We start from the raw sequence: 55,847 nt of genomic DNA, 5'->3' as shown, positions 1-55,847 counted from the left end.
CATTCGCCGATCTCGTGGATCAAGCCGGTTTCCTCGGCGATCGGTATGAATTCGCTCGGCGGCACCAGTCCGCGCTGGGGATGCTGCCAACGCAGCAGCGCCTCGAAGCCGGTGATGCGGTTGCCGCCGAGGTCGAGAAAGGGCTGAAAGACCAGGAACAGCTCGTCCCTGGCGATGGCGCCTTCCAGATCCGATTGCAGCGCCTTGCGGTCGCGTGACGAGCGGTCGTCGGCTTCCTCGAAGAAACACACCGTGCCGGGTCCGGCCTTCTTGGCGCGGTAGAGCGCGGTGTCGGCGTTCTTCATGATGTCGAGTTGCGTGCTGCCGTCACGCGGCGCCAGCACGATGCCGACGCTGGTCGCGCCGACGATCTGGCGGCCCTCGATCTGGAACGGTTCGTCGAAGGCCGCGACGAAGCGCTCGGCGATCTCGAGCGCATCCTCCGGCCGCGCCAGATTGGCCATCACCAGCGCGAACTCGTCGCCGCCGATGCGTGCGACATGCTCGGCCGCGCGGGTGCAGCGTTGCAGGCGGCTTGCGATCTGGACCAGAAATTCGTCGCCGGCGGGATGGCCAAATTTGTCGTTGACCTCCTTGAAGCGATCGAGATCGAGCAGGAGCACCGCGAATTCCTCGCCGGACAGAGCGAGCCGCTTCAAGGCAGCATCGAGCGTTTCGTTGAAGGCGACGCGATTGGGCAGATGGGTCAGAGGGTCCTGCCGCACCGTGCGCTCGGCCTCGATCTGCCGCATCACGCGCCGTGCGAACGCGAATGAATTGACGAATACGCCGCGCAACAACACGCTTCCGTAGACCACGACGAGAAAGGCGATCAGCAGGAAGGCGAGGTCGCCGCTCCTGCCGAGGCAAATGGCGATCCCGACGAAGATGGGCGCCGTGAAAGCGATGGCCGCGATCGGGATCGTGCCGAAGGCAAGCGCGCCGCCGGCCAGCATTCCCGAGCAAAGGCAGGTGATGACGAGCTGCCCGCCGGTCGAAGCGCCTGGGAAGAACGCGACCGGGACGATGCCCCAGGCGGCGCCGAGCAGAAAGGCATTGCGCACCAGCCGATGCATGGCGCGGCGCGAGACGAATTGCGGCTTGGTGATGCGGCGCGCGGCGTGGGATTGCAGACCGAACGCGATCGCAGCGCCGGCCACGGCGACCGCCCAGATCAGCGCGAACATCCGGTCGGGCGATTGCCACAGCGCGATCGCGAGTACGGCAGCATTGCAGGCGTTCGCCAGCATGATGCCGACCGAATAGCCGAGCACCAGCGACATCTGTTCGGCGCGGATATGGCCGGTGACGGCTTCGTCGGTTGCAGGACCGCCAAAGGCCGACAGATCGCCCGCGAACAGCCGCGCGAAATAGCTGGTCGTTTGAGTCTGCATTCCAGAGCCCAGCAGCATGGGCCGTTTGTCCGGCCCGATCCGGAGAATTCGCTGCAAACCTTTGACGAACTATGAATTATCCCCGCTTGCGACGATAGCCGCGACCACTTCTGCGTGTTCGTCACGTCGTATCGATAACAAATCGATACAAATGCGCGCCGGCGAGGTTACGGTCACGGAGCTTGGGGCGCTGAAGCTACTATGGCGCCATGGCCGGGCTAATCCGTTCGAAGGACAGCGTCGCGTCCGCTCGCCTATGTCCCGGCCATCGACGCCTTTGAGGCCACGAGGGAACGTGCGTCCAAACAGCTTCGAGCCGGCGGTCGGCTCGGTGCCGAGACTTCCGATCACGCGATGCGGTTAGGGCGGGAGCGCCTGGACTTGGCACGGCACCCGCCTGCAAATAATCCTCGGCGCCATCTCACAGCTTGTTTCGGTTCTTGCTCGCTCCCTTCAATTTTGGAGCGTCCGAAGTCGATTTTGCCCAATCCGCCATTTGCATGCAGGTCAGCAGGTCGACATAGCTGTCACTGCCGCCAGCCGTCGCTTCGCCTTCGCATCGGGTTCGAAGGCTGTCGGAATTCGTGAGCCAAACGGAATGAAGTTGTTGCAGCGCGGAATTTTCGTCGCGCATGCAATCGTCGTAGGACTGCGCCAGATCCAGGCCCATCGCCTTGTCAGTGGCTACGGTGGCCTTGCAGGTCGCCTCGACATTGAGTTGAGGGACGCGTTCGCTGACTGGAATTGTTGTTTGGCCGCCTATCATCGCCAAGGTCAGCAATACAATCTTCATGCAGGACTCCCCGTTTGAGATTTCACTGAAGCAATTTCATCAGGCGACCGAGCGGGCATCGTATTGATCTGAATCAAGGGGAACGAAGGAGATTGTCTCTCAATATTGTGCGAGTAAACACACCGACCAGCACCGAGACAGTTTCGGGCAACCAGCCCGATCGCGCGAGCAAGAACACGAGGCAGATTGTGATAGTAGTGGGGTATTGAAGACGCAGACGATCCCTGCTGGCCCAAACGTTCAGGTTGTGCTAAAGTAATTCTAGAGGGCCCGTATTGCGCAAGCGACCGAAGATGCCCCTCAAGCGACGCTAGTTCGACCAGGCTTTATATCTCTGTTTCTAGCAATTTGTTTCGAGTTCTGCAGACGCCGTGCGGCGTTTGATGCGGTCGGTGACGCACGTTATCTTGCAAGCAATAAGCGCCCCTCGCGCTGGATCGAAAATACTTCAATTCATACCGCCGCGAGCGGTGTGAACGCATCTGACATCGGCTTTGCTGCCATTCTTCTCTTCGTGCTGAATTCCGGTGGCGCCACGCTGCAAGGCAATACGCTGAGACCTTCAATGCTCAGACCCTCGAACGCGGTCATTCCGACGGTACAAAGTGAATTGAACGAAGTCGCAAATCAGAGGTCACCAAATCAGAAGAGGAGGATTCGACATGTTTCGAGGAATTCTGACGCTGACAATTTCTCTTTGCCTTGGTGCGGCGGCCGTGCCTGTCGCGCAGGCGCAGGGCACTGCACCGGCCATCACCGAACAAGAGGCGCATGCCATCGCAGTGGATGCCTATGTCTACTTCTACTCGCTCATGTCGATGGACATCTCGAGAAAGCAATTCACCAACGGCACGACCGATTTCAGAGGTCCGATGAATACCTTTGTCAACGTGCCGGAATACCCCCCGGCCAATTTCAAGGGCGTGGTGCGGTCGAACTTCGACACGCTGTATTCCGTCTCCTGGCTGAACATGACCAAGGAGCCTGTCGTCATCTCCGCACCAGATACAAGTGAGCGCTACTATCTGCTGCCAATGCTCGACATGTGGACCGATGTCTTCGCGTCGCCAGGCTGGCGAACGACGGGCACCAAGGCCGGCACGTTCCTGATCACGCCCCCGGGCTGGCGGCCCGATCTGCGCGAAAGATTCGCGGAAGAATTCAAGCTTCCGAGCGACACCCAGCGCATCGAGGCGCCGACGCCCCATGTCTGGGTGATCGGCCGCACCAAGACGGATGGCCCGCCCGATTACGATGCCGTCCATAAGATCCAGGCCGGTTACAAGGTCACGCTGCTTTCCGAGTACGGCAAGACACCCAAGCCGGTCGAGTTCAAGCCGGACCCAAGCGTCGACATGAAGACGCCGCCGAAGGTCCAGGTCGATACCATGTCGGCCGGCGTGTACTTCGCCAGCGCCGCAGAACTGCTCAAGCTTCACCCGCCGCATGCTACCGATGAGCCGATCATTGCGCAGATGAAGAAAATCGGCATCGAGCCCGGCAAGAGCTTTGACATCGGCAAGCTCGATCCGGTGTTGCAACGGGCGCTGGAGACCGCTCCGCACGACGGCCAGAAGCTGATGGCCTGGAAAGTGCCGACACTTGCGCGGGTCGCAAATGGCTGGTCGATGAACACCGATACGATGGGTGTCTACGGCAACTACTATTTGAAGCGGGCCATCGTCGCCCAACTTGGGCTGGGCGCGAACCTGCCTGAGGATGCCATCTATCCGCTCAATCTCGGCGACGCGACCGGCAAGCCGCTGGATGGAGCCAACAAGTACACAATTACGTTCGAGAAGGGCGCCGCCCCGCCGGTCAACGCCTTCTGGTCGATCACGCTATACGACCCGGAAGGTTTTCAGGTCGGCAATGCGCTCAACCGTTTTGCCGTGAGCAGTTGGATGCCGTTCAAGTACAACGCAGACGGGTCGCTCGATATATTCTTCCAGAATGATAGCCCGGGCAAGGACAAGGATGCGAACTGGCTTCCGGCGCCGAAGGGAGCCTTTAATCTGACCATGCGCCTTTATAGCCCGAAGTCCGATGCGCTGACCGGAAAGTGGAATCCGCCGCCGGTCGTGAGGACGGAGGCCGGAACAGTGGGCTTGGCCCAATAAACTTGATTTGAGCGCCGGCGCTTTGGCGCCGGCGTTCGACCGCATGAGCACAATGGCGATGCGGCTCAACTGGCCCAGGACCGAAGCACCGTCGATCCTGCGTTCGGGCGAAGGGGATGGTAGCCGCCGGGTGTGAAGCCGGTCTCGTAGAGACAGTCAGCGGCTCAGCGTCCCAATTGTTTGGGGTCGTAATAAAACCGTTCTTCGATCAACTGATCGCCCCGCCACCTCTGCCACGCGATCTCATCCAACGTTCGGATGATGCCCTCGGCGTTGGTGAAGCTGAAGGTCCAGCGCGTGGCGACATGATCGCCTTCGATCAGGCTCGGCCCGATGCGCACTGCCTTGACCTCCTTGAAGGCTGCCAGCACGCCGCGCTCCTTGGCCGCGAGCTTGTCGCGTCCGACGAGGGGTTCGGCCTGGTTTTCACAGGTGGCAGCGTCCGGCGTGTAGTAGTCGAGGATCGCCCCGACGAAATCCCCGTCCTCCAATCGTTTGGCAAAAGCTTCGACGACATCACGGCTCGGCATGGCGCACCTCACAAATAAAACCGACTGGTAGTCGGTAAATACCGACCGGCGGTCGAAAAGTCAACTGGCTGTCCTCGTCCGTTTCGACTACAGCAGAGCCATGGCGAAACAGGCGGAGCGGCGGGCTGCGACATCGGAAGCGATCCTGACGGCGGCGCGCCGCCTGTTCGGGTCGCAAGGCTTTGCCGCGACGACGATGGACGAGATCGCCGAAGCCGCCCGCGTCGCCAAGGGCGCGGTCTATCATCACTTCAAGACCAAGGAGGCGGTGTTCGAAGCGGTGTTCGACCAGGTCTCGCGCGACCTCGTCGCGGAGATCGACAGCACGGCCCGTGCCGAGAAGGATGTGCTTGCCGCGATGGTCGCTGGCACCCAGCATTATTTCGCCGCAACCGCGAAGGGGCCGACCGGCCAGATCATCCTGCGCGACGGCCCGGCGGTGCTCGGCTGGGAGCGCTGGCGCGAGATCGACGCCAAACATTTCGGCGGCAAGCTGCCGCGTGCGATTGCGGCGGCGATGGAGGCTGGCCTGATCGCGCGGCAGCCGGTCGAGCCGCTGGCCCGGCTGCTGCTCGGCGCGGTCACGGAAGCGGCGGTCGCCTGCGCCGGCCGCGCCGATATCGCAAGGGCGGGTGCGGAATATGCCCGTGCGTTCAGGTCGCTGGTCGAGGCGCTGCGCGTCGCTGCATGATCGTGCTAAGTGATGATTGGAAACGCTCCCCAACAAAAAGAACAGTAGCGCATGAACGCAACTTCCTCCCTCTCGCCCTCCGACCCTGAGTTCGACTACGTCATCGTCGGCGCCGGCTCTGCAGGCTGCGTGCTCGCCAACCGGCTCTCGGCGAACGGCAAGCACAGCGTACTGTTGCTCGAAGCAGGCCCGAAGGATTCCAACATCTGGATCCACGTGCCGCTCGGCTACGGCAAGCTGTTCAAGGAAAAGACCGTCAACTGGATGTACCAGACCGAGCCGGAGCCCGAGCTGAAGGGCCGTCAGGTGTTCCAGCCGCGCGGCAAGACGCTGGGCGGGTCGAGCTCGATCAACGGCCTGCTCTATGTTCGCGGCCAGCACGAGGATTACGACAGATGGCGTCAGCGCGGCAACGCCGGCTGGGGCTATGACGACGTGCTGCCCTATTTCAAGAAGGCCGAGAACCAGTCGCGCGGCGCCGATCAATATCACGGCAGCGGCGGCCCGCTGCCGGTGTCCAACATGGTGGTGACCGATCCGTTGTCGAAGGCGTTCATTGACGCCGCGGTCGAGAGCGGTCTGCCCTACAATCCTGATTTCAACGGCGCCACCCAGGAAGGCGTCGGCCTGTTCCAGACCACGACGCGCAATGGCCGCCGCGCCTCGACGGCGGTGGCCTATCTCGGCCCCGCCAAGGCCCGCGGCAATCTCAAGATCGAAACTGGCGCGCTCGGCCAGCGCGTGTTGTTCGAGGGCCGCCGCGCCGTCGGCGTTGAATACCGTCAAGGCGCCAATTTGCGCCGCGCCCGCGCGCGCAAGGAGGTCGTGCTGTCGAGCGGCGCCTACAACTCGCCGCAGCTGCTTCAACTCTCCGGTGTCGGACCCGGCGACCTCCTGCGCAAGCACGGCATCGACGTCGTGCTGGACGCGCCGGGCGTCGGTCACGACCTCCAGGACCACATGCAGGTCCGCATTGTGATGCGCTGCTCGCAGAAGATTACGCTCAACGACACCGTCAATCATCCGCTCCGCCGCACCATGGCCGGCGCACGCTATGCGCTGTTCCGCAAAGGCTGGCTGACGATCGCGGCGGGCACCGCGGGCGCGTTCTTCAAGACCAGCCCGCGGCTGGCCTCGCCGGACATCCAGGTCCACTTCCTGCCGTTCTCGACCGACAAGATGGGCGAGAAGCTTCATGGTTTCTCCGGCTTCACCGCGTCGGTATGCCAGCTCCGTCCCGAAAGCCGCGGGTCCTTGCGCATCAAAAGCGCCGACCCGACGGTGCCGCCGGAGATCCGCATCAACTACATGTCGACCGAGACCGACCGCACCACCAACGTGGAAGGCCTGAAGATCCTGCGCAAGATATTGCATGCACCGGCGCTGAAGCCGTTCGTGGTCGACGAGTACGATCCCGGAGCGAAGGTAGCCACGGATGCCGAGCTGCTGGATTATTGCCGTGAGCGGGGCAGCACCATCTACCATCCGACCTCGACCTGTCGTATGGGCAATGATGCGCTCGCGGTGGTCGATCAGCGGCTGAAGGTGAGGGGCCTCGAAGGCCTCCGCATCGTCGACGGCTCGATCATGCCCGATCTCGTATCGGGGAACACCAACGCGCCGATCATCATGATCGCCGAAAAGGCCTCCGACATGATATTGGAGGATGCGCGGTAAACTCGCGTCTTGAGAGGATTTGGACTTGGCTACGCGATTCAAGATCGGCACACGCAAGAGCGCGATGGCGCTGGCACAGACGGAAGAGATCGCGCGCCGCTTGACCGCTGCCTTGCCCGATCTCGACGTCGAGATCGTCAAGTTCGACACCACGGGCGATCTCGACCAGACCAGCAAGCTGTTGCCTCATGGCGGCAAGGGTGGTGCCTTCGTGGCCCAGATCCGCGCCGCCGTACTGTCGGGCGAACTCCAGGCGGCGATGCATTCGCTAAAGGACATGCCCGGCAACGAAGACACGCCCGGTCTCGTGATCGGCGCCACGCTCTCGCGCGATCCTCCCAACGACGCGCTGGTGCTGCGTGATGGCGTGACGCTGGAGGCGCTGCGCCAGTCGCGTGGCAAGGATTTCAAGATCGGCACCAACGCCGTCCGCCGCGCCGCCTATGCGCGGCGATTGTTTCCCGACGTCGAGATCATCCATTTCCGTGGCGCCGCCGACACGCGCGTGCGAAAACTCGACAATGGCGAGAAGCAGCGCCTGCCGGATGGCGGCGCGGTGGGGCCTGCCGATGCGCTGATCATGGCGCGGTCCGGCCTCGACCGCGTCGGCCTTTCCCATCGCATCGGCTACGAATTCTCCGCGGCGGAAATGCTGCCGGCAGCGGGGCAGGGCATCGTCGCGGTCGAATGCGCGGCACAGGACTGGCAGACGCGTCGCATTCTCGCATCGATCGACGATCCCGCTGCTCACGCCTGCGCCGATGCCGAGCGCGAGGTGCTGTGGGTGCTGAACGGCCATTGCAATTCGCCGGTGGCGGGCTTTTCGACCATTGCGGGCGATCAGATGTCGCTCACCGCGTCCGTGCTCGATCTCTCCGGCAACACCATCATCGAAGCCTTGCGTTCGGGTCCCGCCAATCGTCCCCGCGAACTCGGCCGTGCGGTGGGACTGGATCTGCTGGCCAAGGGCGCCGCCGAGATTATCGAGCGCAGCCGGCCGCGCTAAGTCGGCCGCGAGGCGGGCATCGGTGTGATGATGGCATCATGCGCCTGTTTTGCCCGACGGGTCAAATGTTGGTGCGATCCGATGCGATGACGGCGCACCTGATTTCCGTCCGCCCTAAGTCATTGATCGGGCGTGGCCTCTCTACTGTGCATGGGGTTGTTTTCGTGCTTTTTTGTTTTCCCACTCCCCAGGCGCAAAATAAATCAGCCCCGCACACGCTTCAGCATCTGCTCAACATGGGCGATCGGCGTCTCCGGCTGGATGCCGTGGCCGAGATTGAAGATGAACCGCCCCTGCGCAAAATTCGCCAGCGTGTCGTCGACCGCGCGGTCGAGCGCGGCGCCGCCTGTGATCAGCACCAGCGGATCGAGATTGCCCTGAACCGCAACCTTGCTCTGCACGCGCTCGCGGATGAAGGCCGGCTCCGCGGTCCAGTCGATGCTGACAGCGTTGACGCCGGTCGCCTCGACGAACCCGGGCAGTTGCGCACCGGCACCGCGCGGAAAGCCGATGATCTTCGCATCCGGCACCTTGGCGCGCACGCCTTCGACGATGCGCCGGGTCGGTTCGATCGACCAGCGCGCGAACTCGGCGGGTGGCAGCACGCCGGCCCAGGTGTCGAAGATCTGCAAGGCGTTGGCGCCTGCCGCAAGCTGCGCCAGCAGATATTCGATCGAGTTCTCGACCAGCACGTCGATGATCTCAGCGAACGCCTCCGGATGCCGGTAGGCCATCATCCGCGCCGGCGCCTGGTCAGGCGTGCCCTGGCCGGCGACCATGTAGGTCGCCACCGTCCAAGGGGCGCCGCAGAAGCCGATCAACGCGATCTTGGGATCGACCGCGCCGCGCACGATTTTGAGCGCCTCGAACACCGGCGCGAGCTTGCCGAAATTGGCGTGCTTGGCCAGTGTCGCGACCTTGGCGGGATCATCCAGCGGCTCGAGCCGCGGACCCTCGCCGACCTCGAAGCGCACGGAGCGTCCGAGCGCATAGGGGATCACCAGGATGTCGGAGAAGATGATCGCCGCATCGAAGCCGAACCTCCGGATGGGCTGCAGCGTCACCTCGGCGGCAAGCTCCGGGTTGAAGCAGAGGTCGAGGAAGCCGCCGGCCCTGGCGCGCACCTCGCGATATTCCGGCAAGTAACGGCCGGCCTGCCGCATCATCCAGATCGGCGGAATGACCTGCCGCTGGCCGGAGAGGACGTCGATGAAAGGCTTTGTCGCAGACTGGGGCACGAACGGTCCTGAGGATGGTTAGGGCTCCTGATACACCGCCGCGGCCCGAAGCGGAACAGGGGAACCAAGCGCAATTCGACCGCGTTGACCAGCCAACGGAGGACGAGACCATGGCTGAGACATTCAACCCCGCGCCGCATGACAAGCACGCCGACGATCTGCACGAAGCGCTCGCCGCCGATCGCCACGCCAAGCTCGACGCCGGGCTGAAAGATACCTTCCCGGCGTCCGATCCCGTGAGCGCCGCCCAGCCAACGCCCTCGAAGGCCGATGCGGAGGCCGACAATCCCTCGCTCTGGGACAAGGTTAAGGCCATCTTCAGCTAGCCGCGGGAGCGCCGGATTCCGATAGGTCTGCTAATGCCCTGTTAGCGATGCGCTGATTCCGGTGTCCGTACGACTACGGGAACCGCCGACATCGCCGCATATTTCTGCGGGCGTTTCAGAGTTCAATAACAGAAGCAGCAGAGTTTCCGATCTTCGGAGAATTCTGCCGCATGAGTGCTGTGACCCAAAGAGCCGGATTGAGCCGCCTGCCGCTGCGGGCAGCTGCGTTCGTCGCGCTGACCTGCGTGGCCATCCTCGGCGTCAGCGGCTGGCGGGAATGGGCGGCCCGCGACGCGGTGCTCAAGGGCGCCGAGACCGAGATGGCCAACGTTGCGCGATCGCTGACGCAGCATGCCGATGACAGCCTCGATCTGCTGGATTCTGGCGTCGTCGGCGTCGTCAGCCGGCTGGAGATGGACGGCACCGAGCCGGCCACGATCGCCAAGCTCAGAACCCTGCTGGAGGTGCGCAAGAAGGCGGTAGAGCGCATCCACAGCCTCGCCATCATTGACGACCGCGGCAACTGGTTGACCTCGCCCGGCACGATCGGCTCGACTCTGAACGACGACGCGTTCTTCCGTTATCACCAGCTCTCGCCGAAACGGGAGCCCCATGTCGGCCGGCCCGTGAAGAGCCTGCTCGACGGCGAGTGGGTCGTCACCCTGTCGCGCCGTTTCAACAAGCTGGATGGCAGCTTCGGTGGCGTGGTGCTCGCGACCATCAGCTCGGGATATCTCTCGCATTTCTACGAACAGTTCGAGATCGGCCGCAACAGCTCGGTGGCGTTGACACACGGCGACGGCCTGATCATCGCGCGCTACCCGAGTAACGAGAAATACATCGGCCGCAGCGTTGCCAATACGCCGCTGTTCCGCGACGCTGCTCTGCAGCGGCCGGGCGGCGTCTATCATTTCAAGTCGCCGCTCGATGGCGCCGAACGCGTCAGCTTCTTCAAGCGCTCTGGCCGTTATCCGCTGGTCCTGCTCGCCACCGTCGACAAGGACGAGCTGCTCGCACCCTGGCGCGCTGCGGTGATCTCCCGCATGCTCTACGTGCTCGCGTTGGTCATGCTGATCGCAATCATTGGTGCGGTGCTGGTGCGGCAGTTGCAGCGGGGCCAGAGCATGGCGGCCGCGCTGGTCGAGAAGGAAGCGAATTTCCGACTGCTTGCCGAAAGCTCCAGCGACATGGTGACGCGTATGGGGCTCGACGAGCGGCTGCGCTATGTCTCGCCATCGTCGATTGGCGTCGTCGGCTGGCGCGCCAATCAGCTGATCGGAACCCTCGCGCTCGCCGGCATTCACGCGGACGACCGGCCGCAGGTCCAGGCTCTCGTCGACGCCATGAAACGCGGCGAGAAGGAGGAGGTGCGCGTTACCTATCGCAACGCGCACCGGCAGAACGCCGAAGTCTGGCTCGAATCGACCATGCGGGTGACCCGCAAGGAGAGTGGCAGCGTCGACGGCGTGGTCGCGATCTCGCGCGACATCACCGAGCAGAAGAAGCTCGAGACCCGGCTCGAAACGCTCGCGATCGAGGACAGCCTCACCGGGCTTGCTAATCGCCGCCGCTTCGATGAACGACTGAAGGAGGAGTGGGCGCGTGCCTATCGCGAGCGCTCCAGCCTTTCCCTGCTGATGATCGACGTCGACCACTTCAAGTCTTACAACGACGAATACGGCCATCCCGCGGGCGATGCCTGCCTCCGGCAGGTGGCGCAGATCATCGCCGCCGAGATGCATCGTTCCGGCGATCTGGCGGCGCGTTACGGCGGCGAGGAGTTCGCCATGCTGCTGCCGAACACCGACGCTGCCGGCTGCGCCCTGATCGGCGACCGGATCCGACGGGCGATCCGCGATGCGGGCCTCGTCCACGCCAGCAACCATGCGGCTGGCTGCGTCACCGCTTCGCTCGGCGGTGCTGCCTGCCGGCCGGCGCTGGAGCGCACGGCCGGCGTCACCTCGCTGATCGAGGCCGCCGACCAGGCGCTCTATGCCGCCAAGGAAGCCGGGCGCAACCGGCTGATGATGTCGGGCGAGGTGAGCAACCTTCTTCTCAAGGCGTCCGGTCAGTAACCCCGCTCAATAATGCGGGGGGCGCTCATTGGCGGCTCCCGGCGCATTCGCCTCGGCCTCCTGCAGCCGCTCGCCGAGCTCTGCGATCCTTCGCGTCAGCGCGTCGATCTGCTTCCACTGCGCGGTGATGGTCTGGTTCAGCGTCTCGATCGCGTCGTCCTGATAGGCGAGGCGCGTCTCAAGCGTGTCGACGCGCTCGCCGAGCGTCTGGATCTCATTCGTCACGTGCCGCGTCCTTATTTCGTTCGGGCGAGCCAAGTTCTTGCAAGCCGAGTTGTTGCGCGCCAAGTTGCTGCAAACCATGACCGAGCGCGACCCGTTCGTCGAACACGAAGCATTCGCCGCGCCAGCGACTCTGAGCCTCCGGCACCTCTTCCAGATATTTGAGAATGCCGCCCTTGAGGTGATAGACCTCGGCAAAGCCGCGCGCGAGCAGATGCGCGCTCGCTTTCTCGCAGCGGATGCCGCCGGTGCAGAACATCGCGATTCTGCGGTGTTTGACAGGATCGAGCCGTTCGGCCGCAAATTCCTTGAACTTGCCAAAGCTCTCGATGCGTGGGTCGAGCGCGCCGTCGAACGTCCCCATCGCCACCTCGAAGGCGTTCCTGGTGTCGAGCACCAGCGTGTCGGGCGCCGCGATCAGCGCGTTCCATTCGCTCGCATCGACATAGGTGCCGACCTGCCGGGTCGGATCGGCGGCTTCGTCGCCGAGCGTGACGATCTCCTTCTTCAGCCGGACCTTGAGCCGGCCGAATGGCATCGCCTCGGCGGTCGAGAACTTCAATTCGAGATTGTTCAACCTGCCGCTGAAGATGTCGCCGTGCGCGAGCTCATGGACGAGAGCGTCGATCGCCGCGCCCGCACCCGCGACCGTGCCGTTGATGCCCTCCTGCGCGAGCAGCACGCTGCCCTTCACCGCCAGGCCGGCGCAGAACGCGCGCAGCGGCTCGCGCAACTCCCGGTAATCGGGCAGGGCGGCGAATTGGTAGAAGGCGGCGACCTTGCAAATCATGGCGCCCGTTTAGCAGGCGGGGCGCGCCCGGAAAACCCGCAAGAAGCAGCTCTATTCCCAGCGGATGGCAACCATTTCCCTGGTATGCCAGCATTGCCCCGGCGGGCCGGAATGTGTCATGTAGGCGCGGCTTTTTCCGAAACGACACGCCATCCGCGCCAGACGCCCAACGAGAGCAAGAATTCGATGAGAAACTTCCATTTCCCCGGCAGGTCCACGGTCCACGCCACCAACGCGATGGTGGCAACCTCGCATCCGCAGGCGTCACTCGCCGCGATCGAGGTGCTGCGCGAGGGCGGCACGGCGGTGGACGCGGCCGTTGCGGGCTCGGCCATTCTCGGCGTGATCGAGCCGCAATCGACCGGCATCGGCGGCGACTGCTTTGCGCTGATCCAGCCGCGCGGCGAGGGCAAGATCATCGCCTATAACGGCTCCGGCCGCGCCCCGAAGGCGGCGAACGCCGACTGGTATCTCGAGCGCAAGATCAACTCCGTGCCGCTGACCTCGGCGCATGCGGTCTCGATCCCCGGCGTGATCGACGCCTTTGCGACCGTTTTGCGCGATCACGGCAAGTTCGGCTTCGACCGCCTGCTCCAGCCCGCGATCAAGGCCGCCGAGGAAGGCTACGTCGTCGCCCCTCGCATCGCCTTCGACTGGAAGAACCAGTTCGAGAAGCTGAAGGGTGGCACCAACACGGAGCGGTATCTGTTGCCGCACGGCAAGCCGCCGGTGGCCGGCGACGTCATCCGCCAGGCCGAGCTCGGCAAGACGCTGCGGGCGATCGCCAAGGACGGCCGCGACGCCTTCTACAAGGGCCCGATCGCCGAGGACATGGTGGAGACCCTGCGCGGAATCGGCGGCCTCCACACGCTCGACGATTTCGCCGCGCACACCACCGAGACGACGACGCCGATCGGCACCATGTACAAGGGCTACGACGTCTGGCAGTGCCCGCCGAACGGACCCGGCCTCACCATGCTGCTGATGTTGAACATCCTGTCGCGGTTCGACCTGACGAAATACGCGCCGCTCAGCGTCGAGCGCTTCCACCTCGAAGCCGAGGCCGCGCGCATCGCCTACATGCATCGCGAGCTGCATGTCGCCGATCCCGAGCATATGCAGATCGAGGTCGCCAGGATCCTCGCCAAGGAATACTGCAACGAGCACATCGACAAGATCCGCATGGACGGCATGCTCGACCTGCCGAACGTCGCGCCGCCGATGAATCCCTCGACCATCTACATCACCGTCGTGGACAAGGACCGCAACGTCTGCTCGTTCATCAACTCGGTCGCGCATTCCTTCGGCTCCGCCATCGTCTCGAACAAGACCGGCATCCTGCTCCAGAATCGCGCCGGCGGCTTCCGCATCCAGCCCGGCCACCCGAATTGCATCGCCGGCGGCAAGCGCCCGCTGCACACGATCATGCCGAGCCTGCTCACCAAGGGCGGCCGTTCGGTGATGCCGTTCGCGGTGATGGGCGGACAATATCAGCCGGTTGGCCAAGCCCATGTGGTGACCAACATTCTCGATTATGGCTGCGACGTGCAGGAGGCGATCGATATGCCGCGCGGCCTGCATTACGAAGGACAGTACCAGCTCGAGGACAGCGTGCCGGCCAATATCGTCGAAGGCCTGAAGAAACTCGGCCACAAGACCACCAGCGTCGTCGGTCCGCTCGGCGGCGCGCAGGCGATCTGGATCGACTGGGACAAGGGCACGCTCACCGGCGGTTCCGATCCGCGCAAAGACGGTTGCGCGCTCGGATACTGACCGCCGCGCACGGGGTTCCCCGCGCAACATCAGCAAAATTTGACGAAGGGCGACGCGGCATTTGCTGCGTCGCCCTTTCTCGTTCGGAACGGAGTTCACTGCTTCAGGTTAAGGGCCGATGAGCGGTGCAGGCGTGCGCTGCTCTTGCTCGAAGCGGCGGAGGCCCTCCATGTCCGAAAAATCAGGTTCCGGACCGACCGGATTCGATCGGCGCGCCTTCATGGCTGGCGCTGCCGGCAGTGCGCTGGTCCCCATGACAGCGCGTGCGGCCGCCCAGGATGCGAGCGTGTCGGCCGCGCAGGATCCGGCGCTCCCCGTCGATGTCACGCTGCGGGTCAACGGCACGGACAAGCGCCTGCACATCGACGCGCGCACAACGGTGCTCGACGCGCTGCGGGAGCATCTCAAGCTCACCGGCAGCAAAAAGGGCTGCGACCACGGCCAATGTGGTGCCTGCACGGTACTGATCGACGATCGACGCGTGGTGTCGTGCCTGACGCTCGCGCTCGCGGCCGAGGGGCAGGAGATCACCACGATCGAGGGCCTTGCCACCGACGATCATTTGCATCCGATGCAACAGGCCTTCGTCGACAACGACGCGTTTCAATGCGGCTATTGTACGCCGGGCCAGATCATGTCCGCCGTGGCCTGCGTCAAGGAGGGGCATGCGGGCAGCGAGGCCGACATCCGCGAATACATGAGCGGCAACATCTGCCGCTGCGCCGCCTATCCCAACATCGTCGCTGCCGTGAAGCAGGCCGCGCCCGAGATCATGAAAGGCTAGGCCCATGCGATCGTTTTCCTACCAAAGGGCAACAGATCCCGACATGGCCGTGCAGGCGCTCAGCGCTGCCGCAACTGCGAACAATCCGCTGACCAAGGCTACAGCACAGCCGCTCGCCGGCGGCACCACGCTGATCGACCTGATGAAGCTGGACGTGATGCGGCCCGCGGCAATCGTCGATATCAATCCGCTGGCGCGCAGCTGGTCGGCGATCGAGCCCGGCAGTGACGGCTTGCGGCTCGGCGCGCTCGCCAAGATGTCCGACGTGGCCGCGCATGCCGAGATCCAGCGCAACTATCCGGTGATCGCGAATTCCCTGAAGCTCGCCGCCAGCGCCCAGCTGCGCAACATGGCGACGCTCGGCGGCAACGTGATGCAGCGAACGCGTTGCAGCTATTTCCGCGATGTCTCCTATGAGAATTGCAACAAGCGCAATCCCGGTTCGGGCTGTGCCGCCATGGACGGCGTCAATCGCATGCATGCGGTGCTCGGTACTTCCGATCAGTGCATCGCAACCTATCCCGGCGATTTTGCCCAGGCGCTGATCGCGCTGGATGCGGTGGTCGAAATCACCGGCAGGTCCGGCACGCGCAGCCTGCCGTTCGCAGATTTGCACAAGGCGCCCGGCACGACGCCCGAGATCGAGACCACGCTTCGGCCCGGTGAGCTGATCTCTGCGTTCTCCATTCCCGGCCGCTGGCCGCGCTCGGTGTATCTCAAGGCGCGCGACCGTCGGTCCTACGAGTTCGCGCTGTCGTCGGCTGCGGTCGCGCTCGATGTGCAGGATGGCACGATCAGGGACGCGCGTGTCGCGCTCGGCGGCGTCGCCACCGTGCCGTGGCGGGCGCGCGAGGCTGAGGCGCTGCTGAAGGGACAGAAATTCGACGACGGTCTGGCGCAGCGTGTGGCCGATGCCGCGTTTGCCGACGCCAAGGGCCGCCGGCACAACAGCTTCAAGATCGCGCTCGGCAAGCGCGTGGTGGCGCGCGCGCTCCAGCAGGCCGTAACCATGGAGATCTGATCATGACCGCTGCAGCTCCCGAGCCGAAAGCAAACATGGGCCATCCCGTGCCGCGCTATGACGCGGCCGCAAAGGTCACGGGCCGGGCGACATATGCGTCCGACATGCCGCTCGACAATCCAGCCTACGCATTCCTGGTCACCAGCGCCATCGCCAAGGGCCGCATCGACGGTTTCGATCTCGACGATGCCAGGCAGGTCCGCGGCGTGATCGACATCGTCACGCACGAGAACGCTCCGAAGCTGAAGGAATCGAAACTGTTCAGCAATGGCGGCTATGCCGGGACCACGATCCAGCCGCTGAAATCAGCCGACGTCGCCCATGATGGCCAGATCATCGCCGTCGTCATCGCCGAAAGTTACGAGGCGGCGCGCGAGGCCGCCAATCGCGTCAAGGTCAGCTACACGGCCGTGGCGCCGAGTGCGAGCTTTGAGTCGCCGGGGACCACCACGGCGGCGGCAAAGGGACAGAACGCACAGTTCAAGGAAGACCCGGAGGTCGGCGATTTCGCCAAGGCGTTCGACGCAGCCGAGGTCAAACTCACCGCCTCCTATGACACGCCGACCCAGCACCACAATCCAATGGAGCTGTTTACGACGAGCTGCGCCTGGATGGGCGACAACCTCGTCATCTACGAGGGCAGCCAGTATGTCTACGGCCTGAAGAACGGCGTCGCCGAGCAGCTCGGCATCGACGCCGACAAGGTCCGTGTCGTCAATCCCTATGTCGGCGGGGGCTTTGGTTCGCGCGGCTCGATGACGCCCCGCACCGCCATCATCGCCGGCATTGCCAAACGCCTGAACCGGCCGATCAAGCTGGTGCCGACCCGCGACCAGGGTTTCACCATCGCCACCTACCGGGCCGAGACGCGCCACGAGATCAGGCTTGGTGCGGGCCGGGACGGCAAGCTGGTGGCTTTGAGGCACGACGGCGCGGAGGTTTCGTCGCGTCCGGATGCCTATTGCGTCGGCGGCACGAAGACGACGACGCGGCTCTATGCCTGCCCGAACGTCGCAAGTCTGGTGTCGATCGTGCGCGCTGACCGCAATACGCCCGGCTTCATGCGCTCTCCGCCGGAGGTGCCGTATCTCTTCGCGCTTGAGAGCGCGATGGACGAGCTTGCGGTGAAACTGAACATGGACCCTGTCGAGCTCCGCCGCATCAACGACACCACCGTGGAGCCGATCGGCGGCAAGCCTTATACGTCGCGGTCCTTGATGGCGTGCTTCGACGAGGCCGCCAGGGCGTTCGGCTGGTCGCAGCGTTCGCCGCAGCCGAAATCGATGTCGGACGGCGACTGGCTGATAGGCTATGGCTGTGCCGCCACCTGCTATCCGACGCAGATGGCGCCCTCTGCCGCGCGCGTCCGCCTCCAGCGCGACGGCCGTACCCGGGTCGAGATCGCCGGTCACGAGATCGGCACCGGCGCGTATACCGTCATCGCCCAGACCGCGGCCGAGCGGCTCGGCGTGCCGCTGGAGAAGGTCGCGGTGTTCCTGGGCGACAGCGATCTGCCGCCGGCGCCTGTTGCCGGCGGTTCGAACTCGACTGCCAGCACCTGCTCGGCGGTGATGATGGTGTGCGACCGAATTCGTCAAAGGCTGTTCAAGGCCGTGATGCCGAGCGACAGCCTAGCCGACAAGGCCAAAGAGACCGTCGGCATCAGCCAGGCGCCGAGCACGCAGGCGGCGCAGAGCGATCGTCCACTCGATATCGAAAAGGCCTTCGACGCACTCGGTGTCGGTATCGTCGAGGAATACGGCGAGTGGAAGCCCGAAGGCGCGCCGCTGGATTCATTCACGGCGATGCACAGCGGGCACGCGCGGCTCGTCGGTGGCCATCAGATGAAGGACAAGATCGCGTACGCCTTCGGTGCCGAGTTCGTCGAGATCCGCGTCAACCGCTTTACCCATGAAATCCGCTGCCCCCGGCTGGTCGGAGCGTTCGCGGCGGGCCGCATCATGAATCCGCGCACGGCGCGCAGCCAGCTCATGGGCGGCCTGATCTGGGGCATGTCCTCGGCACTGCTGGAGGCCACCGAGATCGACGAGCGCAATGCGCGTTACGTCAACGACAATCTAGCCGACTATCTCGTGCCAGTGAATGCCGACGTCCCCGGTGTCGAGGTGATCCTGCTTTCCGAGCAGGACGATCACATCAACCCGGCCGGCGTGAAGGGCCTCGGCGAGCTCGCCAATGTCGGCACCAATGCGGCGATCTGCAATGCGATCTATCACGCCACAGGCCAGCGCATCCGCAAGCTGCCCGTGCGGCTGGAAAATATCGAGGCCTGAGGGGGTGGCAACGGCGTCGGCGTTGCGCTAGACCCCTTCCGCCTCAAACGTAAGGTGTCTTATGCAGCGTTTACAGCGCGTGCTCCTCGCCATCATGTCGGCACTCGCGATCACCGTGATCGCCGGCGTGTCCGATTTCGTCTCCACCACGGCCTCGGCCCAGACCGCAGGGAAGACCATGACCACAGCTTCAGGTTTGCAGATTACCGACAGCGTCGTCGGCACCGGCGCTTCGCCGAAGCCCGGCCAGATCTGCGTAATGCACTACACCGGCTGGCTCTACGAGAACGGCCAGAAGGGCAAGAAATTCGACTCGTCGGTCGACCGCAACGAGCCGTTCGAATTCCCGATCGGCAAGGGCCGGGTCATCGCCGGCTGGGACGAGGGTGTTGCCTCCATGAAGGTCGGCGGCAAGCGCACGCTGATCATTCCGCCGCAGCTCGGCTATGGTGCCCGTGGCGCAGGCGGCGTGATCCCGCCGAACGCAACGCTGATGTTCGACGTGGAATTGCTCGGGGTGAAGTAAGCCCGCAAACAAAAAGACCGGCCTCTCGGCCGGTCTTTCACTTTGAGTGCGATGCTCGTTATTCCGTCGCGCGCTTGGCCGAAGCCGCAGCGCGATCGACCGCGTCTTTCGCGGCATCCTTGGCATCGCCCATGGCCTGCTGGCCCTTGCCCTTCACTTCCTGGACCGCACCTTCGCCCTTCATGCGCTCGGAACCGGTGGCTTCACCGATGCCCTGTTTGGCCTTTCCCATTGCCTCGTTTGCGGTGCCCTTGATCTTGTCGGTCGTGCTACCCATGAAATCCTCCTTGCGGTTTGCTCGTCAGGACAACGTTCGACGGTTATGAGGGTTCCGATTTTGGTATGGCTCGATGTCGCGGCTTTGGGTTAGTTTGCCGCGCACGGAACCAACAGAAAGCAAGTCTCATGACCGGTCATGACCATTCGCATTCCCACCATGACCACGATCACGACGATCGCTGGAAACATGACGGCGTGCGCGTCATTCCCGGCAACCAGCTCGATACCAACGTGCCGTCGACGGCGGGCATGGACCGCGCGGCCGCGATCAATTTCGCGCGCGTCGGTGCGCAGAAATTGTGGGCGGGCACGGTCAGCATCAAGCCCGACGCCAAGACCGGCGCGCATCACCATGGCCATCTCGAAAGCGTCATCTACGTCGTGAAAGGCAAGGCGCGGATGCGCTGGGGCGAGAGCCTCCAATTCACCGCAGAGGCCGGCCCCGGCGACTTCATTTTCGTCCCGCCCTACGTGCCCCATCAGGAGATCAACGCCAGCCGGGACGAGGTGCTGGAATGTGTGCTGGTGCGCAGCGACGGCGAGGCGGTGGCGATCAACCTCGACATCGAGCCGGTCGAGAAGCCCGAGACCGTGCTGTGGGTCGATCCCATTCACCGCGATCCGAACGAGAAGAAGTGAGGAACACCTGAAAGCCAGCGGGTTCTGTGCGACAGAACCTCGCAGGCAGGGGTCCAAAAAAGGTCCGGAAGCCGTGTCGGATCGCCGCTTGGCCATCCGTCCTTGGGCAGAACCCCGCCCAAGGAGCTCCGATGCCCAGGATGATTTTCCTCAATCTGCCCGTGACCGACCTCAAGCGCGCCACTGCCTTTTACGAGGCGGTCGGTGCGACCAGGAACCCGCAATTCAGCGACGAAACAGCGAGCTGCATGGTCTTTTCCGAGACTATCTATGCGATGCTGACGACCCACGAGAAATTCCGGCAGTTCACGCCGAAGCCGATCTCGGATGCAAAGACCTCAAACCAGGCGCTGTTCTGCCTGTCCGCCGATAGCCGGACCGAGGTCGACGATATCGTCAGCAGGGCCGCGGCTGCAGGCGGGGTGGCCGATCCCAGCCCGAAGGACGAATACAGCTTCATGTACGGCCGCAGCTTCGAGGATCCGGACGGCCACATGTGGGGCGTGAACTGGATGGACATGGCAGCCTTCCCGGCGCAGTCCGACATGGCGAACGTCTGATCTAGCGCGCGAACATCACAACTGAAGAGGAGCATTCACGATGTCGAAGGTCGTTCCCTGCATGTGGTTCAATGGCGATGCCGAGGAAGCCGCGAAGTTCTACGTCTCGCTCGTGCCGAATTCGGCGATCACGCATGTTCAGCGCAACGTTTCAGATGGCCCGTCCGGCAAGGAAGGCTCCGTGCTCGTCGTCGAATTCTCGGTGGCGGGACAGCCTTTGGTCGCGCTCAACGGCGGCATGAAAATGGAATACACCCATGCGATCTCGCTGATGATCCATTGCGACGATCAGGCCCAGGTCGACAGCGTCTGGAATGCGTTCCTGGCCCATGGCGGCAAGGAAGAGCAGTGCGGCTGGCTCAGGGATCGCTGGGGCGTGGCCTGGCAGGTCGTGCCGAAGGTGATATTCGAACTCCTCTCGAGCCCCGACAAGGCGGCTGCCGCACGCGCGATGCAGGCCATGATGAAGATGGTGAAGCTGGACGTGGAGACCTTGCGCCGCGCGTTCGAGGGCAAGTCGGCAGCGTGATGTGGAAGCCACAGTATCGTAGGGTGGGCAAAGGCGCGGTTGCGCCGTGCCCACCATTTTTTCTCGGCGAGAGAAAGTGGTGGGCACGCTCCGCTTTGCCCACCCTACGAGATTGAGCCCGCCGCTAATAATTGATCCGCAGCCCCACGCCGCCATGGATGGTGTTACCCACTGGCTGCGGGCCGAGCGTGCCGTTGGCGAACAGGTCCACGATCCAGCCCTTCTGCATGCGGAAGCCGAGCCGGCCGCCATATTCGAACCAGCCCTGGTTGCCCATGGTCGGCACCACCACGCCGTCGCCGGTCACGGTGGCGACGATGCCGCTATGGCCAGCGAACGACTGCACCCAGCCGCCATTGATGTTGGCCTCGATATTGCTGCCGTAGAGATGCGTCCACTGGCCGCCGATCTGGACCAGGCTGGTGCGGTCGGTGCCGGTCGCGATGCTGGCATCGAACGGATTGAACGCCACTGCGCTGTCGGTGTAGCCCGAGACGCGCTGCCAGAGCTGCCAGACCTCGATCGAGGCGGCGACCTCGTCGCGGGGCGACACGCGGCTCATCCAGCCGGCGCGGCCGTAGACGGCGTAGTTCGCGGCGTTGGTCGAACTCGTGACGCTCACCGGGCCGAGGCTGGTGTTGTAGCTGCGGGTGTAGCGCGCCTTCTCCCACGGCGTCAGGATCGTGCCGACGTCGAAGAACGGACGCGACGAGCCCCAGTCGGTGAAGTCATAGCGTAGCGCGAATGCGCCGATCGGCGCGCTGGTGATGTTGTAGCCGCCTTCGCTGTATTGCGTGTAGGCGATGCCGGCGAGCAGCGACAGATTGTTGGTCAGCTCCTTGCGGCCGTGGATGCCGGCCGAGAACGAGCCGGCGGAGCCGAACGCGCTGACGCAGTTGCTGCAATTGACCTGCTCGTTGACGCCGAGCAGCACCGTGCCGAGCACTCGGTTGGTGATCATCTGGTTGAAGCGCTGGTTGGCGAGGTCGCCGATCGAGCCGCCGCTGGAATCCGCGCCGGTCGGCGTCGGTGTCGGCGTCGGGCTCGGCGAAGAGGACGGATAAGGGCTCGGCGACGATGACGGGTAGGGGCTGGGCGCGGGCGAGGGGCTGTAGGTTGTCGTTGGAGAGGGTGAATATGTCGGCGAAGGGGAGGGCGTCGGCTCTCCGCACCCGGATTCGCACGTCGCCCCCTGGGCTGCCGCCGGACGGGCATCCAACGCGACAAACGCAAACACGGCGGTCAGCACGCTCGCGACGATGAAGCGCCTGACGTTGAATACCGCCATCTTCAGCGTCCGCACAGCATGCCGTCGTCGTGGACGGCAGGCGTGATGGTCGGCGAGGCGTCCGCATATTGGTTGACCGCGCACAGTCCCGCGCTCGCGGCGCAGGTCGCGGCAAAGGTCCAGGGCGGCGTATTGGTCTTACTGATGGAGACCTTGCCGCCGGTCGAGCTGATGATTGCGGTGTCGCCGGGCTGGGTGAGCTGCACGCACTGTTGGCTCGTCGTGCAGACACTGGCGGCGCCGTCCTGCAGCACGACGACCGAGCGGCCGCGCTGGGACAGGATATCGAGTGTAGTACCGCGCACGCCGATCGTCGCAAGCGGGGTCGTGATCTTGTAGGCGGTCTTCTCGGAATGTCCGGTGACGAAACGGAATGCGCCGGTCGTCATGCGGATCGCAACGTCACGATAGCTGTGCTCGTCGTTGAAGACGGTGCGGTCGAGCTTGAGCGTGGCGCTCGGACCGAGCGACAGATTGGTGCTGTCGGCCATCACGAAGCGCGCTGCGCTGCCGGCGCCGGTACGCACGGTCTCGTCCCGCAGCATGCTGTCGCCAATGCTGATCGGTGTCGTGGTCGCGGCCACGCGAACGACCTCATTCTGGATCACGACGGCTTCCCCGACGCGCGTCTGCGCCTGCGCGCAAGGGGCCACGCACAAGGCGATCGACAACAGCGTGGAGAAAAGCCAGAAACGCAAATTCATTTCGCAACCGATCGATGTGTCCCTGATCGTACCGGATCGCGCGCGCTTGCGATGTGGCGGAATTATCACAAGCAGCGCGAGACCTGCGCTATGCTTAGTGACAGTCGCGGCAGAATGCGTTCAATGAAAACTGCGATGTCTATTATTCTCGGCGGTGACGCAAATTTGCCACGCAAAACATCCCCACAAATGCCGCTCGACTTGCCCGCGGTTCCGAAGGTGTCGCGGAGCGCAGTGATTGCTGTCGCGATTTTCCTGGCCGCGCATCTCGCCCTGCTGATCGGCTTGACGACGCCGGAGAAGTTCGTCTTCGACGAAGTGCACTACGTGCCGGCGGCGCGGCAGATGCTGGCACCGACGATGTCGCAACCGATGCTCAACCCGATGCATCCGCCTTTGGCGAAAGAGCTGATCGCGCTATCGATAGCGACCTTCGGCGACACCGCGCTGGGCTGGCGCTATCCCGCGACATTGTTCGGCGCGCTCGCGATCGTCGCGATCTATCTGTGCGGCCTCGCACTATTCGCCGCGCAAGGGCCTGCGATCGCCGCTGCGCTGATCGCCGGCTGCAATCAGATGCTGTACGTGCAGGCGCGCGTCGCGATGCTCGACATTTTTGCGCTCGGCTTCGGCCTGCTCGCAATTGCCGCCTTCATGCACGGTTTTCGAAAGGATCGTCCTCATGCGTTGTTCGCGGCTGCCGGCAGCCTGTTCGGCTGTGCTGCCGCCTGCAAATGGAGCGGCCTATTTCCACTCGGAATCTGCATCGTCATCGTCGCGGTGATTCGCCTGATGCAGGGCTGGCACACCCTGTTTGCCGACGCGAAGCGGGGGGATTGGTACCGGCCCGACCTCTGGCCCGACTTCAGATTACATCACGTCGTGCTCTGCTTCACCGTCCTGCCCGCGATGACATATCTTGCGGCCTTCGTCCCGCTGTACGGCGTGTCGCTGCCGGATCTGGTCGAGGCGCAACGCCGGATCTTCGCCGACAACACCACCACTGCCATCGCCGGCCACACTTATATGAGCGCGTGGCCGTCATGGCCGCTGCTCGCGCGCCCGGTATGGTTCCTGTTCGACAAGACCGCGGACGGCAATGTCTCCGCGATCGCCTTCCTCGGTAATCCCCTGGTGCTGTGGCCGGCGCTGCTCGCGCTCGCCGTCGTGCTGCGCGACTTCGTCGTTGCGCGCCGCCGGGATGCGTTCCTGATCGCGGTCTTCTATTTCGGGTGCTGGCTCGCCTGGGCGTTGCTGCCGCGCACGCTCGCCTTCATCTATTACTATCTGCCGGCTGCGACCCTGGCGTCGCTCGCGCTGGTCTATGTGCTGCGCCGGGACGGACTGCCACGCTGGCTGCTGTGGGCCTATGTCGGGGTCGCCGCGATCGGCTTTGCCGCCATGCTGCCGATCTCGGCGGCCTTCATCGGCACGTCGATGCAGACTTTCAACCGGCTGATGCTCTTCCAGAGCTGGATATGATATCGCCGCCTGCCGGGGAACGACAGGCGGCGCCTTTATGGGCGATGACCTGGGAATTACTTTGACGCGGTCTGGGTGTCCATGTTCACGACCTGGACGCGGCGGTTGATCGGGTCGGCGCCGTTGGCGGCATCCTTCAGCTTGGTCTTGCCGTAGCCGACGGTGACGAGATCGGTGCCGGTGAGTCCGTAGTTCTGCACCAAATACTTCTTGATGGTGTCAGCCCGCCGCTCGGAGAGCCCCTGATTGTACCCCTCGGTGCCGACCGCATCGGTGTGGCCGGCGACCACGAAAGTCGAGCCCTTCAGCGAGGGATCGGACAGCGCCTTGCCGAGCGCCTGCACCGACGGCACCGACGTCTTGGCAATGTCGGCCGAGTTGTAGTCGAACTGGATCTCCAGATCGATCTTCGGCTTGGTCGCGGCGAGCTCGGCAATCTGCTCGCGCTCGCCCGTCGACAGCGACCGCGTCGAGCGGTTGCGCACCGTGTTCAGAAACGTCGATTCCTTGGCCTGCGCCGCCGGATCGACCTGCGGACCTGCGGACAGCCCGCGGGTCGCCGCCTTCGGCTTCAATGCATCCAGGATCTGGTTGGTCGAGACATTGCCGTCGCCGGCCATAGCCAAGCCGGCCGTCATCGAGAGAAGTGCCGAGAGGGTCATCGCCTTCAGTGCAAAAGACTTATTGAAACTAGTCATTGTCGTATCCTCGTTGTGACGCCTGATGGCTATTTGATGCTGCAAGCATAGGGCAGGTTCAAAACCCCTGGTGTGATCTTGGTCACGGTGGAAACGGGGCCCTCCAGGGCCATGGCAGCGAATTTCAAGCGGTTTCGGGTTCATGGAGGGCCGACCCGCGGTCCACTCCGAGGACCGACGCTGACGCGTGAAGAGAGTGGTCGCACGCTGCCCCGCGAGCGTTCGAGCCGTCGCAGTCCTGTCGTGATCCGCATCACTGAGGACCGCCGCGCCCAAGTGCCACTCGGGGCCCCGGTTCACTCAGGGAAACCTCTGCTGACCGATTGTCGCAAAGCCGTCGCGTGATGGCCTGTCTGCGGACAATTTTTCGGCCAGATGGACGCCTAGGGCGGAGCCTCCGACAAGCGCAACGAAGGGAGCCGAGTTCCAGCCAGTGCCGAGGCCAAGTGATTATCAGTTCTATCGCAGTGGCCCGCCAGATCGGACCGTGTCCCTGAATTCCATGCCCATTTACATCGGGGCCGCGATGATCGCGGTGGCGATCCTGCTGTCGACGCTGATCACGGGGCTGACCTCCCGCTATGTCGGGCTTCAAGCGCCGACCGACGAGAACATGTGGCTGGTCGATCGCCTCACCGGCAACGTCTATCGCTGCCAGGCGGAGGAGCGCGGCAAGGCCTCGTGCGAACCCGATGTCGCCACAGGCAGCGTTGGCGACCGGTCCAAAGCCCCGAAAGCCGGGCGCTGAGCGCTCCGCCTTCGCACCGCAGCAAGAAGATTTTCTTCTCCCCGAAACGTCTTCGCCGGAGAATACGTAATGGGAAGGCCGGTATGACGCCGGTTTCGTTTTACGGAGGAGACCTTTCGATGAAAATATTGCTCACAGCCGCAGCTTTGGTCGCGTTCGCCGTTTCCCCTGCATCCGCCGCGATGATGGCGTGCACCAGCGATAATATGATGAAGTCCGCCGCCATGATGGGCGGCACGGCGGATACGCCAGCCAAGACGGCCATGAACAAGGAAATGGCCATGGCCAACACCGACATGAGCAACGGCAAGATGAAAAGCGCCTGCATGCATTACATGAAGGCGCAGAAGGCCATGTCGATGAAGTAGGCGCGGGTAGCGCACCTTCCGACCGCGCTGTCAGCAGATGGCAGGGCGGTTTTTCCTTGTCCGCTCCTTGATCGGCTTCTTGCCTGGATGCGAATCCCGCTACACTGCATTCCGCAATGTCCCGCGCGCCCAAACCGATTCCACTCACCACGACACAGGCCCGGCAAATCTGGCTTCATGCCCAGCGGCTGGACGAGCGCGCGCCGTTCGGTGACGGCGCGCAAGCCGTCTCCGACGCGGTCGCCCATCTCGGCTATGTGCAGATCGATACCATCAACGTGATCGAGCGCTGCCATCATCACATCCTGTTCAGCCGCATCCCGTCCTACCGCCGCGCCGATCTGCGCCACGCCCAGAGCGTCGACAAGAGCGTGTTTGAATATTGGACGCATGCGCTCTCTTACGTGCCGGCCGGCGACTTCCGCTTCTTCCTGCCGGCGATGCGCGAGCACCGCCGTGAGGGGCACAAATGGTTCGCCTCGGTGAAGCCTGCCGACATGCGCAAGGTGATGCGGCTGGTGCGCGCCGGCCCGCTGACGATCCGCGACATCGAGGACGACGTGCTCACCGAGAAGGAGCATCTGTGGCAAAGCCGAAAACCCTCGAAGCGGGCGTTGCAACTCGCCTTCTATACGGGCGCCGTGACCGTCAGCGAGCGCCAGGGCATGCTCAAGACCTATGAGCTGATGACGCGCCATTTCGGCTGGGACAAGCTGCCGAAGCCGGCGTCGGCAAAGGACATTACGGCCTATCTGCTCGATCGCGCGCTGCGATCGCAAGGTGTCGTGAGCCTCGATTCGGTCTGCCATCTCGACGCGCCGCGCAAGACGGCGGTGGCTGCCCTGATCGCCTCGCGCGTCCGCCGTGGCGAGCTCGTGCCTGTCGCCATCGACGATGCCGGCAAGCAGCAGCACTGGGCACTGCCGGCTGCGCTCGAGCCGGGCGAGCGCGCGCCACCTGATCTCGTTCACATCCTATCGCCGTTCGATCCGCTGATCATCCAGCGCAAGCGCACCAATCTCATCTTCGGCTACAACCATTTGTTCGAGGCCTATGTGCCGAAGGCCAAACGCAAGCTCGGCTATTTCGCGCTGCCCGTGCTGGTCGGCGACGAGATCGTCGCCGCGCTCGATCTGAAGACCGACCGGCAGGCAAAGAAGCTTCTGATGCAGAAATGGACCTGGGTCGGCAAGGGAAAGAAGACCGCGGGGCGCAAGGAGCTCAAGCAAAAGATCGAGGAGGAGCTCGATCGGTTTGAGAAGTTTCAATTGGCGGAGTGAAATGCGCCCTCGTCGGTCTGTAGGGTGGATTAGCGAAGCGTAATCCACCTCTTTCACTTCCGCGGAGACAAACAGTGGTGGGTTACGCTGCGCTAACCCACCGTCCGCACCCTGGCGAGCCGATCAATCCAAACGCCGAACGCAATCCCAACCGCATACGCCAGCAAATTCCATGGCGAGAAGATGCGCCCGAGCAGCAGCGCCCCGGCCGTGGTCAGCCGGAACGCGTCGAGCCAGGGCATGTGCACCAGCCGGGAGAATTCGACCACGACCGCTATCGCGATTGCGATGGCTGCGATCTGCGCCCGTGGCAGCCGCGGCAGCAAAACGCCGACCAGCAGAAACACCATCGTTGCCCATAGCAGCGAGCCGCCGTACTTCACCACGAAGGCCGGCAGGCCGATCGGAAAGCCGTACCAGCGCAGCGAGAGTCCGCAGGCAATAACCGCCAGCGCCAGACCGGCGCGGATCAGCGATGTCCGAAGCGGTGCAATGGGTTTGACCGGTTGTGCCTCGTGCATTGCTTGCTCCATTGACTCTTTCGCGGCGATGCTCAAAACCCCGGATCAGCCCATAAAAGCAACAACCCGGGGGAAGCCATGAGCCAGACCACGACCTATGCCGGTTCGACCGGCGCAGCCAAGTCGGAAATCGAGACCTCGACGATCCGCGCCATTTCCTGGCGACTGATCCCGTTCCTGGTGCTGGCCTACTTCTTCTCCTATCTCGATCGCGTCAATCTCGGTTTCGCCGCGCTGACCATGAATGCCGAGCTGAAATTCACGCCGCTGATCTTCTCCTGGGGCGCAGGCATCTTCTTCATCGGCTATTTCATCTTCGAGGTGCCGAGCAATCTGGCGCTGGAGAAGTTCGGCGCCAGCCGCTGGATCGCCCGCATCATGGTGACCTGGGGCATCATCTCGGCGCTGATGGCGCTCACGAGCGGCGTCACGAGCTTCTACGTGCTGCGCTTCCTGCTCGGCGTCGCCGAGGCCGGCTTCTTCCCCGGCATCATCCTCTATCTCACCTATTGGTATCCGGCCGAATATCGCGCCCGCTTCCTTGCGGCCTTCGCCATCGCCGTGCCGGTCTCTACCTTGATCGGCGCGCCGGTCTCCGGCCTGCTGCTCGGGCTCGACGGCGCGATGGGCCTGAAGGGCTGGCAGTGGCTGTTCATCATCGAGGGCATTCCCTCGGTGGTGCTCGGCATCGTCACCTGGTTCTATCTCACCGACAGGCCGGAGAAGGCGGACTGGCTCTCGGCCGAGCAGAAGGCCTGGCTCAAGACCAAGCTGGATTCCGAGATCGCGGCCAAGCAGGCGGTGAAGCATTTGTCGCTCAGTGAGGCGCTGACCTCACCGAAGGTGATCATGCTCGCCCTGGTCTATTTCGGCTTCGTTGGCGCGCTGTATGGCATGCAGTTCTGGTTGCCGCAGATCGTCAAGGCGTTCGGCCTCACCAACGCCCAGACCGGCTTCGTCACCGCCATCCCGTATCTGTTCGGCACCATCGCGATGATCCTGTGGGCACGGCATTCCGATGCCACGCGCGAGCGCGTGATGCATGTCGGCGCGCCGTTGCTGCTCACCGCCGTCGCTCTCGGCGTCTCCTCCTATCTCACCGACCCCACCCTGACGATGATGGTGCTGACGGTGGCCGCGATCGGCGTGTTCTGCTGCTTCGGGGTGTTCTGGACCTTGCCCACCGCCTGGCTCTCCGGCACGGCGGCGGCCGGTGCCATCGCCTTGATCAACTCGATCGGGAATCTCGCCGGCTTCGGTGGGCCCTATCTGATCGGCTGGGTCAAGGAAGCCACCGGCCAGACCTCGACCGGACTGCTCGTGCTCGCGGTGCTGCCGCTGATCGCCGGCATCCTGGTCTTCATCGGCGGTCACGAAAGCAAGCACGAGTTCGCGGAGCAGGGGCGGCGATAGCCTCGAAATGTCGCCTCCGCGAAAGCCAGGGCCTATTTCCACGCGGCCCTCTGGGGGACCTGCGGCGCGACGCTTTCTTCGAACAGTCCAGGCTTCCGCCAGGGGCAGCCCGCGGAGGTTACCACCTCTTAACGATCACAGATTCCTGATGACTGACGATTATTGACTTTTATCAGTGATTAGTCGACATTCCTCTCATTGCAGCCGAGGGAGTGTCCTCCGATGTTCGTCCGATCCGTTTTGTCCAGCTATTCGAGGCTCTTGGCCGGTGTTTCGCTGGCGCTGATGGCTGCCGCCCTCGCTGGGTGCAATGACACCGTCGCTGAAAAGGCCGAGCCGCCGCGGCCGGTTCTTGTCGCCACCGCCCATTATGATGCCGAAAAGCCCGAGCGCAGCTTCGTTGGCACCATTAGGCCGCGGATCGAGAGCGATCTGGGCTTTCGGGTCGCCGGCAAGGTCGCCAAGCGTCTGGTCGAAGTCGGCCAGACCGTCGAAATCGGCCAGCCGCTCGCGGTCCTCGATGAGGTCGATCTGAAGCTCCAGGCCGAGCAAGCCGTCGCCGAGCAGACCGCTGCGACCGGCGTGCTGGCCCAGGCCGCCGCCGCCGAGCAGCGCGCCAAGGATTTGAAGGCCAAGGGCTGGACCACCGACGCGCAGCTGGATTCGAGCCGCGCCGCCGCCGACGAGGCGCGTGCCCGCCTGAACCGGGCCGAGCGCTCGGTCGAACTGACCAACAATTCCCTTTCCTACGCGACGCTCAACGCCGACGCCCGCGGCGTCGTCACCGCAACGCTGATCGAGCCCGGCCAGGTGGTCGCCGCGGGCCAGGCTTCGATCCGTGTCGCCCGCTTTGCCGAGAAGGAAGCGGTCGTCGCGATCCCTGAGACGCTGGTCGGACGTGCCAAATCGGGCGCCGCCAGCGTCACTCTTTGGTCGGAGCCGGGCAAGAAATATACGGCCAAGCTGCGCGAGATCGCGCCCACCGCGGATCCTGCGACGCGCACCTATCTGGCAAAGTTCTCGCTGCCCGAGGCCGACGACAAGGTCTCGCTCGGCATGACTGCGACGCTGACGCTGTCGGACGCTGCGACCGAGCGCGTTGCGCGGCTGCCGCTGTCGGCACTGTTCAACGAAGGCGGCAAACCGTCCTTCTACGTCGTCGACGACAACGGCGGGGTCACGCTGAAGCCGGTGACGGTGAAGTCCTACGAGAGCAACGACGTCGTCATCACCGGCGGTGTCGACGAGGGCGCCAAGATCGTTGCTCTGGGTGTGCAGAAGCTCGATCCGGGCCAGCGGGTGCGGATCGTGTCGTCACTGTCCTTTTAAGTCTCGTTTACGAGTTGCGTCGTGTGAGGTGAGTTTCGGCCCGAGCGCAAATGCTTTGGCTGAAGCGGCGAAGCGATCCAGAACCTGCCCAGCCCCCTGGATTGCTTCGCTGCCTCGCGACGACGGTTCGAACAGAGTGGCTGTCGTTTTTTGCAACCGGATCATCTTTGGAGAGTGCGATGAAGCGCTTCAATCTTTCGGCCTGGGCCGTCAGCCATCCGACGCTGATCCTGTTCCTGATGCTCATTCTCGGCGTCGCCGGGTTCTTCTCCTATCAGAAGCTCGGCCGCGCCGAGGATCCGTTCTTCACGGTGAAGGTGGTCAACGTCTCCGTGCTGTGGCCGGGCGCGACCGCGCAGGAGATGCAGGCGCAGGTCGCCGATCCCATCGAGAAGAAAATCCAGGAGCTGCCTTACTTCGAGAAGGTGCAGACCTATTCCAAGCCCGGCTTCACTGCGCTCCAGGTCACCTTCCGCGACTCCACGCCGCCGAAGGACGTTCCGTATCTCTTCTATCTGCTGCGCAAGAAGCTGGCCGACGTGCAGGGCCAGTTGCCCGCAGGGATTCTCGGACCCGTGGTCAACGACGAGTTCTCCGACGTCGATTCCATCCTCTACATGATGACCGGCGACGGCGCCGACTACGCCCAGCTCAAGAAGGTCTCGGAGGGTTTCCGTCAGCGCCTCCTGAAGGTGCCGGGCGTGACCAAGGTCGACGTCTACGGCAACCAGGATGAGCGCATCTTCGTCGAATTCAGCCATGCCAAGCTCGCCACCCTCGGCATCACGCCGCAGGCGCTGTTCGATTCGCTCGCCAAGCAGAACAACGTGACGCCGGCCGGCACGGTCGAGACCTCGTCGCAGCGCGTGCCGCTGCGCGTCACCGGTGCGCTCGACGGCGCCAAGGCCGTCGCGGAGACTCCGGTCGAGAGCAACGGCCGCGTGTTCCGTCTCGGCGACATCGCCACCGTCACCCATGGTTACGTCGACCCGCCGAGCTTCATCGTGCGCCAGGAAGGCAAGGCCGCGATCGGCATCGGCGTCGTCACCGCCAAGGGCGCCAACATCCTCGATCTCGGCAAGGAGGTCGAGAAGGCGACGGCTGAATTCATGAAGGCGGTGCCGCAGGGCGTCGACATCAAGCTGATCGCCGACCAGCCCAAGGTGGTCGAGCACGCCGTCAGCGAATTCGTGCACTCCTTCATGGAAGCCCTCGTCATCGTGCTGTTCGTGTCGTTCCTGGCACTCGGCTGGCGCACCGGCATCGTGGTCGCGTTGTCGGTGCCGCTGGTGCTCGGCATCGTCTTCGTCGTCATGAACACCATGTCGCTCGACCTGCACCGCATCACGCTCGGTGCGCTGATCATCGCGCTGGGCCTGTTGGTGGATGACGCCATCATCGCCGTCGAGATGATGGTGGTGAAGATGGAGCAGGGCTGGGACCGCATGCGTGCGGCGTCCTTTGCCTGGGAATCCACTGCGTTTCCGATGCTCACGGGAACGCTGGTCACGGCCGCTGGCTTCCTCCCCATCGGCTTTGCCAATTCCGCGGTCGGCGAATATGCCGGCAGCATCTTCTGGATCGTGGCGATCGCGCTGGTCGCGTCCTGGTTCGTGGCGGTGATCTTCACGCCCTATATCGGCGTCATGCTGCTGCCCAACATCAAGGTGCACCACAATCACGATCCGCACGCGGTCTACGAGACCCGCATGTATCGCGGCCTGCGCGCCATCGTGCAGTGGTGCGTCAACCACCGCATCACGGTGGTGGCCGCGACCGTCGGCGTCTTCATCGCCTCGATCGTCGGCTTCGGCCACGTCCAGCAGCAGTTCTTCCCGCTGTCCGAGCGCCCCGAGCTGTTCCTCCAGCTTCGCCTGCCCGAGGGCACCGCCTTCAACGTCACGGAAAAGGCGGTGAAGAAGGCCGAGACCATGCTCAAGGACGACAAGGACATCGAGACCTACACGGCGTATGTCGGGCAGGGCTCGCCGCGCTTCTGGCTCGGCCTCAATCCGCAGCTTCCGAACGAGGCTTTTGCCGAAATCGTCATCGTCGCAAAGGGCGTCGAGGCGCGCGAGCGCATCAAGGCCAAGCTTGAAAACGCCGTTGCCGACGGCGCGCTCAACGAGGCCCGCGTGCGCGTCGACCGCTTCAATTTCGGTCCCCCCGTTGGCTTCCCCGTGCAGTTTCGCGTCATCGGCCCCGATGCCAACAAGGTGCGCGAGATCGCCTACCAGGTCCGCGACGTCATGCGGCAGAACAAGAGTGTCAAGGATGTCCAGCTCGACTGGAACGAGCAGTCCCCTTACCTCAAGCTCGTCGTCGACCAGGATCGCGCCCGCGCCATGGGGCTGACCCCGCAGGACGTGTCGCAGGCGCTGTCGATGCTGATCTCGGGCTCACAGGTGACGACCGTGCGCGACGGCATCGAGAAGGTCGGCGTGGTCGCGCGCGCCGTCTCGTCCGAACGGCTCGACCTCGGCGCTGTCGGCGATCTCACCATCACCTCGCGTAACGGCGTGGCCGTGCCGCTGCAGCAGATCGCCAAGATCGAGTATGCCCACGAGGAGCCGATCATGTGGCGGCGTAACCGCGACATGGCGATCACCGTGCGTTCCGACGTCGTCGACGGCGTGCAGGCGCCCGACGTCACCGGCCAGATCGCGCCGAAGCTGAAGGCAATCAAGGACAACCTCGAGCCGGCCTACCGCATCGAGGCGGGCGGCGCGTTCGAGGAATCCGCCAAGGGCAACGCCTCGATCTTCATTCTCTTCCCGCTGATGGTCATGGTGATGCTGACGCTGCTGATGTTCCAGCTGCAGAGCTTCTCGCGCCTGATCCTGGTGTTCCTGACCGCACCGCTCGGCATTGTCGGCGCCTCCTTCGGGCTCAACCTCGCCAACGCCCCGTTCGGCTTCGTGGCGCTGCTCGGCCTGATCGCGCTTGCCGGCATGATCATGCGTAACGCGGTCATCCTCGTGGATCAGATCGAGACCGACGTTTCGCATGGCCTGACCCGCCGTGAGGCGATCGTGGAGGCGACTGTCCGCCGGGCCCGTCCGGTGGTGCTGACGGCGCTTGCCGCCATCCTCGCCATGATCCCGCTGTCGCGCTCGGCGTTCTGGGGGCCGATGGCGATCACCATCATGGGCGGATTGTTCGTTGCGACCTTCCTCACGCTGCTGTACCTGCCGGGCCTCTACGCCCTCTGGTTCCGCAAGAGCCTGGACGAGGCGGGCACCCCCGAGCAACCTGCCGCGCCGCAGCATGGGAGCGATGACCAGAACGCAATTCCGCTTGCTGAGGCGGCTGAATAAGTGAAGATGAACTGCTGATTGATGAGTCCTGACAGATGACACTGGTTTCGGAACATATCGAAGGCGACACCCGGGATCGTATTCTCGAGGTGGCCGAGCGGCTGTTCCGCCAGATCGGCTATCTCAAGACCACGGTCGGGGACATCGCCAAGGAGCTCAAGATGAGCCCCGCCAACGTCTATCGCTTCTTCGAATCGAAGAAGGCGATTCATCAGGCGGTGGCCCGCTCACTGATGGGCGAGGTCGAGCTGGAAGCGCAGCGGATCGTGGCGAGGCCCGGTCCGGTAACGCCGCGCTTCCGCGAGCTGCTCACCACCATCAATCGCATGAACACCGAACGCTATGTCGGCGACAATAAGCTGCACGAGATGGTCGAGATCGCGATGCAGGAGGACTGGGACGTCTGCGTCAACCACATGGAGTGTATTGCCGGGGTCATCGGCCAGATGATCGCGCAAGGCGTGGCGTCCGGCGAGTTCGAGGCGCCGGACCTGCAACTGGCCGCGCTCTGCGCCTGCACCGCGATGATGCGTTTTTTCCACCCCCAGATGATCGCCCAGTGCGCCACGAAGCCGGGCCCGACGATCGACCAGATGATCGATTTCGTCATCGCGGGATTGTCCCCGCGCCACTGACGCGGCGACGGATTTCCTCCTATAAGCAGGCCGACGTAGCCCGGATGGAGCAAAGCGCAATCCGGGATGGTTCAGCGTTGTGCTGCGGCCCCGGATTACGCTTCGCTCCATCCGGGCTACAAGGACCAGGAAAACAGCGCGTGACCGACAAAGACCTGCACTTCTACGAGCCCGCCAAGGGCCACGGCCTCAAGCACGATCCCTTCAACGCCATCGTCGCGCCGCGGCCGATCGGCTGGATTTCGTCGCGCGACACCAAGGGCCACGTCAACCTCGCGCCCTACAGCTTCTTCAACGCATTCTGCTATGTGCCTCCGATCATCGGCTTCTCCTCCACCAACTGGAAGGACACGGTCGAGAATATCCAGCAGACCGGCGAGTTCGTCTGGAATCTGGCCACCATGGACCTGGCCAGGCACATGAACGCGACTGCCGCGCACGTCGGCCCTGAGGTCGACGAGTTCGAGGTTGCCGGCCTCACCGCTGTGCCCGGCAGGCTCGTCAACGTGCCGCGCGTCGGCGAGAGTCCCGTCGCCTTCGAGTGCAAGGTGTCCGACATCGTCCGGCTCAAGGGCGCCAACGGCAAGGAAGCCAATGCCTGGCTGACGCTCGGCGAGGTCGTTGCCGTCCACATCGACAAGGCCATGATCAAGGACGGCGTCTACCAGACCGCCGCCGCCCGCCCGATCGTCCGGGCCGGCCGCAGCGGGGATTATTTCGAGATCAAGCCGGAAAACATGTTCGAGATGGTGCGGCCGGATTAGGCGCCTCTCTCTCCATCCCGTCATTCCGGAGCGCGCCGTTAGGCGCGAACCTGGAATCCATTCATGGACCAGCGCTGCCGCACCATGGATTCCGGGCTCGCGCTTCGCGCGCCCGGGAATGACATCCCTCCCGGAACTGCCACCACGCCTCGGCCGTTATGGCCCTTGGGCGGCTGCCCGGCCGCGTCAATTCGCGTCTTTTCGCAGGTGAAGTGTTCACCTCCGCCGGCCACTTTCCGCTAAAATGCCCATCACCGCGCCGATGCATGAGGTCCGCCATGAGCTTCCGCCGCGACACCCTGACCAAGCCGATCTTCTCCTGGGCGCGCGGCGTGCTGCCGGCGATGTCGGACACCGAGCGCGAGGCGCTGGAGGCCGGCGACGTCTGGTGGGACGCCGATCTCTTCACCGGCAACCCTGATTGGTCGAAGCTGCTGAAGATTCCGCAGGCAACGCTGACCGAAGAGGAGCAGGCCTTCCTCAACGGCCCGGTCGATGAGCTCTGCGCCTTGCTCGACGAGTGGAAGATCTTTTGGGAATGGCGCGACCTGCCGCCCGACGTGTGGCACTTCATCAAGCGCGAGAAATTCTTCGGCATGATCATTCCGAAGGAGTTCGGCGGCCTCGGCTTCTCGCCATATGCGCATTCGGAAGTGGTGCGCAAGATCTCGACCCGCTCGATTGCCGCCGCGGTGACGGTGATGGTGCCGAACTCGCTCGGCCCCGGCGAACTCCTGATGCACTTCGGCACCAAGGAGCAGCAGCAGCGCTGGCTGCCGCGTCTTGCCGACGGCCGCGACATTCCCTGCTTCGGCCTCACCAGCCCGGAGGCCGGCTCCGACGCCGCCTCGATGGTCGACACCGGCATCATCTGCAAGGGCACCTTCGAGGGCCAGGAGGTGCTGGGCCTGAAGCTCAACTGGCACAAGCGCTACATCACGCTCGGTCCCGTCGCGACGCTGCTTGGCCTCGCCTTCAAGGCCTATGACCCCGATCATCTCGTCGGCGATCAGGAAGAGCTCGGCATCAGCGTGGCGCTGATCCCGACCAACCTTCCCGGCGTGGAAATCGGCAAACGCCATCTGCCGTCGATGCAGGTGTTCCAGAACGGCCCGAATTGGGGCCGCGACGTTTTCATTCCGCTCGATTACGTCATCGGGGGCCAGGCGCGGCTGGGGCAGGGCTGGAAGATGCTGATGACGGCGCTCGCCGCCGGCCGCGGCATCTCGTTGCCGTCGCTCTCCGCCGCCGGCGCCGCCTATGCCGCGCGCACCACCGGCGCCTATGCCCGCATCCGCGAGCAGTTCGGCATTTCCATCTCCAAGTTCGAGGGCGTCGAGGAGCCGCTCGCGCGCATCGTCGCGACCGCCTATCAGCTCGACGCGGCGCGACGGTTGACCTGCGCCGCGCTGAATGCCGGCATCCATCCCGCCGTCATCTCGGGCATCATGAAGCTGCACGCAACCGAGCGGATGCGCACCGCGGTCGACGACGCCATGGACATCCATGGCGGCAAGGCCGTGATCGACGGTCCGCAAAACTATCTCGGCAATCTCCACCGTGCCGTCCCCGTCGGCATCACCGTCGAGGGCGCCAATATCCTCACCCGTAATCTCATCGTGTTCGGACAGGGCGCCATCCGCGCCCATCCCTATTTGCTCGACGAGATGAATGCGCTTGCCGATGCCGATCGCGAGCGCGGGCTCACCGCCTTCGACAAGGTGTTCTGGAAGCATGTCGGCCACAGCTTCGAGACACTCTTGCGCGCGTTCGGCCGGAGCTGGAGCTTTGGTGTCTTCGCGCTTGCACCCGATGCGGGTGACGCCAGGCCCTTCTATCGTCAGCTCTCGCGCTACTCGGCGGCCTTTGCCCTCTGCGCCGATATGGCGCTGCTGACGCTCGGCGGCGCGCTCAAGCGCAAGGAGATGCTGTCGGCACGCTTCGGCGACATCCTGTCCGAGCTGTATCTGCTCTCTGCCGCGCTCAAACGCTGGCAGGACGAGGGCCGGCAGAAGGAGGATTTTGCCGCGCTCGAATGGTGCATGGCGACGGGCTTTCGGACCATCGAAAACCGGCTTGCTGAGATTCTCGCCAATCTGCCGAACCGCTTCGTCGCAGGCATCCTCAAGTTCGTGGTCCAGCCCTTCGGCGCTCGCGTGCTGGGTCCCTCCGACCGGGTCGTGCATCAATGCGCGAGCCTCGTGCTGGAGCCGTCGGCAGCGCGCGACCGCCTCACGCCCGATCTCGCTTATGTCGATGACGATGGCGGCTTCGCCCGGCTGGAGCGCGCGTTCAACCTGGTCGCGGCCACGGACGCCATCGCCAGGCGCATGCGCGCGGCGCATCTGAGCGACTGGAAGGATGCGGTCGCCAAGGGTGTGATCACGCAGGCCGAGGGCGAGCAGCTGGCCGCGGCCCGCGAAGCGGTGACAAAGGTGATAGAGGTCGACGATTTTGCGCCGGAGGCGCTGTCGCCGATTTACAAGAAAACCGGCGACGTGCATCAGTTCTTCCAAGAACTCGGTGAACAGAGGGCGGCGAGCTGATGGCACGACCGGTTTTCATCGTCGACGGCAGCCGCACGCCGTTTCTGAAGGCGCGCTCGGGGCCGGGGCCGTTCACGCCGGTCGATCTCGCCGTGCAATGCGGCCGGCCGCTGCTGGCGCGCCAGCCGTTTTCGCCTGATACCTTCGACCAGGTCATCCTCGGCTGCGTCAACGTGATCGCTGACGAAATGAACCCGGCCCGCGTCGCAGCACTCCGGCTCGGCATGGGCGAGGACATGGTCGCCTTTACCGTGCAGATCAATTGCGGCTCCGGCATGCAGTCGATCGACACCGCCTATCGCTACATCCGCGAGGGCCATGCCGACATGATCCTCGCCGGCGGCACCGAGGCCCTGAGCCACGCGCCGCTGGTGTGGCCGAATTCCGGCGTGCGCTGGTTTGCCGGGCTCGCCACCGCCAAGGGCGTCGCCGCGAAGCTTGCCGCGGCCTTCAAGCTGCGGCCGCGCTATCTCAAGCCGATCATCGGCCTTGAGCGCGGGCTGACCGATCCCATTACCGACCTGAACATGGGCCAGACCGCCGAAGTCGTCGGCCATCTCTTCGACATCACCCGCGCGCAGTCCGATTCCTATGCCGCCGAGAGCCATCGCCGGCTCGCGCATGCGCAGGCGGAAGGTTTTCTCAAGGGCGAAGTCGAAACCGCGTTCTCCCGCGACGGAAAATTCTTCGACCATGATGATGGCGTGCGTCCGGACTCGACAGCCGAGACGCTCGCGAAACTGAGGCCGGTGTTCGAGCGTCCCTGGGGCCAGGTCACTGCCGGCAATTCCTCGCAGATCACCGACGGCGCGTCCTGGGTGATCCTGGCTTCCGACGACGCGGTCGCCAAGTACAAGCTGACGCCGAAGGCTGTCATCGTCGACAGCAACTGGGCCGCACTTGATCCTGCTATCATGGGTCTTGGTCCTGTGATGTCGGTGACGCCGCTACTGAAGCGCAACGATCTCACCATCCAGGACATCCAGACCTGGGAGCTCAACGAGGCCTTCGCCACCCAAGTGCTCGGCTGTCTCGCCGCCTGGAATGACGACAAATTCTGCCGCGAGATTTTGGGGCTGGACGGCGCCGCCGGCGAGATCGACCGCGAAAAACTCAATGTCGACGGCGGCGCTATCTCGCTTGGGCATCCCGTCGGCACCTCCGGCAATCGCATCGTGCTGCATCTCGTCAACACGATGAAGCGGCTCGGCACGCGGCGTGGCGTTGCCACCGAATGCATCGGCGGCGGGCTCGGCGGTGCCATGCTGATCGAGGCGGTGTGACCATGGATTCCAGGATCATGACTGCGCTCGGCGATCGCATGCTCTCGCTCGGGCCCCAGCCGGCGTCAGACAGTCCCTACAAGAACTTCAAGCTGACGCGCGATGCCGACGGCGTCGCCTGGCTGCTGTTCGACCGTGCCGATGCCAGCGCCAATACGCTGTCCGCCGACGTGATGGAGGAGTTCGACGCCGTGCTCGCGGCGATCGAGACTGAGCGTCCGGCGGGCCTCGTGATGCGCTCCGCAAAGCCGTCCGGCTTCATTGCCGGCGCCGATGTCAACGAATTCCGTGGCGCCGGCGATGCCGGGATGGTGGAGACGCGGATCCGCGCCGCCCATGCGGTGGTCGATCATCTGGAAGCGCTGAAGCTGCCGACGGTTGCGGTCATCCACGGCTTCTGCCTCGGCGGCGGGCTCGAGGTAGCGCTCGCCTGTCAATCGCGCATCGCCGTCGACGGCGCGCGCTTCGGCTTCCCCGAGATGATGCTGGGCTTGCATCCCGGTCTCGGCGGTACCGCGCGTTTCACCGCGCTGGTCAATCCGACCCAGTCGATGGCCTTGATGCTGACCGGCCGCACCATCGATGCCCGCCGCGCCAGATCGCTCGGCCTCGTCGACACGGTGACGCAAGAGCGCCACGTTCGCAATGCGGTCAGGGACGCACTGTTCGGCCGGCTCAAGCGGGCGCGGCCAGGCCTTCTAACGCGTGCGGCGAATTTCGGTCCGGTGCGCGGGCTGCTGGCCAGGCGGATGCGATCGGAGGCGGCGAAGGCCGCGTCCCGCGAACATTATCCTGCGCCTTACGCGCTGATCGATCTCTGGGAGACCCATGGCGGCAGCAAGGCCGCGATGCTCAGGGCAGAGCAGGCCTCGTTCGCCAAGCTGATGGTGACGCCGACCGCGCAGAATTTGATCCGCGTGTTCTTCCTGCGCGAGCAGATGAAGAAAGCGGCCGGGAGCGGCAACACGATCAAGCATGTCCACGTCATCGGCGCTGGCGCCATGGGCGGCGACATCGCGGCCTGGTGCGCCGGGCAGGGGCTGCGCGTCTCGCTCGCCGACATGAAGGCAGAGCCGATTGCGGGCGCGGTCAAGCGCGCCGCCGAACTTTACGGCAAGATCATCCGCAAGCCGACCGAGGTGCGCGAGGCGCTCGATCGCCTGATCCCCGACATGGACGGGGAGGGCGTCCGCAACGCCGATCTCATCATCGAGGCTGTCCCGGAGAAGCTCGAACTCAAGCAGAAGGTCTATGCCGGCCTCGAGCCGCGAATGAAGCAGGGCGCGATTCTCGCGACCAACACCTCGAGCATTCCGCTCCAGGATTTGCGCACCATGCTGGCGCGGCCGGAGCGGCTGGTGGGCCTTCACTTCTTCAATCCGGTGTCGCGGTTGCAACTGGTCGAAGTCGTCAGCCATGACGGTAACGATACGCAGGTGCTGAAGGAGGCACTCGCTTTCGTCGGCGCGATCGATCGGCTGCCGTTATCGGTGAAGAGCTCGCCGGGCTTCCTCGTCAACCGCGCGCTGACGCCCTACATGCTGGAAGCGATGGTGATGCTGGACGAGAAGATCGACCAGCGCCTGATCGACGCCGCCGCGGAGCAGTTCGGCATGCCGATGGGACCGATCGAACTGGCCGACCAGGTCGGGCTCGACATTTGTCTCGACGTCGGCGACATGCTGCGTAGCAAGTTCGGCGATCTGCTGCCGCCGACGCCGGCCTGGCTGCGGGAGAAGGTCGCCAAGGGCGAACTCGGCCGCAAGACCGGCAAGGGTTTTTACGTCTGGCGCGACGGCAAGGCCGAGAAGGCGCCGTTGCCCGAGACCGGTCCGCGCGTCACCGACCAGATGATCGACCGCCTGGTGCTGCCGATGTCCAATGTCTGCGTTGCGGCGCTTCGCGAGGGTATCGTCGATGACGCCGACATGGTCGACGGCGCCATGATCTTCGGCACCGGTTATGCACCGTTCCGTGGCGGTCCGCTGAATTATGCGCGCACGCGTGGCGTCGATCATGTCGTATCCACCTTGCGCGCGCTGGCCGGGAGATTCGGCGAGCGCTTTGCGCCGGATCCGGGCTGGGATAATTTCAAGTGAGCAATCTTCAAGTGAGCAATCTTCAAGTGAGAGCGGCATGAACGAACAAGCCAATGCCGGGCCGGGCGGCGATCTCTGCATCCGTACGCTGGCGATGCCGGCCGACACCAACGCAAACGGCGACATCTTCGGCGGCTGGTTGCTCAGCCAAATGGACGTCGGCGGCGGCGTGTTTGCGTCAAAGGTCGCGAAGTCGCGCACGGTGACCGTCGCCATCGAGGCGATGAATTTCCGCAAGGCGGTCTATGTCGGCGATCTCGTTTCGGTCTATGCCAATCTCGTCCGCGTGGGCCGCACCTCGATGACCGTGCATCTCGAAGCCTGGGCGCTACGGCGCAGGGAGCTCCAGCCGATCCTGGTGACCGACGGCAATTTCACTTACGTCTCGATCGACGAGGACGGCCGTCCGCAAACGATCCAGAGAAACGATCCACCAATCGCGACGTAATCGCGCGCGACTTTGCGTCCCATCTCAAGTGCGGCGCCGCCAAACGCGGCGCGACTGAGTCACGGCGCCGCGGCTTTGCCAAGAACCAGTCATAAAACGGATGAGGTCCCGGCGTACTCGATTCCGTGTCGATCCGGGGTGGAAACGGCGTCAAAATGCCCAGGAACCTTTGGGCAGAACTGCCGTTATTTGCCCGCACTGAGGAATCCACGGACCATGCCGGACAGCTACATCATCGAAGTCGATTCGCAGACCGCAGGTATCGTCGTTCGTTCCCAGGGAGGCTATTGCTTTTTCGCCTCATCCAACCGCTTTAACCGTCTCGAAGGCCAGCTCTTCCGCAACGCCCGCGAAGCCGAGCGCGCCGCGCGCAAGCTGGTTAACGGTGACGTGAAGGAAGCGGCGTAAGCGCAGCTGTCATTCCGGGGCAGGCGTAGCGTGAGCCCGGAATCCATTTTGCCGCAGAGAACGTCGACGAATGGATTCCGGGTCCGCGCCTTTCGGCGCGTCCCGGAATGACACCTTCAATCACAACTTCGTCGCCGCCCGCGAGAGCAGCTTCCAGTCGTCGCCCTGCTTCTGCCAGTTCATCAGGATGTGAAGGTTGGTCGGCACTTTTTTCCCATCGGCCGCCATCTCCTGTTCCGCCACCCAGTGGAAGCGCACGATCGCAGCCGGGCCGACGACCTTGATGGTCGGGTCCTTGTACTCGATCGACAGGAATTTGGACTTGCCGTCGGTGGCGTTGGCGATGAAGGTCGCCTTGTCCTCGACCTTGCCGCTGGAATGGCTGTAGCTCACTTCGTCGGCGCAGAGCGCGCCGAGCGCCTTGGGATCGGCCGCGATCTGGGCGAGACGGAAGGCCTCGACCTTCTTCGCCACGGCTTCCTCGTCCGCCGTGGCCGCCAGCACCGGTGTTGTGAGCGCTGAAACTGCAAGAGTGGAGACGGCAAGAGCTGGGACTGCAAGAGTCGAGAGAGCCAGATCGCGTCGGTTGATTGTCATCGTTTCCTCCTTTTTGATCTTGCATGGAGTGTTGCAGCCGCGCGCGACTTTGTCGAGTGTCGCGTGGTGGTCATGCACGTGCGTCATTGCGCGATTGGCGCTGTATTGATACGGCTTTCGTATTGATGCGTCATATATCGGGAAAGTACGGACATGATCGAGGCTATCGGCAGGGCGTTGCTGTTCGACATCGACGGTACGCTCGCCAACACCGATCCGCTGCACCTGAAGGCCTTCAACCAGGTGCTCGGCCCTCGCGGCCATGTCTTCGATCACGCGCGCTTCTCCAGGGAGCTGCAAGGCTTCGCGAATATAGCGATCGGCGAGCGCTTTCTGCCCGACGAGGCGCCGGAACGGCGTGCCTTGATCCTCGATGAGAAGGAGGAAGTCTTCCGCGAACTCGTCGCCGGGCAGATCGAACCGCTGCCGGGCCTGATGGCGCTGCTCGACAGGGCGGATGCGGCCGGTATTCCCATGGTTGCCGTGACCAACGCCCCGCGACTCAATGCGGAGCTGCTGCTGTCCGGCCTCGGCATCACGCACCGTTTCAAGGCGCTCGTGATCGGCGCCGAGCTGTTGCACGGAAAGCCGCATCCGCTGCCTTATCAGGAAGGGTTGCGCTTTACCGGCGCCAGCGCGATGGCCTCGATCGCGTTCGAGGACTCCCGCACCGGCGTGCAATCGGCCGCGGCGGCCGGCATTCCGACCATCGGCATCCGGACCAGCCTCAGCCATACTGATCTCGTCGCCGCCGGGGCCATCGCTTCCGCCAGCGCCTTCGACGACCCGGACCTGCTCGCGCGCCTCGCCGCTGCGATGGCGTGGTGAAGACCTCGTCCGTTAACCGTGATCGGCGCGCGCATTGACCGAACGCGCGAACCGCCGCACCATGCAGCTTCCTGACTTGAGGCCATCGCCGTGACCGGACTGACCCATCGCCAAGCCGAAATCCTCAACATCGCGCGCGCCTCGGGCCGCGTCATGGTCGAGGAGCTGGCGCGCCGGTTCGAGGTCTCGGCGCAGACCATCCGCAAGGATCTCAACGATCTCTGCGAGCGCCGCTCGCTGACCCGCATCCATGGCGGCGCCATCATCGCCTCCGGCGTGGAAAACCTCGCTTATGAGGCGCGGCGCTTCGTCGCCGCCGACGAGAAGAAGGCGATTGGAGCCGCGGCCGCCTCGCTGATCCCGAACGGCTGCTCGCTCTTCATCAACATCGGCACCACGACCGAGGAGGTGGCGAGCGCGCTGACCTCGCACGAGGACCTCCTCGTCATCACCAACAATCTGAACGTCGCCATGCTGCTCTACCGCCATCCTCGCATTGAGGTGGTGGTCGCCGGCGGCACGGTACGACGCGCCGACGGTGCGGTGGTCGGCTCGACCGCGACGCAGCTGATCGGCCAGTTCAAGGTCGACTACGCCATCATCGGCGCGTCCGCGATCGACGAGGAGGGCGCGCTGCTCGACTTCGACTATCGCGAGGTGCAGGTGGCGCAGGCCATCATCGCCAATGCCCGCAGCGTCATGCTGGTCGCCGATTCAACCAAACTCCGCCGCAGCGCGCCGGTGCGCATCGCCCATATCAGCCAGATCCAGACCTTCGTCACCGACCAGGAATTGCCTGAGCGCCTCGCCACCATCTGCCACGGCAAGGGCATCGAGGTGATGGCGGCGATGCCGAAGGGGGCGGATGTCGATGAGGCTCAGGCCGATGTGCAGGATGCAGCACCTGAATCGGCGCCGGTGGTGCGGCTGAGGTAGGACTATGGGTCGTCCCACGGGTTCAGCAGCCGCACGCCGAATACCGCGAAATCCTTCACTTTGCGTGTGACGAGCATGAGGTTGTTCGCGAGCGCGGTCGCGGCAAAGAAGCCGTCCATGACAGACAATGCGACGCCGCTTCTGCGGCTCTGAGCCATGAGGTCACCCCAGCGTTCCGCCACCGCGTGGTCGATCGGCAGGGTGCGCCCGGCAAAACGCTCCGGCAGATCGTGGGCAAGCCAGGCGGCCAATGCTGCGCGCCGACGGCCGTCCTCCAGCAATGCGATGCCGCGGCGAAGCTCGGCGATCGATGCCACGCTGATGAACGCACGATCCTCGTCGATCGTATCAAGCCATGACAAGACTTTCGGCGAAGGGGCCGGCCTCTGGACCTCCGACAACACGTTGGTGTCGAGCAGTAGATTCACGGCGTCTCGTCGTGCACGCGTTCAAGCTCGAGGTCGGCGCTGCGCAGCGGCGAAGCCAGCAGGAATTCGGCCAAGGTTCCTTTGCGCGCCGTCTTGCGCGCCCATTCCTCGGCGGAAACGATCACCGCATTGGGCTTGCCGTGTCGGGTGATGATTTGCGGGCCGGCTTGGGCACGGTCGATCACCTCGGAGAGCCGGGCCTTGGCGTTGGCAAGCGTCCACGAGTCAGTCGCCGGTGAGTCTGGTGCAGTGCTGTGTTCTGTCATGCAGATAAAGACCAATATGACTATCGTAACTAATAATGGTCGTCGACGACTATTCAAGAGCAATAATGCTGCGCGAATCCCGTCCCGAACTGCCCATTTCCACACCCATATGCCCACTCGAAAGTTCCGCTTTCACTTCCTTTCTCCCCTCTTTCATCTTGCTTTCGTTTTCTGGTGTGATCTAATCAAAAGCGAAAGTAACCGCTCGATTGAACGGGCGGTCGCCGGGGGATGCGTCTGTTGGAGCGGATTTTCGACCTCGCCATTATTGGAGGCGGTGTTAACGGCTGCGGCATCGCGCGCGACGCGGTGGGCCGCGGCAACACGGTTTTCCTGTGCGAAATGAACGATCTGGCGAGCGGGACCTCGTCCTGGTCGACCAAGCTGGTGCATGGCGGCCTGCGCTATCTCGAATATTACGAGTTCCGGCTGGTCCGCGAGGCGCTGATCGAGCGCGAGATTCTCTGGGGGATCGCGCCTCACATCATTCGCCCCCTGCGTTTCGTTTTGCCGCACCATGCGGGCTTAAGGCCAGCCTGGCTGCTGCGCCTCGGCCTCTTCCTCTATGACCACATCGGCGGCCGTCATCTGCTGCCGGCGACGCGCTCGGTCGACCTTGGGCGCGACGAGGTCGGCCGCCCGCTGATCCCGAACCGCTACCGCCGCGCGTTCGAATATTCCGACTGCTTCGTCGACGACGCCCGTCTCGTCGTACTCAACGCGCGCGATGCCGCCGACAAGGGCGCCGAGATCCGTACCCGGACCCGCGCAACCGATATTAAACAGACCGACGGCATCTGGACCGTCAGCATGATCGACACGCTGACCGGCGCGCGCTCGTCGATCCGGGCCCGTGCGCTGGTCAATGCCGGCGGGCCCTGGGTCGAGGATGTGCTCGGCCGCGGCGCCGGCGTCAACGCGAAAGCCAAGGTGCGCCTGGTGCAGGGCTCGCACATCGTCGTAAAGAAACTCTACGACCATGACCGTGCCTACATGTTCCAGAATGCCGACGGCCGCATCATCTTCGTCATTCCCTATCAGGACGATTTCACGCTGATCGGCACCACCGACCGCGACTATGACGGCGATCCCGCCAAGGTGAAGGCGACGGCCGAGGAGATCCAGTATCTCTGCACGGCGGCAAGCGAATATCTGGCCAAGCCTGTCACGCCCGATGACGTGGTCTGGACCTATTCCGGCGTGCGTCCGCTCTATGATGACGGCGCCAGCGAAGCCAAGGCCGCGACGCGCGACTATGTGTTCGAGCTCGACACGCCCGGCGGCGTGCCGCTGCTGTCGATCTATGGCGGCAAGATCACGACCTACCGCCGCCTCGCCGAGGAGGCGCTGGAGCGGCTCGCGCCCTATCTTCGCAGTGCGAAAGCGCGCGAAGGCTGGACCGGCAAATGGCCGCTGCCCGGCGGCGACATGGGCGTGTCCGATGTCGACGGCCTGATCGCCGAGCTTCAGCGCGGCTATCCTTTCCTCAGCCACGAGCATGCGCGGCGCCTCGCACGCGCCTATGGCACGAGGGCGATCAAGCTGCTTGGCGATGCGAAATCGGCGGCCGATCTCGGCCAGGCCTTCGGTGCGACGCTGAGCGAGCGCGAAGTCCGCTATCTCATGGCCAACGAATGGGCCGTCACCGCCGACGACGTCGTCTGGCGCCGTTCCAAGCTCGGCCTGCGACTAAGTGCCGAGGAGATCGCGGCGCTTGATGACTGGATCAGGACCCACGCCGTGCAGCAAAGTCCCCTGCTGGAAGCGGGAGGACGCTCATGACAGTGGCACTCGATCACGTAACCCGGACTGTCGACGGTATCGAGCACATTCGCGACGTCTCGCTGACGCTCGAGAGCGGCACGCTCAACGTGCTGCTCGGGCCGACGCTGTCGGGCAAGACCTCGATCATGCGGCTGCTCGCTGGCCTGGACAAGCCGACATCGGGCAAGCTGCTGGTCAACGGCAAGGACGTCACCGGCGTCGACGTGCGCCAGCGCTCGGTCGCCATGGTCTATCAGCAGTTCATCAACTACCCCTCGCTGTCGGTCTACGAGAACATCGCTTCGCCCTTGCGCGTGCAGGGCAAGCCGCGCGCCGAGATCGAGGCGCGGGTCGCGGAAGCCGCCCGGCTGCTCAGGCTCGAGCCGTTCCTGAAGCGCACGCCGCTCCAGCTTTCCGGCGGCCAGCAGCAGCGAACCGCGATGGCGCGCGCGCTGGTGAAGGGCGCCGACCTCGTGCTGCTCGACGAGCCGCTCGCCAATCTCGACTACAAGCTGCGCGAGGAGCTGCGCACCGAGCTGCCGCGCATCTTCGAGGCGTCCGGTGCGATCTTCGTTTATGCCACCACGGAGCCGACCGAGGCGCTGCTGCTCGGCGGCAACACGGTGTGCATGTGGGAGGGGAAGGCGCTCCAGATCGGCGAGACGCCAAACGTCTACCGGCGGCCGCAGACCTTGCGCGTCGCGCAGGTGTTCTCCGATCCGCCGCTCAATCTCGTCGGCATCGAGAAAAAGAACGGCTCGGTGCAATATGCGGGCGGCATTGCCGCGCCGGCGTCCGGTCTCTATTCCTCGCTCGCGGACGGCGCCTATCGCGTCGGATTTCGTGCCCATCAGCTCGCGCTTGCCAATGGCGAGACCGACCGCCACGCCTTCCATGCCACGGTAACGGTGACCGAGATCACCGGTTCGGAGAGTTTCGTGCATCTGACCCGCGACGGATCGAACTGGGTGGCGGTGTTGCACGGCGTGCACGAGTTCGAGCCCGGGCAGACCATCGATGCCGTGCTTGATCCCAACGACGTTTTCGTGTTCGACGCTGGCGACCGCCTGGTCGCAGCGCCCGGTCCCATAGCGTTTTCAAGCGAAGTGCCGAGCGGTTCGCGTGAAGAAAACGCGTCAAAGAAACAAGCTTGAGGGGGATGCGACATGGCCCGCATTGACCTCGTCGATCTCGCGCACTCCTACGGTGGCAATGATGCGCCGCAGGACAGCTTTGCTCTCAAGCCTGTCACGATGACCTGGCGACAGGGCGGCGCCTACGCGCTGCTCGGGCCGTCCGGCTGCGGCAAGACCACGCTGCTCAACGTCATCTCGGGCATCATCACCCCGTCGCGCGGGAAAATCCTGTTCGACGGCGAGGACATCACACCGCTGTCAACCCAGAAGCGCAACATCGCCCAGGTGTTCCAGTTTCCGGTGATCTACGACACAATGACGGTGGGGCAGAATTTGGCGTTCCCTCTGAAGAACCGCGGTGTACCGAAGGCCGAGATCGACAAGCGCGTCGCCGAGATCGGCCGCCTGCTCGACCTCGATCCCTATCTGAACCGCAAGGCGACGCGGCTCACGGCTGACGCCAAGCAGAAGATCTCGCTCGGTCGCGGCCTGGTCCGCTCGGACGTCGCCGCGGTGCTGTTCGACGAGCCGCTCACCGTGATCGACCCCGAGCTGAAATGGCAGCTCCGCTCCAAGCTGAAGGCGCTGCATCGCGAGCTCGACCTGACGATGATCTACGTCACCCACGACCAGACCGAAGCGCTGACCTTCGCCGACACCGTGGTGGTCATGCATGACGGCCGCGTGGTGCAGAGCGGCACGCCGGCCGAGTTGTTCGACAAGCCGGCGCACACCTTCGTCGGCTATTTCATTGGCTCGCCCGGCATGAACATTTTGCCGGCCGAGGTAAGGGGCCGCGAGGCCAGGATCGGCGGTCACGTCATCGCGCTCAATCGCAGCTACGACAGCCTTCCGCCAAGCGCGAAGATCGAGATCGGCGTCCGTCCGGAATTCGTCGAGGCTGTCGCGCCTGCGCCTGGCCTGCTCAGTGCAAAGATCGAACGCGTCGACGACCTCGGGCGCATCCGTTTCGCGCGTGCGAGGCTCGGCGACGCAAAACTCGCGGCCCGCGCGCCGGCCGGCTTCACCAGCCCGGATGGCACGGCCGGCCTGAAATTCGACCCGTCGCACGTCCACGTCTATGCCGACAGCCTTCTGGTGGAGGGAGCCGCCTGATGGACAAGACCGTCAACCAAAAAGCCTGGTTCCTGGTGCTGCCGGTGTTCCTGGTCGTCGCCTTCTCGGCGGTGCTGCCGTTGATGACGGTGGTGAACTATTCGATGCAGGACACCTTCGGCAACAACCAGTTCTTCTGGAACGGTGTCGGCTGGTTCAAGGAATTGCTCGATCCCTCGACCGATCTCGGCGGCCGCTTCCTGGCTTCGCTCGGGCGCAATCTGTTCTTCTCGCTGGTGATCCTCGCGATCGAGGTGCCGCTCGGCATCGTCGTCGCGCTGTCGATGCCGCGACAGGGGTGGACGGTTGCGGCCTGCCTCGTCATCCTGGCGCTGCCGCTGCTGATCCCGTGGAACGTGGTCGGCACGATCTGGCAGATCTTCGGCCGCCCCGACATCGGCCTGCTCGGTTATGTCCTCAATGCCATTGGCATCGATTATAATTACGTCTCCAACGATATCGACGCCTGGGTCACCGTCATCGTGATGGATGTCTGGCACTGGACCAGCCTGGTCGCGCTGCTGTGCTACGCCGGCCTGAAGTCGATCCCCGAAGCCTATTATCAGGCGGCGCAGATCGATGGCGCCTCCCGCTGGGCGGTGTTCAAGGCGATCCAGCTGCCGAAGATGAATCGTGTGCTGCTGATCGCGGTGCTGCTGCGCTTCATGGACAGTTTCATGATCTACACCGAACCGTTCGTGGTGACGGGTGGTGGGCCCGGCAACTCGACGACCTTCGTGTCGATCGAGCTGGTCAAGATCGCGCTCGGCCAGTTCGATCTCGGCAAGGCCGCCGCGCTGTCGCTGGTCTACAACCTCATCATCCTGATCGTCTGCTGGATCTTCTACACCGTCATGACCAATGGCGGCGCCGACCGGAAATCGCATGAAGGAGCCGTGTGATGCATTCGATCCCCGGCCGTCGTCTCATCATGGCGCTGTTTTTGATCTTCCTGCTGTTGCCGATCTACTGGCTCGTCAACATGAGCTTCAAGACCAACGCCGAGATCGTCTCGACGATGACGCTGTGGCCACACGCGCCGACGCTCCAGCACTACAAGCGCATCTTCACCGACGAGAGCTGGTATTCCGGCTATATCAACTCGCTGGAATATGTCGTCCTCAACACCATCATCTCGATCTCGGTGGCGCTGCCGGCAGCCTACGCGTTTTCGCGCTACCGCTTCCTCGGCGACAAGCATCTGTTCTTCTGGCTGCTGTCGAACCGCATGGCGCCGGCCGCGGTCTATGCGCTGCCGTTCTTCAATCTCTATTCGGCGATCGGCCTGTTCGATACGCCCTGGGCGGTCGCGCTGGCGCACTGCATCTTCAACGTCCCGCTGGCGGTGTGGATCCTGGAAGGCTTCGTCTCCGGCGTGCCGCGCGAGATCGACGAGACCGCCTTCCTCGACGGCTATTCCTTCCCGCGCTTCTTCATCAAGATTCTGGTGCCGTTGATTGCGAGCGGCATCGGCGTTGCCGCCTTCTTCTGCTTCATGTTCTCCTGGGTCGAGCTGCTGCTCGCGCGCACGCTGACCTCGGTGCAGGCCAAGCCGATCGCGGCGATCATGACGCGCACGGTGTCGGCCGCGGGCATGGACTGGGGCCTGCTGGCTGCGGCCGGCGTGCTGACGATCATCCCGGGCGCGCTCGTGATCTGGTTCGTTCGGAACTACATCGCGAGCGGTTTCGCGCTCGGTCGGGTTTAGGGAGGCATCAATGGAAGCTATTGCATGGATGGCCTGGACGCCGCCGACGGCGATCTTCTTTGTGGCGCTCGCCTGTACGCTGGCCGTGATGACCTGGCTCGGGGTGGCCTATCCCGAAGCCGAACGCGTCGGCGTGCTGCGCATCCCGACCACGCGGGGCGACCGTCTGTTCATCTCCCTCATCACGGCAGCGGTCATCCACTTGCTGTGGATCGCCTTCGCCGGCACCGACGCCCTCGCCACGCTGCCGATCGGCGAGGACGGAGTTGAAATTTCGCGCCTTTGGATCGCATCAGGAATTTCGCTGGCCACGGCCGTACTCATTTTCCGCACGGTCTAGCCCGCGAAGGAACGGCCAGATCCGGGACCAACCCGGGCCTGTAAAAAGTTTGTCGCTGCAACGGAGGAATAACATGCGGCAGTTTAGGAGAAGGGAACGTCCATTGACCAAGAATAGCTTTCTGACGATGTCCAGCGTCGCCGCCATGGTCGCGGTGTCGTTGGCCGTCTCGGCGCCGGTGCGCGCCGCCGACGACGCCGCGATCCAGAAGTGGATCGCGGAATTCCAGCCCTCGACGCTGTCGAAAGACGAGCAGAAGAAGGAGCTGGAGTGGTTCGCCAAGGCCGCCGAGCCCTTCAAGGGCATGGAGATCAACGTGGTCTCCGAGACCATCACGACCCACGAATACGAGTCGCAGACGCTGGCCAAGGCGTTCTCCGAGCTCACCGGCATCAAGCTCAAGCACGACATCATCCAGGAAGGTGACGTGGTCGAGAAGCTGCAGACCCAGATGCAGTCCGGCAAGAACGTGTACGACGGCTGGATCAACGATTCGGACCTGATCGGCACGCACTTCCGCTACGGCCAGACCATCGCGCTGTCGGATTACATGACCGGCGAGGGCAAGGACGTCACCGATCCCATGCTCGACGTCAACGACTTCATCGGCAAGTCGTTCGGCACGGCGCCGGACGGCAAGCTCTATCAGCTGCCCGACCAGCAGTTCGCGAACCTCTACTGGTTCCGCTACGACTGGTTCACCAACCCCGACTACAAGGCCAAGTTCAAGGCCAAGTACGGCTACGAGCTCGGCGTGCCGGTGAACTGGTCGGCCTATGAAGACATCGCCGAGTTCTTCACCAACGACATAAAGGAGATCAACGGCGTCAAGGTCTACGGCCATATGGACTATGGCAAGAAGGACCCGTCGCTCGGATGGCGTTTCACCGACGCCTGGCTGTCGATGGCCGGTAACGGCGACAAGGGCATCCCGAACGGTCTGCCCGTCGACGAATGGGGCATCCGCATGGAAGGCTGCCGTCCGGTCGGCTCCTCGGTGGAGCGTGGTGGCGACACCAACGGTCCGGCCGCGGTCTACTCGATCACCAAGTACCTCGAGTGGATGAAGAAGTATGCTCCGCCGCAGGCCCAGGGCATGACCTTCTCCGAATCCGGTCCGGTGCCGGCGCAGGGCAATATCGCCCAGCAGATGTTCTGGTACACCGCCTTCACCGCCGACATGGTGAAGCCGGGCATCGCCGTGATGAACGCGGACGGTACGCCGAAATGGCGTATGGCTCCGTCGCCGCACGGTTCGTACTGGAAGGAAGGCATGAAGCTCGGCTACCAGGACGCGGGCTCGGCGACGCTGCTGAAGTCGACTCCCGCTGACCGCCGCAAGGCGGCCTGGCTCTATCTTCAGTTCATCGTCTCCAAGACGGTCAGCTTGAAGAAGAGCCATGTCGGTCTCACGTTCATTCGTGAATCCGACATCTGGGACAAGTCGTTCACCGAGCGTGCGCCGAAGCTCGGCGGCCTGATCGAGTTCTACCGCTCGCCCGCGCGCGTGCAGTGGACCCCGACCGGCAACAACGTGCCCGACTATCCGAAGCTGGCGCAGCTGTGGTGGCAGAATATCGGCGATGCGTCGTCCGGTACGAAGACGCCGCAAGCCGCGATGGACTCCCTTGCCGCCGCCCAGGACTCCGTCATGGAGCGTCTGGAGAAGTCCGGCGTGCAGGGCGCCTGCGGTCCGAAGCTGCACAAGAAGGAGACGGCCGAGTACTGGTTCGCCAAGGCCCAGAAGGACGGCACGATCGCCCCGCAGCGCAAGCTCGCCAACGAGAAGCCGAAGGGCGAGACGGTCGACTACGACACCCTGATCAAGTCGTGGCCGGCACAGCCCCCGAAGCGCGCTTCGCTGCAGTAAGGCACTTCAACATAACGACGAAAGGCCGGGAGCAATCCCGGCCTCTTTCTTTTTATTGTCGTGGATTTTGCTTCCACAACGTCATTGCGAGCGAAGCGAAGCAATCCAGAGTCTTCCCACGGAGGTAGTCTGGATTGCTTCGTCGCTTCGCTCCTCGCAATGACGGAGGGTGGAGCGACGACGACGCCTTACTCAGCCGGCTCAGCCGCCAGCGTCGGGTAATCCGTGTAGCCCTTGGCGCCGCCGCCGTAGAACGTGTTCTTGTCCCAATCGTTCAGCGTCGCGCCCGCCTTCAGGCGCTCGACCAGATCGGGGTTGGAGATGAAAGGCTTGCCGAAGGCGATGAGATCAGCCGCGTTCGCGTCCAGCACCTTGGCGGCGAGATCGAAATCATAGCCGTTGTTGGCGATGTAGGCGCCGGGGAAGCGCTTGCGCACGCCCGCATAGTCGAACGGCGCGATGTCGCGCGGACCGCCGGTGGCGCCCTCGACGACATGGAGATAGACGAGCTTCAGCGCCGCGAGACCATCGACGATATGGTCGTACAGGGCTTGCGGGTTCGAATCCGAGATGTCGTTGGCAGGCGTCACCGGCGAGATGCGGATGCCGGTACGATCGGCTCCGGCCTCCGCCACGACGGCCCTGGAGACTTCCAGCATCAGTCGCGCGCGGTTCTCGATCGAGCCGCCATAGGCGTCAGTACGCTTGTTGGTGCCGTCCTTGGCGAACTGCTCGAGCAGATAGCCGTTGGCGCCGTGGATCTCGACGCCGTCGAAGCCGGCTTCGAGCGCATTCTTCGTGGCGCGCTTGAAATCGTCGATGATCCCTGGAATTTCGGAGAGTTCGAGCGCACGGGGCTCAGAGACGTCAGCGAAGCCGCCGTTGACGAAGGTCTTGCCCTTGGCGCGGATCGCGCTCGGTGCCACCGGGGCTGCGCCATTGGCCTGAAGGTCGACATGCGAAATGCGGCCGACATGCCAGAGCTGGATGAAGATCTTGCCGCCCCGCTGGTGCACCTGATCGGTGACCTTGCGCCAGCCGGCAACCTGCTCCTTGGAATAGATGCCGGGGGTGTCCTGGTAGCCTTGGCCCTGCTGCGAGACCTGGCTCGCTTCGGTGATCAGAAGCCCCGCAGAAGCACGCTGGGCGTAATAGTCGGCGGCGAGCGCGCCCGGTACGAAGGTGCGGGAAAGGCGCGGTTGCGCGTCAGCGGCGCCATCACGAAACGGTTCGCCAGCGTGATCGGGCCGAGCTTGTAGGTCTCAAACAATTTGGTCGAACGGCTCATGAGAATGCTTCCAGGCGGTGAGAGATCCGGAACACTTGTGCATCGCGGCAATCAGCGCAAGGGAGGAGCCATACGGAAACTGCAGGCGAGATGCGCAGCGGGGCTACGCAGCATAAAGCATGTGCAATTTCAGCCGCGGCAGCAGATTCGATCTCCCGCCGCGGCCGCCTGAATCATCGGGTATTAGTTCGCGCCGAGGAAATCGCGTTTGCCGACCTCGACGCCGGCGTGGCGCAGAAGGCCGTGGGCGGTGGCGGCGTGGAAATAGAAGTTGGGCAGCGAGAACGCGCTGAGGAATTGCTGGCCCTTCATGGTGATGGATTTGTCGGGACCGGCCGGGAAGGTGACGTCCTTGGTGTCGGCGCCCTCGAACTGCTCGGGCTTGAACGATTTCACATAGTCGATGGTCTTGGCGAGCCGCTGCTTCAATTCGGCAAAGCTAGTCTCGGTGTCTGCTGTGGAGGGCACTTCGCTATGGGTCAGCCGGGCGCAGCCTTTGGCTGCAAAATCGCTGACCAGCTGGATCTGCTTCGAGAGCGGCAGCATGTCCGGAAACAGGCGGGAGCCCAGCAGGACGGCGGGATCGACCTTCTTGGCCGCGCAATGCGCCTCGGCTTTCGTGAGCAGGCCGGTCAGGCTGTTCAGCATTTGCAAATAGGCGGGAACGACGGCGTCGTGGAAGGACATGTGATGCTCGCTATTGTGGTGGGAAATCTCAGGAGAAACCTGAGCCACTCACATGGGAACCTCATGGAAAAATACAATCGCGGGAGCGGCTTGTGCAGTGCGAAAATTCTACCGAGCGGGCTTGTGGTGCTATCGGCGCCCCCGCTGTCATCGTCCGGCTTGACCGGACGATCCAGTACTCCGAGGCAGCTGTGATTGAATCGATAGGCCGCGGCGTATTCGCGCGTACGACTGATCGCCATCTGCACCAGCATGGCGCCGATCGGGGCGAGGATCATCATCAGG

52 protein-coding genes and 1 pseudogene (1 of these 53 running past the window's edge) are annotated in these 55,847 nt (G+C 63.9%); 37 read left to right on the top strand and 16 right to left on the bottom strand.

The annotated features are described in order from the left end of the window. Positions 1-1,394 carry the 5' portion of a putative bifunctional diguanylate cyclase/phosphodiesterase gene (locus tag AC0L3A_RS28570; protein ID WP_035995188.1) on the bottom strand. It extends 568 nt beyond the left edge of the window, so the window shows 1,394 of its 1,962 coding nt (coding positions 1-1,394); its start codon is at positions 1,392-1,394; its stop codon lies off the left edge, out of view. A gap of 421 nt (positions 1,395-1,815) precedes the next feature. Then, entirely contained in the window at positions 1,816-2,187 is a 372-nt protein-coding gene (locus tag AC0L3A_RS28565; protein WP_007595254.1) for a hypothetical protein, read from the bottom strand. Between the two features lie 662 nt (positions 2,188-2,849). Between AC0L3A_RS28565 and AC0L3A_RS28560 the strand changes: the two genes are divergently transcribed. Further along, positions 2,850-4,307: a DUF1254 domain-containing protein gene (locus tag AC0L3A_RS28560; protein WP_007595253.1), complete on the top strand. Its 1,458-nt coding sequence runs from the start codon at positions 2,850-2,852 to the stop codon at positions 4,305-4,307. A 164-nt stretch (positions 4,308-4,471) separates the two neighbouring features. On the opposite strand, the gene AC0L3A_RS28555 is transcribed toward AC0L3A_RS28560, so the two are convergent. Then, positions 4,472-4,837, bottom strand: coding sequence for a nuclear transport factor 2 family protein (locus tag AC0L3A_RS28555; RefSeq protein ID WP_007595252.1), 366 nt, complete (start codon positions 4,835-4,837; stop codon positions 4,472-4,474). 100 nt (positions 4,838-4,937) lie between these two features. Between AC0L3A_RS28555 and AC0L3A_RS28550 the strand changes: the two genes are divergently transcribed. Genes AC0L3A_RS28550 through hemC form a run of 3 tightly spaced genes read left to right on the top strand, consistent with a single transcriptional unit; the run spans position 4,938 to position 8,211 of the window. Continuing rightward, complete coding sequence (locus AC0L3A_RS28550) at positions 4,938-5,528, top strand: TetR/AcrR family transcriptional regulator (protein ID WP_007595244.1); 591 nt, start codon at positions 4,938-4,940, stop codon at positions 5,526-5,528. A gap of 51 nt (positions 5,529-5,579) precedes the next feature. After that, the gene (locus tag AC0L3A_RS28545; RefSeq protein WP_007595241.1) at positions 5,580-7,205 is read left to right on the top strand and encodes a GMC family oxidoreductase; all 1,626 of its coding nucleotides are present in this window, start codon (positions 5,580-5,582) and stop codon (positions 7,203-7,205) included. A gap of 25 nt (positions 7,206-7,230) precedes the next feature. Continuing rightward, entirely contained in the window at positions 7,231-8,211 is a 981-nt protein-coding gene (hemC, locus tag AC0L3A_RS28540) for a hydroxymethylbilane synthase (protein WP_007595240.1), read from the top strand. 203 nt (positions 8,212-8,414) lie between these two features. Here the strand turns inward: hemC and hemE are convergent, their stop codons facing one another. Then, positions 8,415-9,449, bottom strand: coding sequence for a uroporphyrinogen decarboxylase (hemE, locus tag AC0L3A_RS28535; RefSeq protein WP_007595237.1), 1,035 nt, complete (start codon positions 9,447-9,449; stop codon positions 8,415-8,417). Between the two features lie 110 nt (positions 9,450-9,559). On the opposite strand from hemE, the gene AC0L3A_RS28530 reads away from it, so the two are divergent. Both AC0L3A_RS28530 and AC0L3A_RS28525 read left to right on the top strand, forming a co-directional pair. Beyond that, positions 9,560-9,775 (top strand): hypothetical protein, encoded by a 216-nt coding sequence (locus AC0L3A_RS28530; RefSeq protein ID WP_007595236.1) that lies wholly within the window; start codon positions 9,560-9,562, stop codon positions 9,773-9,775. 170 nt (positions 9,776-9,945) lie between these two features. Next, positions 9,946-11,850, top strand: a complete 1,905-nt coding sequence (locus tag AC0L3A_RS28525; RefSeq protein WP_007595234.1) for a sensor domain-containing diguanylate cyclase — start codon at positions 9,946-9,948, stop codon at positions 11,848-11,850. 6 nt (positions 11,851-11,856) lie between these two features. On the opposite strand, the gene AC0L3A_RS28520 is transcribed toward AC0L3A_RS28525, so the two are convergent. Together AC0L3A_RS28520 and trhO are read right to left on the bottom strand one after the other, a co-directional pair. Then, complete coding sequence (locus AC0L3A_RS28520; RefSeq protein WP_473255547.1) at positions 11,857-12,075, bottom strand: SlyX family protein; 219 nt, start codon at positions 12,073-12,075, stop codon at positions 11,857-11,859. Continuing rightward, positions 12,065-12,862, bottom strand: coding sequence for an oxygen-dependent tRNA uridine(34) hydroxylase TrhO (trhO, locus tag AC0L3A_RS28515; protein ID WP_473255546.1), 798 nt, complete (start codon positions 12,860-12,862; stop codon positions 12,065-12,067). The genes AC0L3A_RS28520 and trhO overlap by 11 nt, the downstream gene beginning before the upstream one ends. A gap of 186 nt (positions 12,863-13,048) precedes the next feature. Here trhO and ggt point away from each other — a divergent pair, with 186 nt between their 5' ends. The 5 genes from ggt (at position 13,049) to AC0L3A_RS28490 (ending at position 19,260) form a co-directional block, all read left to right on the top strand. Continuing rightward, the gene (gene ggt / locus AC0L3A_RS28510; protein WP_007595222.1) at positions 13,049-14,635 is read left to right on the top strand and encodes a gamma-glutamyltransferase; all 1,587 of its coding nucleotides are present in this window, start codon (positions 13,049-13,051) and stop codon (positions 14,633-14,635) included. Between the two features lie 169 nt (positions 14,636-14,804). Next, complete coding sequence (locus AC0L3A_RS28505; protein ID WP_007595221.1) at positions 14,805-15,419, top strand: (2Fe-2S)-binding protein; 615 nt, start codon at positions 14,805-14,807, stop codon at positions 15,417-15,419. A gap of 4 nt (positions 15,420-15,423) precedes the next feature. Further along, entirely contained in the window at positions 15,424-16,440 is a 1,017-nt protein-coding gene (locus AC0L3A_RS28500; RefSeq protein WP_007595219.1) for an FAD binding domain-containing protein, read from the top strand. Positions 16,441-16,442: 2 nt separating this feature from the next. Beyond that, complete coding sequence (locus AC0L3A_RS28495) at positions 16,443-18,734, top strand: xanthine dehydrogenase family protein molybdopterin-binding subunit (RefSeq protein WP_007595217.1); 2,292 nt, start codon at positions 16,443-16,445, stop codon at positions 18,732-18,734. A gap of 61 nt (positions 18,735-18,795) precedes the next feature. Beyond that, positions 18,796-19,260 (top strand): FKBP-type peptidyl-prolyl cis-trans isomerase, encoded by a 465-nt coding sequence (locus tag AC0L3A_RS28490; protein ID WP_007595215.1) that lies wholly within the window; start codon positions 18,796-18,798, stop codon positions 19,258-19,260. A gap of 58 nt (positions 19,261-19,318) precedes the next feature. Here AC0L3A_RS28490 and AC0L3A_RS28485 read toward each other — a convergent pair whose 3' ends face one another. Beyond that, a complete protein-coding gene (locus AC0L3A_RS28485) occupies positions 19,319-19,537 on the bottom strand; it encodes a CsbD family protein (protein ID WP_007595214.1) in 219 nt (72 codons plus the stop codon). A gap of 128 nt (positions 19,538-19,665) precedes the next feature. Here AC0L3A_RS28485 and AC0L3A_RS28480 point away from each other — a divergent pair, with 128 nt between their 5' ends. From AC0L3A_RS28480 to AC0L3A_RS28470, 3 genes are all read left to right on the top strand, one after another. Next, positions 19,666-20,178 carry a cupin domain-containing protein gene (locus AC0L3A_RS28480; protein ID WP_007595213.1) on the top strand — a complete coding sequence of 171 codons (513 nt, stop codon included), beginning with the start codon at positions 19,666-19,668 and terminating at the stop codon, positions 20,176-20,178. A 131-nt stretch (positions 20,179-20,309) separates the two neighbouring features. Continuing rightward, on the top strand, positions 20,310-20,738 hold the full coding sequence (locus AC0L3A_RS28475; protein ID WP_007595212.1) for a VOC family protein: 429 nt from the start codon (positions 20,310-20,312) through the stop codon (positions 20,736-20,738). A gap of 40 nt (positions 20,739-20,778) precedes the next feature. Continuing rightward, positions 20,779-21,267 (top strand): VOC family protein, encoded by a 489-nt coding sequence (locus AC0L3A_RS28470; RefSeq protein WP_007595211.1) that lies wholly within the window; start codon positions 20,779-20,781, stop codon positions 21,265-21,267. A 124-nt stretch (positions 21,268-21,391) separates the two neighbouring features. Here the strand turns inward: AC0L3A_RS28470 and AC0L3A_RS28465 are convergent, their stop codons facing one another. Next, on the bottom strand, positions 21,392-22,555 hold the full coding sequence (locus tag AC0L3A_RS28465; RefSeq protein ID WP_473255545.1) for a hypothetical protein: 1,164 nt from the start codon (positions 22,553-22,555) through the stop codon (positions 21,392-21,394). A 2-nt stretch (positions 22,556-22,557) separates the two neighbouring features. Beyond that, the gene (locus tag AC0L3A_RS28460; protein ID WP_007595209.1) at positions 22,558-23,259 is read right to left on the bottom strand and encodes a FecR family protein; all 702 of its coding nucleotides are present in this window, start codon (positions 23,257-23,259) and stop codon (positions 22,558-22,560) included. 51 nt (positions 23,260-23,310) lie between these two features. Between AC0L3A_RS28460 and AC0L3A_RS28455 the strand changes: the two genes are divergently transcribed. Further along, positions 23,311-24,741, top strand: a complete 1,431-nt coding sequence (locus AC0L3A_RS28455) for a phospholipid carrier-dependent glycosyltransferase (RefSeq protein WP_473255544.1) — start codon at positions 23,311-23,313, stop codon at positions 24,739-24,741. 56 nt (positions 24,742-24,797) lie between these two features. On the opposite strand, the gene AC0L3A_RS28450 is transcribed toward AC0L3A_RS28455, so the two are convergent. Then, entirely contained in the window at positions 24,798-25,439 is a 642-nt protein-coding gene (locus AC0L3A_RS28450; protein ID WP_007595207.1) for an OmpA family protein, read from the bottom strand. Between the two features lie 502 nt (positions 25,440-25,941). On the opposite strand from AC0L3A_RS28450, the gene AC0L3A_RS28445 reads away from it, so the two are divergent. From AC0L3A_RS28445 to AC0L3A_RS28435, 3 genes are all read left to right on the top strand, one after another. Continuing rightward, complete coding sequence (locus AC0L3A_RS28445) at positions 25,942-26,187, top strand: hypothetical protein (protein ID WP_018455000.1); 246 nt, start codon at positions 25,942-25,944, stop codon at positions 26,185-26,187. Positions 26,188-26,306: 119 nt separating this feature from the next. Beyond that, positions 26,307-26,555 (top strand): hypothetical protein, encoded by a 249-nt coding sequence (locus AC0L3A_RS28440; protein WP_007595197.1) that lies wholly within the window; start codon positions 26,307-26,309, stop codon positions 26,553-26,555. Positions 26,556-26,671: 116 nt separating this feature from the next. After that, positions 26,672-27,835, top strand: a complete 1,164-nt coding sequence (locus AC0L3A_RS28435; protein ID WP_007595195.1) for a winged helix-turn-helix domain-containing protein — start codon at positions 26,672-26,674, stop codon at positions 27,833-27,835. A gap of 92 nt (positions 27,836-27,927) precedes the next feature. On the opposite strand, the gene AC0L3A_RS28430 is transcribed toward AC0L3A_RS28435, so the two are convergent. After that, complete coding sequence (locus AC0L3A_RS28430; protein WP_007595193.1) at positions 27,928-28,356, bottom strand: ribosomal maturation YjgA family protein; 429 nt, start codon at positions 28,354-28,356, stop codon at positions 27,928-27,930. 78 nt (positions 28,357-28,434) lie between these two features. Between AC0L3A_RS28430 and AC0L3A_RS28425 the strand changes: the two genes are divergently transcribed. The 10 genes from AC0L3A_RS28425 to AC0L3A_RS28380 all read left to right on the top strand — a co-directional run bounded on the left by AC0L3A_RS28425 (position 28,435) and on the right by AC0L3A_RS28380 (position 42,598). After that, on the top strand, positions 28,435-29,769 hold the full coding sequence (locus AC0L3A_RS28425) for an MFS transporter (protein WP_007595191.1): 1,335 nt from the start codon (positions 28,435-28,437) through the stop codon (positions 29,767-29,769). A gap of 222 nt (positions 29,770-29,991) precedes the next feature. Further along, positions 29,992-31,098 carry an efflux RND transporter periplasmic adaptor subunit gene (locus AC0L3A_RS28420; RefSeq protein ID WP_473255543.1) on the top strand — a complete coding sequence of 369 codons (1,107 nt, stop codon included), beginning with the start codon at positions 29,992-29,994 and terminating at the stop codon, positions 31,096-31,098. A gap of 179 nt (positions 31,099-31,277) precedes the next feature. Next, positions 31,278-34,415, top strand: a complete 3,138-nt coding sequence (locus tag AC0L3A_RS28415) for an efflux RND transporter permease subunit (RefSeq protein WP_007595187.1) — start codon at positions 31,278-31,280, stop codon at positions 34,413-34,415. Between the two features lie 35 nt (positions 34,416-34,450). Beyond that, positions 34,451-35,050, top strand: coding sequence for a TetR/AcrR family transcriptional regulator (locus tag AC0L3A_RS28410; RefSeq protein ID WP_007595185.1), 600 nt, complete (start codon positions 34,451-34,453; stop codon positions 35,048-35,050). Between the two features lie 140 nt (positions 35,051-35,190). Continuing rightward, a complete protein-coding gene (locus AC0L3A_RS28405) occupies positions 35,191-35,814 on the top strand; it encodes a flavin reductase family protein (RefSeq protein WP_007595183.1) in 624 nt (207 codons plus the stop codon). Positions 35,815-36,092: 278 nt separating this feature from the next. Continuing rightward, on the top strand, positions 36,093-38,360 hold the full coding sequence (locus AC0L3A_RS28400; protein WP_473255542.1) for an acyl-CoA dehydrogenase: 2,268 nt from the start codon (positions 36,093-36,095) through the stop codon (positions 38,358-38,360). Beyond that, on the top strand, positions 38,360-39,643 hold the full coding sequence (locus tag AC0L3A_RS28395) for an acetyl-CoA C-acetyltransferase (protein ID WP_473255541.1): 1,284 nt from the start codon (positions 38,360-38,362) through the stop codon (positions 39,641-39,643). The genes AC0L3A_RS28400 and AC0L3A_RS28395 overlap by 1 nt, the downstream gene beginning before the upstream one ends. Positions 39,644-39,645: 2 nt before the next feature. Next, positions 39,646-41,742 (top strand): 3-hydroxyacyl-CoA dehydrogenase NAD-binding domain-containing protein, encoded by a 2,097-nt coding sequence (locus AC0L3A_RS28390; protein WP_007595178.1) that lies wholly within the window; start codon positions 39,646-39,648, stop codon positions 41,740-41,742. Positions 41,743-41,779: 37 nt separating this feature from the next. After that, complete coding sequence (locus tag AC0L3A_RS28385) at positions 41,780-42,190, top strand: acyl-CoA thioesterase (RefSeq protein WP_007595177.1); 411 nt, start codon at positions 41,780-41,782, stop codon at positions 42,188-42,190. Positions 42,191-42,406: 216 nt separating this feature from the next. Next, positions 42,407-42,598, top strand: coding sequence for a hypothetical protein (locus AC0L3A_RS28380; RefSeq protein WP_007595173.1), 192 nt, complete (start codon positions 42,407-42,409; stop codon positions 42,596-42,598). A gap of 120 nt (positions 42,599-42,718) precedes the next feature. Here AC0L3A_RS28380 and AC0L3A_RS28375 read toward each other — a convergent pair whose 3' ends face one another. Next, positions 42,719-43,195: a nuclear transport factor 2 family protein gene (locus AC0L3A_RS28375; protein WP_007595170.1), complete on the bottom strand. Its 477-nt coding sequence runs from the start codon at positions 43,193-43,195 to the stop codon at positions 42,719-42,721. 153 nt (positions 43,196-43,348) lie between these two features. Between AC0L3A_RS28375 and AC0L3A_RS28370 the strand changes: the two genes are divergently transcribed. Together AC0L3A_RS28370 and AC0L3A_RS28365 are read left to right on the top strand one after the other, a co-directional pair. Beyond that, a complete protein-coding gene (locus AC0L3A_RS28370; protein ID WP_007595168.1) occupies positions 43,349-44,023 on the top strand; it encodes an HAD family hydrolase in 675 nt (224 codons plus the stop codon). A gap of 90 nt (positions 44,024-44,113) precedes the next feature. Further along, positions 44,114-44,959 carry a DeoR/GlpR family DNA-binding transcription regulator gene (locus tag AC0L3A_RS28365; RefSeq protein ID WP_007595163.1) on the top strand — a complete coding sequence of 282 codons (846 nt, stop codon included), beginning with the start codon at positions 44,114-44,116 and terminating at the stop codon, positions 44,957-44,959. 2 nt (positions 44,960-44,961) lie between these two features. Here AC0L3A_RS28365 and AC0L3A_RS28360 read toward each other — a convergent pair whose 3' ends face one another. Both AC0L3A_RS28360 and AC0L3A_RS28355 read right to left on the bottom strand, forming a co-directional pair. Further along, the gene (locus tag AC0L3A_RS28360; protein WP_007595161.1) at positions 44,962-45,387 is read right to left on the bottom strand and encodes a type II toxin-antitoxin system VapC family toxin; all 426 of its coding nucleotides are present in this window, start codon (positions 45,385-45,387) and stop codon (positions 44,962-44,964) included. Then, positions 45,384-45,653 carry a type II toxin-antitoxin system Phd/YefM family antitoxin gene (locus AC0L3A_RS28355; protein WP_007595159.1) on the bottom strand — a complete coding sequence of 90 codons (270 nt, stop codon included), beginning with the start codon at positions 45,651-45,653 and terminating at the stop codon, positions 45,384-45,386. The genes AC0L3A_RS28360 and AC0L3A_RS28355 overlap by 4 nt, the downstream gene beginning before the upstream one ends. A gap of 231 nt (positions 45,654-45,884) precedes the next feature. Between AC0L3A_RS28355 and glpD the strand changes: the two genes are divergently transcribed. The 7 genes from glpD (at position 45,885) to AC0L3A_RS28320 (ending at position 53,587) form a co-directional block, all read left to right on the top strand. Continuing rightward, positions 45,885-47,435, top strand: coding sequence for a glycerol-3-phosphate dehydrogenase (gene glpD / locus AC0L3A_RS28350; RefSeq protein ID WP_007595157.1), 1,551 nt, complete (start codon positions 45,885-45,887; stop codon positions 47,433-47,435). Then, positions 47,432-48,571, top strand: coding sequence for an ABC transporter ATP-binding protein (locus AC0L3A_RS28345; RefSeq protein ID WP_007595155.1), 1,140 nt, complete (start codon positions 47,432-47,434; stop codon positions 48,569-48,571). Before glpD ends, AC0L3A_RS28345 begins: the two co-directional genes overlap by 4 nt. 12 nt (positions 48,572-48,583) lie before the next feature. After that, positions 48,584-49,669, top strand: coding sequence for an ABC transporter ATP-binding protein (locus AC0L3A_RS28340; RefSeq protein WP_007595153.1), 1,086 nt, complete (start codon positions 48,584-48,586; stop codon positions 49,667-49,669). Further along, positions 49,669-50,571 carry a carbohydrate ABC transporter permease gene (locus AC0L3A_RS28335; RefSeq protein WP_473255540.1) on the top strand — a complete coding sequence of 301 codons (903 nt, stop codon included), beginning with the start codon at positions 49,669-49,671 and terminating at the stop codon, positions 50,569-50,571. The genes AC0L3A_RS28340 and AC0L3A_RS28335 overlap by 1 nt, the downstream gene beginning before the upstream one ends. Further along, positions 50,571-51,377: a carbohydrate ABC transporter permease gene (locus AC0L3A_RS28330; protein ID WP_007606994.1), complete on the top strand. Its 807-nt coding sequence runs from the start codon at positions 50,571-50,573 to the stop codon at positions 51,375-51,377. The genes AC0L3A_RS28335 and AC0L3A_RS28330 overlap by 1 nt, the downstream gene beginning before the upstream one ends. 10 nt (positions 51,378-51,387) lie before the next feature. Beyond that, positions 51,388-51,717, top strand: a complete 330-nt coding sequence (locus AC0L3A_RS28325; protein WP_007595147.1) for a DUF2160 domain-containing protein — start codon at positions 51,388-51,390, stop codon at positions 51,715-51,717. Between the two features lie 127 nt (positions 51,718-51,844). Then, complete coding sequence (locus AC0L3A_RS28320; RefSeq protein ID WP_035993295.1) at positions 51,845-53,587, top strand: ABC transporter substrate-binding protein; 1,743 nt, start codon at positions 51,845-51,847, stop codon at positions 53,585-53,587. 188 nt (positions 53,588-53,775) lie between these two features. Here AC0L3A_RS28320 and AC0L3A_RS28315 read toward each other — a convergent pair. Beyond that, a pseudogene (locus AC0L3A_RS28315) lies at positions 53,776-54,875 on the bottom strand (alkene reductase). Positions 54,876-55,058: 183 nt separating this feature from the next. Next, positions 55,059-55,562: a DUF1993 domain-containing protein gene (locus AC0L3A_RS28310; RefSeq protein WP_007595142.1), complete on the bottom strand. Its 504-nt coding sequence runs from the start codon at positions 55,560-55,562 to the stop codon at positions 55,059-55,061. Positions 55,563-55,847: the final 285 nt, after the last annotated feature.

The sequence above is a fragment of the Bradyrhizobium sp. MI1.3 genome (genome assembly GCF_055811695.1).
This window is presented reverse-complemented; position numbering and strand designations above follow the sequence as displayed.

Excerpts from the sequence above, each read along its gene's own strand:
- AC0L3A_RS28415 (WP_007595187.1), top strand. The coding sequence starts at position 31,278 with ATGAAGCGCTTCAATCTTTCGGCCTGGGCCGTCAGCCATCCGACGCTG.
- AC0L3A_RS28490 (WP_007595215.1), top strand. The coding sequence starts at position 18,796 with ATGCAGCGTTTACAGCGCGTGCTCCTCGCCATCATGTCGGCACTCGCG.
- AC0L3A_RS28450 (WP_007595207.1), bottom strand. The coding sequence starts at position 25,439 with ATGACTAGTTTCAATAAGTCTTTTGCACTGAAGGCGATGACCCTCTCG.
- AC0L3A_RS28525 (WP_007595234.1), top strand. The coding sequence starts at position 9,946 with ATGAGTGCTGTGACCCAAAGAGCCGGATTGAGCCGCCTGCCGCTGCGG.
- trhO (WP_473255546.1), bottom strand. The coding sequence starts at position 12,862 with ATGATTTGCAAGGTCGCCGCCTTCTACCAATTCGCCGCCCTGCCCGAT.
- glpD (WP_007595157.1), top strand. The coding sequence starts at position 45,885 with ATGCGTCTGTTGGAGCGGATTTTCGACCTCGCCATTATTGGAGGCGGT.
- AC0L3A_RS28320 (WP_035993295.1), top strand. The coding sequence starts at position 51,845 with ATGTCCAGCGTCGCCGCCATGGTCGCGGTGTCGTTGGCCGTCTCGGCG.
- AC0L3A_RS28530 (WP_007595236.1), top strand. The coding sequence starts at position 9,560 with ATGGCTGAGACATTCAACCCCGCGCCGCATGACAAGCACGCCGACGAT.
- AC0L3A_RS28565 (WP_007595254.1), bottom strand. The coding sequence starts at position 2,187 with ATGAAGATTGTATTGCTGACCTTGGCGATGATAGGCGGCCAAACAACA.
- AC0L3A_RS28460 (WP_007595209.1), bottom strand. The coding sequence starts at position 23,259 with ATGAATTTGCGTTTCTGGCTTTTCTCCACGCTGTTGTCGATCGCCTTG.
- AC0L3A_RS28505 (WP_007595221.1), top strand. The coding sequence starts at position 14,805 with ATGTCCGAAAAATCAGGTTCCGGACCGACCGGATTCGATCGGCGCGCC.
- AC0L3A_RS28475 (WP_007595212.1), top strand. The coding sequence starts at position 20,310 with ATGCCCAGGATGATTTTCCTCAATCTGCCCGTGACCGACCTCAAGCGC.
- AC0L3A_RS28310 (WP_007595142.1), bottom strand. The coding sequence starts at position 55,562 with ATGTCCTTCCACGACGCCGTCGTTCCCGCCTATTTGCAAATGCTGAAC.
- AC0L3A_RS28470 (WP_007595211.1), top strand. The coding sequence starts at position 20,779 with ATGTCGAAGGTCGTTCCCTGCATGTGGTTCAATGGCGATGCCGAGGAA.
- AC0L3A_RS28555 (WP_007595252.1), bottom strand. The coding sequence starts at position 4,837 with ATGCCGAGCCGTGATGTCGTCGAAGCTTTTGCCAAACGATTGGAGGAC.
- AC0L3A_RS28355 (WP_007595159.1), bottom strand. The coding sequence starts at position 45,653 with ATGACAGAACACAGCACTGCACCAGACTCACCGGCGACTGACTCGTGG.
- AC0L3A_RS28425 (WP_007595191.1), top strand. The coding sequence starts at position 28,435 with ATGAGCCAGACCACGACCTATGCCGGTTCGACCGGCGCAGCCAAGTCG.
- AC0L3A_RS28550 (WP_007595244.1), top strand. The coding sequence starts at position 4,938 with ATGGCGAAACAGGCGGAGCGGCGGGCTGCGACATCGGAAGCGATCCTG.
- AC0L3A_RS28380 (WP_007595173.1), top strand. The coding sequence starts at position 42,407 with ATGCCGGACAGCTACATCATCGAAGTCGATTCGCAGACCGCAGGTATC.
- AC0L3A_RS28410 (WP_007595185.1), top strand. The coding sequence starts at position 34,451 with ATGACACTGGTTTCGGAACATATCGAAGGCGACACCCGGGATCGTATT.
- AC0L3A_RS28495 (WP_007595217.1), top strand. The coding sequence starts at position 16,443 with ATGACCGCTGCAGCTCCCGAGCCGAAAGCAAACATGGGCCATCCCGTG.
- AC0L3A_RS28390 (WP_007595178.1), top strand. The coding sequence starts at position 39,646 with ATGGATTCCAGGATCATGACTGCGCTCGGCGATCGCATGCTCTCGCTC.
- AC0L3A_RS28340 (WP_007595153.1), top strand. The coding sequence starts at position 48,584 with ATGGCCCGCATTGACCTCGTCGATCTCGCGCACTCCTACGGTGGCAAT.
- AC0L3A_RS28375 (WP_007595170.1), bottom strand. The coding sequence starts at position 43,195 with ATGACAATCAACCGACGCGATCTGGCTCTCTCGACTCTTGCAGTCCCA.
- AC0L3A_RS28500 (WP_007595219.1), top strand. The coding sequence starts at position 15,424 with ATGCGATCGTTTTCCTACCAAAGGGCAACAGATCCCGACATGGCCGTG.
- AC0L3A_RS28455 (WP_473255544.1), top strand. The coding sequence starts at position 23,311 with ATGTGGCGGAATTATCACAAGCAGCGCGAGACCTGCGCTATGCTTAGT.
- AC0L3A_RS28480 (WP_007595213.1), top strand. The coding sequence starts at position 19,666 with ATGACCGGTCATGACCATTCGCATTCCCACCATGACCACGATCACGAC.
- AC0L3A_RS28445 (WP_018455000.1), top strand. The coding sequence starts at position 25,942 with ATGCCCATTTACATCGGGGCCGCGATGATCGCGGTGGCGATCCTGCTG.
- AC0L3A_RS28435 (WP_007595195.1), top strand. The coding sequence starts at position 26,672 with ATGTCCCGCGCGCCCAAACCGATTCCACTCACCACGACACAGGCCCGG.
- AC0L3A_RS28370 (WP_007595168.1), top strand. The coding sequence starts at position 43,349 with ATGATCGAGGCTATCGGCAGGGCGTTGCTGTTCGACATCGACGGTACG.
- AC0L3A_RS28395 (WP_473255541.1), top strand. The coding sequence starts at position 38,360 with ATGGCACGACCGGTTTTCATCGTCGACGGCAGCCGCACGCCGTTTCTG.
- AC0L3A_RS28335 (WP_473255540.1), top strand. The coding sequence starts at position 49,669 with ATGGACAAGACCGTCAACCAAAAAGCCTGGTTCCTGGTGCTGCCGGTG.
- AC0L3A_RS28485 (WP_007595214.1), bottom strand. The coding sequence starts at position 19,537 with ATGGGTAGCACGACCGACAAGATCAAGGGCACCGCAAACGAGGCAATG.
- AC0L3A_RS28420 (WP_473255543.1), top strand. The coding sequence starts at position 29,992 with ATGTTCGTCCGATCCGTTTTGTCCAGCTATTCGAGGCTCTTGGCCGGT.
- AC0L3A_RS28430 (WP_007595193.1), bottom strand. The coding sequence starts at position 28,356 with ATGCACGAGGCACAACCGGTCAAACCCATTGCACCGCTTCGGACATCG.
- AC0L3A_RS28440 (WP_007595197.1), top strand. The coding sequence starts at position 26,307 with ATGAAAATATTGCTCACAGCCGCAGCTTTGGTCGCGTTCGCCGTTTCC.
- AC0L3A_RS28400 (WP_473255542.1), top strand. The coding sequence starts at position 36,093 with ATGAGCTTCCGCCGCGACACCCTGACCAAGCCGATCTTCTCCTGGGCG.
- AC0L3A_RS28385 (WP_007595177.1), top strand. The coding sequence starts at position 41,780 with ATGAACGAACAAGCCAATGCCGGGCCGGGCGGCGATCTCTGCATCCGT.
- AC0L3A_RS28325 (WP_007595147.1), top strand. The coding sequence starts at position 51,388 with ATGGAAGCTATTGCATGGATGGCCTGGACGCCGCCGACGGCGATCTTC.
- ggt (WP_007595222.1), top strand. The coding sequence starts at position 13,049 with ATGAGAAACTTCCATTTCCCCGGCAGGTCCACGGTCCACGCCACCAAC.
- AC0L3A_RS28560 (WP_007595253.1), top strand. The coding sequence starts at position 2,850 with ATGTTTCGAGGAATTCTGACGCTGACAATTTCTCTTTGCCTTGGTGCG.
- AC0L3A_RS28465 (WP_473255545.1), bottom strand. The coding sequence starts at position 22,555 with ATGGCGGTATTCAACGTCAGGCGCTTCATCGTCGCGAGCGTGCTGACC.
- AC0L3A_RS28330 (WP_007606994.1), top strand. The coding sequence starts at position 50,571 with ATGCATTCGATCCCCGGCCGTCGTCTCATCATGGCGCTGTTTTTGATC.
- AC0L3A_RS28345 (WP_007595155.1), top strand. The coding sequence starts at position 47,432 with ATGACAGTGGCACTCGATCACGTAACCCGGACTGTCGACGGTATCGAG.
- AC0L3A_RS28545 (WP_007595241.1), top strand. The coding sequence starts at position 5,580 with ATGAACGCAACTTCCTCCCTCTCGCCCTCCGACCCTGAGTTCGACTAC.